Source organism: Streptosporangium sp. NPDC023825, from assembly GCF_040639575.1.
Lineage (GTDB): Bacteria > Actinomycetota > Actinomycetes > Streptosporangiales > Streptosporangiaceae > Streptosporangium.
The window spans coordinates 1-56,988 of record NZ_JBFAAE010000047.1 but is presented as its reverse complement, the minus strand read 5'-3'; the positions used below and the strand labels follow the sequence as shown (position 1 = coordinate 56,988).

Sequence of the window (56,988 nt, the reverse complement as noted above, 5' to 3'; positions counted from 1 at the left end):
GCGGTCGCTCGCTGGGCGGCCCGTCACTGGCGCGAACGGTTCGAGGCCGGCGACCGCGTCGACCGCGCCGTCGTCAACACCTCCTCGGGCTCGGGCCTGTTCAACCCGTTGCCCACGCAGGCCTCCTACGCCGCGGGGAACGCCGGAGTCGCGGCCATGACCATCGTCGGAGCTCTCGAACTCGGCCGGTACGGCGTGCGGGTCAACTGCGTCTCACCCTCCATGGCACGCACCCGGCTCACCCTCCAGGTCCCCGGTATGCGCGAGGAGCCGCCGGCAGGACGGTTCGACCCGCTGCACCCCTCCACCAGCGCGCCCGTCGCCGCCTACCTGGCCACTGCGGCGTGTCCGCTCACCGGTCAGGTGCTCTCCGTCCGGGGCGGATCGGTCACGGTCGACCACGGATGGTCACGTGGCGCGCACATCCACAAGGACGGCCTGTGGACGGTCGACGAACTCGCCGAGCGGATGAGGGAGCTGCCGGTGGACGACCCCTTCGAGAAACTCGCCGACGCCCTCGGCGGCGCCCTCGGTCCCACCGGGCGTACGCAGCTCCAGCAGATGGTCAACGCCCTCCTCGATCAGGGAGCCCGTTCCGGCGGCACACCCGGATGACCGGCATCGGAGGACCCGCCACCGGTCCCACCGCCCGCTGCCGCCCTCTCCTCGCCCCGGCATGACCGTCCACGCGCTCACCCCGGTCGAGAGGGTGCCACGGACCGCCGGCCCCTCGGCCTCTCGGTCCCTCGGTCCCTTGACCCCTCACCCCTCGGCCCCTCGGTCCCTCGGCCTGGAACCGCGCGAACTCGTCGGCCGGGTCGAAGGCACAGGTGCTCGGACGGCCGACGAGGAGCGGACCGGCCGGGCTGTCGCCGATCGCGATCGTGACATCTCTTCCGCGCGCGCCGGGAACCTCACGCGTGCCGTGAAGGAGCGGGCGAGTCCTCGCGGAACACCTGGCCGACGTCCCCGACGTCCGCGAGGCGCTCCGCGATGTCGGCGACGAGGTCCGCCTCCGCGTCCGTCGGGCAGAGGCGGCCTCCGGGAAAGGTCCGCAGCTCGAACCCGGAGCCCGCGACGCGGCTCCAGGCACGCATCTCCCCGTGGCTCACACGCGGATCGTCCGTCCCCAGGTAGGCGGTGACGGGAGCGGTGACCAGCGGGGTGAACGCGGGCCGGTAGGCGTGCAGGAGATCGTGGTCGGCCCGCAGCGCGATCATCGCCAGGTCCATCAGTTCCGGGAAGCGCAGGAGCGTCGGATTCGCGGCGGCGGCCTGCTCGGCGAGCTGGCGGTCGCCGACGGGGATCCTTCTCGCGTCGTCCGCGCACAGGTGCGGCGCCGCGTGCGCGGACACCAGCAGCGCCGCCGGGGAGATCCGGTACCGTCCGGCGAGCCTGACCGCGACCTCGTACGCGACCACGGCGCCCATGCCGTGCCCGAACAGGGCGAGCGGCCGGTCCGCCAGGGTCACCAGTGCCCGGCAGACGTGGTCGACGAGGGTTTCCATCCGGTCGATCGGCCGCTCGTTGACGCGGTTCTGCCTGCCGGGATAGCACACGGCGGAGAGCTCGACGTCGGCGGGCAACCGGTCCTGCCACCCGTGGTAGGACATCGGGGCACCCCCGGCGTGGGGGAAGCAGACGAGGCGCGCGCGAGGCTCGGCGAGCGGGCACTGCCTGCGCAGCCACACGCGGGAGTCGGCCGGGATCGTCTCGGTCACGGGAGGTCGTTCCTTCCCGGGGCCGCGTACGGGCCGGCCGCCTCCGGTTCTCCCTCGCCCCCGGCCCGGGGGGTCGCGTCTCCGTACTCGCTGGACCCCCCGCCCGCCGCCGGGGTCCCGGCGAGGTGACGCGGGCGGAGGGGCTGTGGCCGGGCGTCCGGCGCCGGGGGCCGCCGGGTGGGGTCCGCGTCCCCCGGCGGGCGGGAGGAGACGACGACCTGACCCAGCGAAAGGGCGGCCAGGCACATCTCGAAGAACACCGGCCCCTCCTCGGGGCTCAGCCCTCCGGGGAGGCTCTCTCCGGGAAGCTCGCGGTGGCTGCGTTCCGTGTCACGGGCCGTTCCCACGCCGTTCCACCGGTCCCAGTCGATCGACAGCACCGGTACGCCTCCGCCGTCGCGCCGCGCGCCGAGGGCGAACGTGTCGAGGAAGGCGCCGGCGGCCCCGTGGCAGGTGAGCCCCGGTCCCCCGGAGAACGACGCCAGCGAGGAGAACAGCACCACGAAATCGGGAAGCGCGCCCACCTCCCGCAGGACCGAGACCAGGGTGGCGGTCCCCTCGGTCTTGGCCCGCAGGGCGGCGGCGACGCCCTCCTCGGTCAGGGACTCCGCCATGCCCTCCCCCGGCCCGCCCGCGGCGTGGATCACCCCGTGGATCTCGCCGAACCGTGACCGCGCCTCTTCGAGGACCTCCCTGAGGCGCCGGGCGTCGGCGACATCGGCACCGCGCACCAGCACGTCGTCTCCCCGCTCCGCGAGAAGGGTCCTCAGCGCCGCACCCTCCCCGCCACCGGAGCCGGAGCCGTCGAACCCTCCCGGGCCGTTCTCCCCCCGGAAACCCGCGGCCCCCTCGGAGCTCTCGAAACTCTCGAAGGCGCCGGCCCCTCCGGGACCGTCCGAACCGTCGGGATGACCCCCCTGCCTGCCGGGACCGTACGGCGGGAACGTCCCGGGTGCCTCGCGCCCGATCAGGACGAGCCGCGCCGAGTGGGTGGCCGCGAGGTGCCCGGCCAGCCGCAGCCCGATCCCGCCCGTCCCCCCGGTGATCACGTAGGTCCCGCCCCGGCGCACCGAAGGACTCCCGTACGTGCCGGGCGCCACGTCCAGCGGCTCGAACCCGCGCAGCCAGCGGTGCCCCGCCCTCAAACCGACCGGGTCCCCGTACGGCGGGCGGCAGAGCTCGGCCAGGAGCTCCCCGGCCCGGATCCCGTGGTCTCCGTCGTCGCCGGGGTCCAGGTCCACGAGCCGGACGCGTGTGCCGGTCAGCTCGTGGCGGAGCGGCCCGGCGGCTCCGACCGTGAGGGCCGCCCGCGGGTCGAGCCGCTCGCCTCCGGTGATCTCCAGGGCTCCCCGGGTGACAAGGCAGAGATCGCTCTCCGGCCGGCCGCTCAGGGCACGGGCCAGGCCGGTGACGTGGCCCAGCGGCGGGCACACCTGTGCGGGCAGCGTCGCTCCCCAGAGGCAGACGATCCGCGACGGCCCGTCCGCGTCACCCTCCACCGTCTTCAGGAGCTGCTCGTAGTCCTCCCCGCACCGGGGGTCGATCGTGATCCGGTCCCGGGCCGCGTGGTGGAACGCGCGCCCCGGGGTGACGACGACGGCCGGGGCCCCGTACTCCTCCAGCCTCGCGGTGATCGCCTCGGCGAGGGGTGACGAGTCGGAGAGCAGGATCCAGCGGTGTCCCCGCGCGGTGGGGCCGGGATCGGCCGGGGGCACCTCCACGGCCCGTTTCCAGGTGATCCCGTACAGGCCGCCGGACGAGCGTTCCCGCCCGGTGACGGCGGGATCCGCGACGCGCGGCCGGTCCGGCGGGGAAACGGTGGTCTGCCGGATCAGCGGGTCGACGACGGTCGGCGCGAAGGGGTGGGGCGGCACGGGCGGCCTGAGCCGCGGCTCCGGCCCCGGGGAGGGCAGGTCGGCCTCGACGCCCGCCTCCCGCAGCCGGGCCAGCGCGCCGAGCAGCACCTCCCCGTCGGTTCGCTCCTCCGCCGGATGGCGGGTCACGTTGACGACGACGGAGTCCGTACCCGCTCGCGCCCGGGCCATCGTGGTCAGGGTCGTGCCCGGTCCCACCTCGACGAGGATCTTCGGACCACCGGCCAGGACGTGGCCGAGCCCGGCGTCGAAGCGGACCGTCGCCCGCAGGTGGGTGACCCAGTACTCGGGATCGGCGAAGTCGGCGTCGCCGGTCCCCGTCACGCCGGAAACGAGGCGCAGCGAGGGGCGGCGCAGCGGGACACCGCCGAGGAAGTCGCGGAACTCGTCGATCACGGGATCGACCAGGGCCGAGTGCGCGGCGGTGCCGAGCGGCAGGAGGCGGCAGGCGATCCCGCGCCGGTCCAGGAGTTCCCTGACCTCGGCGACGTGGGCGGCGGGACCGGCGAGCACGCAGGACGCCGGCCCGTTGACCGCCGACAGGCACACTCCCTCCCCGAGGAAGGGCTCGACCTCCCGCTCGGAGGCCGGAACCGCAAGCGTCGCCCCGTCGCGCAGGGCGGCCAGGAGCTCTCCGCGCCTGGCCACGACGGCGAGGGCGTCGCGCAGCGACATGACGCCCGCGACACAGGCCGCGGCGTACTCGCCGAGGCCGCTCCCCATCAGCAGGGAAGGGCTCACCCCCCGTGCCATGAGGAGCCGGGCGAGTGCCATCTCCATGACGAACACGGCCGGCAGCGTCTGCGAGGGATCGGCCTTCCCGGTCTCCTCCCCCGCCGCCCCGTCCGGGGGCACACCGATCCCGCCGGCCTCGTCCGGGAAGGCCGGTGCCGCGCCACGGAGGACCGGTGCCGCGCCCTGGAGGGCCGGTGCCACCCCCTGGAGGATCGGTGCCACGCCCTGGAGAGCCGGTGCCGCGGCCGCCCACAGGGCGTGCAGCCGCTCGGCGGAGCGGCCGGGCAGCAGGTCCAGGCACTCGTCCACGACCGCGCGGAAGACCGGTTCGTCGCGGTAGAGCTCGCGGCCCATCCCGGGATACCACGTCCCCCCGCCGGGGAACATGAACACCACGTCGCCACCCGTACGAACGGCGGGGACGGGTGCGCGGGGAAGGCGGCAGGCGATGCCGGCGGCCGCGGTGCCCGCACCCGGAATCCCGAGGTCGGGAGCGCCGGGATCGGGCATGCCGGGACCCCGGGGGCCGGGATCGGGACTCCCGGGGCCGGGGACGCCCGGACCGGGGATTCCAGGGCCGGGAACCCCGGGGCCGGGAATCCCGGGGCCGGGGACGCCCGGGTCGGGAAGACCGGGAGTGCCCGGCCTCGGGGAACCGGGCCTCGCGACGCCGCCGGTCCCACCGTTCTCACCGGAGCCGTCAAGGCCGCCGAAGCCATCGGGGCCGCCGGAGCCGTCAGGACCGTCAAGATCGTCGGAGCCGCCGAAGCCATCGGGGCCGTCAAGGCCGTCGTGGCCGTCAAGGCCGTCAAGGCCGTCAAGGCCGTCAAGGCCGTCAAGGCCGTCAAGGCCGTCAAGGCCGTCGGGGCCGTCGGGGCCGTCGGAGCCGTCGGAGCCGTCGGAGCCGTCAGGTGGCTCGCCGTTGGCCGGTTCAAACCCGTGCATGCTTCCCCTCAGCGGTCATGGATGGCCGCTCGGCGGCTGCGGAACTGTTCGGTGAGCACCGCCACGTGCTCGCGCCGGTAACCCTGCTCCATCGCCCTCAGCACGCGCTCGCGCATCACAACGAGGTAGGACTGGTCGATCCCCGCCCGCTCCGCGACGCCCGCCAGGTTGTTGAGGACGGCCAGGTGCGAGGTGAGCGGAGCCTGCTCGAAGGTGTAGTCACGGCGCGCGATGAGACCGAGACCGACACCGATCGTGTTCTGGAAACCGGGGTCGTAGAGCGGCACGGACTCCGCGAAGTCGTTGAGGGGGACTCTCATACTCTCCGCGATGGCCGAGCATTCGAGGAAACCGCTGACGAAGGCGTAATAGAAGGCGCTGGAGACGACGTGGTAGGCCTTGGCGTAACCGGGGTCGGGGCCCAGGCGCACCTGCTTGCCGGACAGCGCCTCTGTCACGCCCGCCAGCTCCTTGAAGTCCTCGGCCGCCCCGCCGTAGACGGTGAAGCAGTCTTCGGTGCCGATGGCGTCCGGGTAGTTGAGGATCGCGGCCTCCAGGTATCTGCCTCCCGCGGCCTCCACCCGCTTCCGCAGGGGGGCGACGTCGTCGGGGATGCCGCTGGCGTGCTGGACGACGAGCCTGCCGGAGAGGTCGGCCGCGGTCTCGTCGAGGACCGCGTGGGTGATCTCGTAGTCGAGAAGGCACAGCAGCACGATCGGGGAGGCCTCGATCGCCTCGGCGGCCGTCGCGTGGAGGTGGACGTCCCGTCCCGCGAGCCTCTGCGAACGTTCCGGCGTACGGTTCCAGACCGAGACCTCCAGGCCCGAGTCGACGCAGGCCCGGACGATCGCGGAACCGACCACCCCGGCCCCGATGACCGTCACATCCGTCATGTCAGTGCTCCGTCCTGGTGAAGGTCATGACCACCCCGCCGATCTCGGCGGCGTCCGCCCACGCGGCGAAGGCCGCGGGCGGCCGCGCGGTGCCGGGCGTCCCGCGGCCGGCCTCCAGCCGTGCCCTGCGCTCCCGCGGCCCGCGCGCGAGTCTGGAGAGGGAGTCACGCACGTCCTCGGTGATGTCGACGAGTTCCGTGGCGGCCATCCCGGCCCGCCGCGCCGCCGCCAGGTGGTCTTCCGGCGCGTCGAGCGACACGGCGTCCAGCCTGGCCAGGTGGGGGCCGACGCGCTCGCGGACCTTCTCGGTCATCGGAACCCGCAGGTAAGGCGTCTCGACCACCAGGCGGCCCCCCGGGCACAGGACCCTGGCGACGCTCCGGTAGAAGGCCTCGACGTCGAGGTTCGGGGTGACCTCGAAGGCCAGCACCGCGTCGAACGAGGCGTCGGCGAACGGCAGGTCCATCGCGTCGACGTGCCGGAACCGCACCATCTCCGCCACGCCCTGCGCCGCGGCGTGCTCGGCTCCGTCGCGCAGTGCCTCCCGGTCGACGTCGATCGCCACGACCCGCGCGCCCAGGGTCCGGGCCAGGCGCACGGCCGGGCGGCCGTCACCACAGCCCACGTCCAGCACCCGGGAGCCCTGCCCCACCCCCAGCCTGGCCACCACGAAGTCGGTCATCCGCTCGGTGGCCTCCAGGATCGGCGCGACGTCCCGGGGACCCGCCCAGAAGCCGTAGTGCCGGTCGGGCCCCGCGATCCCGCTCACCAGTGCCGTGAGCTCGTTGTAGGTCGACTCGATCTTCGAGGACGACGAGGGGCCGGTCCTGACGTTTCCCGCGCCTGTCCGGGATTCGGAGTCGTCACCATCCAGACCAGAAATGAGACACCCCCTTTAACCAGACTCAACCCGGCTCAAGCAGATAAATGCGATTTATCCCGATAGGCGCACATCGCCGGTTAGGCGAATCCGTCGGTTGGGCGAATCCGTCGGTTGGGCGAAACACTAGCAGCGGGCGCCGATCCCGTCGATGACCCTGAATATTGGTTTCTCGCCAGACAAGGTCAACGTTTCCACCGACATCAACATGGACGTCGCCCCCTTTCGCCATAAAGCCATTCCCGAGCAAACCAAGCCTAAAGAGGGTCTCCTCCAACCGGCCTTTCCTTTTCCGGTCCACGGGCATTCCTGACACGAGAACCGGCCGGTCGCGCCGGCCCCGCTCCGGCCTGACGGCAAAGGTAGCGGGCCCGCTGCGGAACCAACGGGTTTGGCCACAGAACAAAGAAATCCCCCACGGGAGAACCGCCGACCTGGATCGGATGAAAAGCGTCCGGCGTCGACGGCCGCTTCCTGGCTCCGCTCGTGTCGCAACAGGCCTCCGCGGCCGGAACACCCGTGGCGCGACAACGAGAAACCGGGGAAAGAGGGATCCCTGAAGCCTCGGAACACATACCGTCCGGACGTTCACGAAAAATCACAACAGTTCATATTTGATCGCCTGATAGGCCTACACATCTTCCGGTTCGCGAGCCCCTCCCGGACAGAGCCACACCACCGACCGGGCGGATCCACACCACCGACGACGGGCACGGGGATTCCCCGCCCACCGCGCCGGGCGACCCGGTACGCGACACGTTCCGCACCGGGTCGCCCGACCCGGCAGAACGGCGAGGACCGGGCCGGGGACGGCGGAACGGCCGGCGGCGCAGCAGGGCGGCGGGCCGTCTCCCGGACGGGCCCCGGCCGAAGGCGACGCCCTCCCGCACGCCCCGGCAGCGGCGCGCCGCGCGTCAACGCGGCGTCAACGCTTCCGGCGCCCCCCGTCTGAATCACGTAGAGATAACACCAAAATCCACCAGAACGGAGATAACGTCGTTTTCGTACGACTTCTCATCAGGAGGAAGCAATGTCGGAAGTCCCGTTATACGTGCCGGTCCGTGAAGGCGCCTTCAGCATGTCGCTGCGGCTGTTCAGGACCGATTCGGGCAGGAGGACGGCGGCCGCCTTCTCCTCGCCGATGCGCCTGGCCAAGGTGCTCGGCGCCGGCCAGCGCTGGATCCGGCTCACCGAGCCCGCGCTCCGGCGCATGATCGAAGATCTGGACGTCACCGGCATCGTGATCGACCCCTCCGGGACGACGGCTCCGCAGACGTCCCCGCGGGCCGCGTGATGTGCGCTCTCACGCAGGACCTGGAATACCGGACCGCCTCCACCACCTCCGCGACGGAAGGCGTACCGGAACACCGCCCGACGGCCGGAACCGCCGGCACACCCCCGCGCCGCCCGTCGCCGTCGCCGTCACCGTCGCCGGAGGAACGGTCCGCCCCGGCGGCGAGTCCGTCGACGTGGCGCGGGTTCCTTCTCACCCGTCCCTCCGGTCATCCGCAACGGCGGTCCCGGGCCTGATGTCGTGCCCCCTCGTCCCTGGGCGGCGGTTCGCCGCGCACGGCGTCAGGTGACCTGCTGCGAGGCGGCGGCCTCGGGGCGCAGGTCGGCGAGGCTCAGCCGGTGCGCGGGCTCGTCGGGCAGCACGATCCGGCGGGTGGGGTCGAGGCCCGGTCCGATGTGGAGCAGCTCGCCGGGCTCCATCGGGCACCAGTCGGGATGGTCGTCCATGTGCTCGCTGGCGACCACGAAGGCGGGGACATCCATCAGATCGCGGGAACGGACGCGGATGCGGCCGTCGGTGCCGCTCTGGTCGAGGTGCCGTCCGCCGCGGCACCCGCCCGCGGCACGCTGGAGCACGTACAACTGGTGGGTCTCGGGGTAACGCAGCGCCCACAGATCCCGCGGGGTGCTGAGGACCAGGTTGAGGGCGTAGACGGGCAGGTTCTCGGCCACCCAGCGGGCGGCGGCCTCGATACCGGCGGCGACGTCGCCGCCGTGCGCCCTGATCTCACGGGTGATCAGCGCGAAGAAACGCTCGGAGTCGGTCTCCCCCCCGACCAGATCCCGGTACTCGCCCAGCTCCGCGTCGAGTTCGTCCAGGCCCTCGATCACCCCGTTGTGGGCGAAGAGCCGCCCGTCCTGCAGGAAGGGATGCGTGTTGCGTTTCTCCAGGCCACCGGTGGAGGCGAAACGCACGTGGGCCACGAAGGTGGCGGACTCCGTCTCCTTGGCCTCCTCGGCGAAGCACTGGTCCCGGTAGGCGGCGACGGGCGTCTTGTGCACCTCCGGGGTGCCGTCGGCGTCGAAGTAGCCCAGACCGGTCCCGTCGGGGTAGCGGTGGCTCTGCTCGCTCATGCTGACCGGCGCGTCCAGGAGCCAGAAGGTGGCACACGTACGCTGAGGCGCGCTGCTCATGCCAAACAGACGGCACATCCCGATCTCTCCTTCTCCCTCGTCCTCCGCCCGCGCCGGTTCTCCCCCGTCCGGCGCGGACGTCTTCGATCGCCGCCGCGCGCCTTCAGCCGTGGCCGTGACGGCGGGGGCTCTTGCTCTCGGTGCCGTGCGCGAAGCCTCCGGCGTCGCCGGCGGTGCGGCGCGGCCCGCCCTGAGCCTCCAGCCGGGGCAGCACCCTGCGCAGGTCCTCCAGTAACAGATCGGCCAGGTCGTGGCTGAAGCCGTTGCGGGCGACGACGCGCAGTACCGCCAGGTCCGTACGGTTCGCGGGGAAGGTGTAGGCGGGTACCAGCCAGCCGCGCTCACGCAGCGCGGCGGAGACGTCGAAGACCGTGAAGCCGTCGACCCCCTTCCGTACTCGGAAGGCGAACACCGGGGTCTCACCGCCGTCGGTGATCAGCTCGAACGGACCCAGCCCGGCGATCTCCCCGGCCAGGCGGGTCGCCACGTCCCGGCACGTCCGCTGTACCCGGCGGTAACCGTCGAAGCCCAGCCTCAGGAAGTTGTAGTACTGCGCGACCACCTGGGCACCCGGCCGGGAGAAGTTCAGCGCGAAGGTCGGCATGTCCCCGCCGAGGTAGTTGACGTGGAAGACCAGGTCGTCGGGGAGCGCCGGGGAGTCGCGCCACAGCACCCAGCCCACTCCGGGCATCACCAGGCCGTACTTGTGCCCGGAGGTGTTGATCGACGCCACCCGCGGCACCCGGAAGTCCCAGTGCAGGCCCGGGTCGAGGAAAGGCGCGATCATGGCACCGGAGGCGCCGTCCACGTGGATCGGCACGTCGAGGCCGGTGCGGGCCTGCAACTCGTCCAGGGCCGCCGCGATGCCGGCGACGGGCTCGTAGCTGCCGTCGAACGTGGAGCCGAGGACGGCGACGACACCGATGGTGTTCTCGTCGCACGCCTCGACCGCCGTCTCGGGGCTCAGGTGGTATCGATCGCCCTCCATGGGCACGTACCTGGGTTCGACGTCGAAGTAGTCGGCGAACTTCTCCCAGCAGACCTGCACGTTGACGCCCATCACCAGGTTGGGCCGGTCGGCGGGGCGGCCCTTCGCGCGGCGCCGGTGCCGCCAGCGCCGCTTGAGCGCCAGACCGCCCAGCATCGCCGCCTCGCTCGACCCGGTCGTCGAGCAGCCTGTCGCGCGGTGGGGGTCCTCGGCGTGCCAGAGCCGGGCGAGGATGTCCACGCACCGCATCTCCAGCTCCGCGGTCTGCGGATACTCGTCCTTGTCGATCATGTTCTTCTCGACGCACTCGGCCATCAGCCTCAGCGCCTGCGGCTCCGCCCAGGTGGTGACGAACGTCGCGAGGTTCAGCCGCGCGTTGCCGTCCAGCATCAACTCGTCGTGCACCAGCTGGTAGGCCGTGTCCGGTTCCATCTCCCCGTCCGGCATGGCGTGGCGCGGGACCCGGCGGGGCTCCCGGCTGAAGATCGGGTTGATCTCCAGATCCCGGCTTCCGCGCCCGGTGCGACCGGGCCGCCTCAGAGGCATAGTCCGTGTCCTTCCCGAGCCGATCAAGCACCGTGAGCTGGAGTTTTCCCCCTGAACGGGGTACCCCGCCACCGCCGCGCGACACCACCTTGAGACGCGTGGGACCCGGGACCGCCCGGTCGCGGCGGCCGGCTCACCGATGTTCGCCCTTCCGGATCGCCCCGGGCGCCGCGGGCGGACGGCTCGGGCCCGTCAACGAACGTGGTCCTCGATTCGATCCGGTCGCGGCGTGTCCCGCCGGGAGCGCGCCGCCGACCACACGTGCCACGCGACCACGTAGCCGGCCAGGACGACGCCTCCCCCGATCATCGCGCCCAGGATCACGCACCGCACCAGGTCGTACAGGCTCACCGCGGCACGGTCACCGCTCCCCAGCACGGCCGCGCCGACGGCCGCGGCGCCCGCCCCCGCGGCCAGGACCCACCCGCGCGACCGCCCCGTCACGCCGGGCAGGCGTCCCGGCCGTACGGCGGCGCGCCGGTACCACAGAGCGAACCAGCAGGCCAGGACCAGGAGCCCGCCCAGCGAACTGACGTACATCACCACGTTGAACACCCGGTGCGCCCCGACGACCGAGACGCGCATCGCCGGCCAGTGCACCACGGCGAAGCCTCCCACCTGGGTGAACCCGTCCCACACCACGTGCGTGGCGACGCCCGCCAGCAGCGCGGCCACCACCGCGATCCCGCGCCCGGACGGCGCCGGGTCGGGCAGCCGCGCGCGCAACCCGTCCGGGGCGAGCGCCGTCAACGGCGCGCGCAGCAGCAGGTTGAAGACGACGAGCACCGCCACTCCCACGGGCAGATCCACCAGCAGCGCGCCCGGCCAGCCGTGGGTGGTCCTCGAGGAGAAGGGCAACGGCAGGTAGTACGGCAGGTCGGGCACCATCGCGCCGATCGCCAGCGCCGAAGGGGGTAACCACCGCCGCAGCGGCAGGATCGCGACGGCGTGGCTCAGGGTGAAGGGCATGTCCCATTATCGACATCGTCGGCGCGGGCGGTGATCACGCCGACCGGCCGGTCGTCCGCGGACAGTGACCATGATGGACGGCCGGCCATCCGCGGACGGTGACCATGCCGGAGGCCGGTCATCCGCGGCCGGCGCCGAGGTCTTCCCGGCCGAGCCGGTAACCCGGTGGCCGTCCGGCGGCCACCCGTGGCACGGTGTACCGGTGTCCGATCTCATCAGAGCGCCCCGCTCGGTCGCCGAGGCCGTCGCAGCCGAGCGAGACGGGGAGCGGTTGCGTTACCTGTTCTTCTGGGGCCACCGGCCGCCGCGTGACGGCGGGATCGGCGCCGGATGCCTCAGCCAGTGGTGGGAGGCCGTCTTCACCTCGGAGGGGCACGGCTTCCGGTCGGCCGAGCACTACATGATGGCGCACAAGGCATGGCTGTTCGGCGACGGCGAGACCGCCGCGCGGATCCTCGCCGCCGAGCACCCCGGCGAGGCCAAGAAACTCGGCCGCGAGGTCCGCGGCTTCGACGAGGCCGTGTGGGACGAGCACCGGTACGGGATCGTGGTGCGCGGCAACATCGCCAAGTTCGGCGAGCACCCCGAGCTGAGGGACTTCCTGCTCGGCACCCGCTCCCGGGTCCTGGTCGAGGCCAGCCCCGTCGACCGGGTCTGGGGCATCGGGCTCACCGCCGACGACGAACGCGCCGCCTCCCCCGCCACGTGGCGGGGCCTGAACCTGCTCGGCTTCGCCCTCATGGACGCCCGCGACGCCCTCGACGCCTCATCGTGAAAGGGCCGGGACCCTCCTTGATCGAGGCGGAGTCCGACCAGGCCACCGGTCGAGGGATCCGGGGCGCTTAAGCTGGTGCGCCATGCGCCATGCGCCATGCGGCATCGCCGTCGCATGTCGCCTGGCCGGACATGAACGCCGACTCCGCGAGGGAGGAGACAGGGTGACGCCGTGGGAGATGCTCGCCGTCTTCGCGGCGGGCGCCTGCGCCGGCGCCGTCAACACCGTCGTCGGCTCCGGGTCGCTGATCACCTTTCCCGTTCTGCTCGCCACCGGGATGCCGCCCGTCACCGCCGCGGTCTCCAACACACTCGGCTTGATCCCCGGCTCCATCAGCGGGGCGATCGGTTACCGCGCGGAGCTCGGCGGCCAGGGCCGACGCATCCTGAAGATGAGCGTCGGCGCCCTGCTCGGCGGCCTCACGGGGGCCACGCTTCTGCTGACCCTGCCCGCCACGGCGTTCGAGAGGATCGTGCCGGCCCTGGTGGGCCTCGCCCTCGTCCTGGTCATCTTCCAGCCCCGGATCGGCAGGAGCGTGCGGCGACGCCGCGAACGCGTCAGCGGCACCGCCCATCCCGACGGCGGCCCGCTGCTTCTCACCGGGCTGACACTCGCCAGCGTCTACGGCGGCTACTTCTCCGCCGCCCAGGGGATCATCTACATGTCCCTGATGGGCGTGCTCCTCGACGAGACCATGCAACGCCTCAACGCCGCCAGGAACGTCCTCGTCGCCGTCGTCAACACCGCCGCCGCGATCTTCTTCCTCTTCTCCGCGGATTTCGACTGGACGGCCGTCGCGCTCATCGCGATCGGTTCCGCCCTCGGCGGCTCGATCGGGGCCAGGGTGGGCCGCCGGCTCAGCCCCGCGGTGCTGCGCGGCCTCATCGTGGCGGTCGGCACCGTCGCCGTCGTCCAGTTGCTGCGTCCCTGACCTGGGAACTTCGTACCGCACGATCCCCGCCCCAAGCGCCGCTGCCGGAATCTCAGCACGTATTCGGCACGGTCAACCGCCGAAGACCGGCGGCGATCGGTGACAGCCGGACGCGACGAAAGCGCCCTCGACCGCGAACACGCAGGCCAAAGGCGCTTTTCGTGTGATCGGAGAGGGTAGGGCGGGCGGGACTCGAACCCGCGACCCAGGGATTATGAGTCCCCTGCTCTAACCGGCTGAGCTACCGCCCCTCGCGCACGCCGTACGCGGCATTCAACCAAACGTAGACGCTGTTCGCACACCTGCCGGGCGGGACGGGTTCAAGATGTGACCTTCGGGAGGATCAAGCGCGGGACCTGGGCTCCGGCGGACTCGCTACCCTACTGGTGAACCTTGTTGAGGAGTGTTGGATCATGCGCGTTGTTGAAGCTTTCAGGGACTCGTACGGCACGGAACCGGCCGGGGTGTGGCACGCTCCGGGGCGGGTCAACCTGATCGGGGAGCACACCGACTACAACGACGGGTTCGTTCTGCCGTTCGCGCTGCCGTGGGGGGTGACCGCGGCGGTGTCGCCGCGCGAGGACGGGGTGATCAGGCTGCGGTCGCTGCAGGCGGGCGAACCGGTGACGCTGGCGACGCTCGACGAGGCCGAGGGCTGGGCACGCTACGTGGTCGGGGTGTTCTGGGCCTTCCGCCAGGGAGGACAGCAGGTCGGCGGTGCGGATGTGGTGATCGACGGGGACGTGCCCCGGGGAGCGGGACTGTCGTCGAGCGCGGCGCTGGAGGTGGCCGTCGGTACGGCACTGAACGAGCTGTACGGGCTCGGCCTGACCAGGATGGAGATCGCCCTCGCCGCGCAGAAGGCCGAGAACGACTTCGTGGGCATGCCGTGCGGGATCATGGACCAGGCGGCCTCCGCCCTCGGCGAGGAGGGGAAGGCTCTGTTCATGGACTGCCGGAGCCTCGGGACCAGGAACATCCCGTTCGACCTGGCCAGTCACGGCCTGCAGCTGCTGATCATCAACACCGGGGTGCACCACGAGCTCGCCGACGGGCAGTACGCCCGCCGTCGCAAGGACTGCGAGAACGCCGCCAAGCACCTGGGCGTCGACGCGCTGCGCGACGTCACGGACCTGGCGGGCGCCCTCGCGCAGCTGAGCGGCGACGAGCGCAGGCGCACCCAGCACGTGGTGACGGAGAACCACCGGGTCGAGGCGGTGATCGGGATGCTGCGGGCCGGTGCGGTGCGGGAGATCGGGTCGCTGCTGAACGCCTCACACCTGTCGCTGCGCGACCAGTTCGAGGTGTCCTGCGCCGAGCTGGACGTGGCCGTGGAGTCGGCGGTCAGGGGCGGGGCGCGAGGGGCGCGGATGACCGGGGGCGGGTTCGGCGGGTCGGCGATCGCGCTGGTCGCCGACGACCGGGTGGAGTCCGTGCGGGAGTCGGTGACCGAGGCCTACGCCGAGCGCGGCTGGGCCGCGCCGGAGATCTACCCGGCGACCCCGGCCGCGGGAGCCCGCCGGCTGCTCTGACCGCCCCTCCCGCGCAGAGGATCGTCCGACGGCCGGCCCGGGGATCTCGGAACCGGTTCCGAGATCCCCGGGCCGGCCGTCTCCACTCCCGAGATCACCCGCCCGGCCGGCTCGACCCCGTATCCGTACCGGAACCCGGCCCCGCCACCGATTCCACCCCCACCCTCGACCCCGGACCCGGACCCGGCCCGGACGGCCAATCGGGCATCAGCGGCGGGCCGTCCCGCTCCGCGTTCCGGACCATCCTGCGCAGGAGACCGTCGAGGACCTCGCGCTCCCCGGGGTCGAGCGGGCCGAGCAGTTCCCGCTCCGAGAGGTCGCCCTGGTCCATGCGCTCCTGCCAGACGGCGCGCCCGGCGGGGGTCAGCGCGACGAGCAGGCGGCGGCGGTCGCCGGGATCGTGCACGCGGTCGACGTATCCGGCCTGCTCCAGCCGGTCGAGCCGGTTGGTCAGCGTGGCCGGGTGGGTGTCGAGCCACCCGGCAAGCAGCGAAGGGGTCGCCCGGTAGGGCGGACCGGCCGCGACCAGGTGGTGGAGGACGTCGAACTCCCAGGGCTTGAGCCCTCCGGCGGTCAGCCAGGCGTGCTTGTTACGGCTGAGCAGCCGCACGAGCGCCTGCATGCGCGTGACGATCCCCTCGACCTGCGGATCGAGGTCGGACAGCTCCCGGGACCAGTGCGCGATGTGCCGGTCGATGGAATCAGGCTCTGGCATGCCCAAAGGGTAACGCCGCCCTCCGCCGGGTCGCGTCGACGTCATGCCACCTTTAGTACGGATGCATATATTATGTTTTCGTAGTAATTTCCCATCCATGACCCCTTCGCGTGGCCCCTGGGCCCCCTTGCGAGATCCTCGCTTCCGCCTGCTGTGGACCGGCCAGACCCTCTCGCACATCGGCGACTCCATCACCGTCGTGGCCCTCGCGCTGGCGATCGTCACCGCGACGGGCTCGGCCACCGACCTCGGGGTGGTCCTGGCCGCCCAGTCGATCGCCACGGTGGCGCTGATGCTGCCCGGCGGCGTGTGGGCCGACCGGCTCCCGCGCCGTCGCGTGATGATGGGCGCGGACGTGGTGCGCGGGCTCGCCCACGCCGCCATGGGCTTCGAGCTGATCACCGGTACGGTCGACATCGTCCACCTGGCGGCGCTGGCCGCCGTCTCGGGGGCCGGTTCCGCGTTCTTCCTGCCCGCCACGACCGGCCTGGTGCCCGCCACCGTGGCGGCGGAGCACCTTCCCCGGGCCAACGCGCTCATGGCGATCGCCCAGCGCGGGTCCATGCTGCTCGGCCCGGGGATCGCCACCGCCCTCGCGCTGACCGCCGGGCCCGGCTGGGCGCTGCTCCTGGACGCCGTGACGTTCACGGTCAGCGCGGTGCTGCTGGGCCGGCTCCGGCTCGCGCCGATCCCGCCCGCGCCGCGCGAGCGGTTCGCCAGGCAGCTGGCCGAGGGCTGGGCGCAGCTGCGCCGCCACCGGTGGTACTGGACGAACCTCGTCGGCCACTCCCTGTGGAACCTCAGCCGCTGCGCCCTGATCACGATCGGGCCCGTGATCGCCGTCACGAGTCTCGGTGGCGAGCTCGCCTGGGGCACGATCGTGCAGGGTGGCACGGTCGGCGCCCTGTGCGGCGCGCTGCTGGCACTGCGGGCGAGGCCACGACGGCCCCTGGTCGTGGCCAACCTCGCGCTCGCGCTCGGCGCCCTGCCCCTGGTCCTGCTCGCCGCCGAGGCGCCCGCGCTGACCGTCGCGGCGGCCTACGGGCTGATGACCGGGGGCCTGGCCTTCATGTCCCCCATGTGGGAGACCGCCGTGCAGGAGCACATCCCGGCCGAGGCGATCTCACGGGTGTCCGCGTACGACTGGCTGCTCTCCCTCGGGCTCACCCCTCTCGGCATGGCCCTGGCCGGGCCGCTGGCCGGGGCGGTGGGCACGGCTCCCGCCCTGTACGGGGCGGCGGCGCTGCTGGCGGTCTCCTGCCTGGGGGTGCTGGCCCTGCCCGACATCCGCGGTCTCCGTCAGGGCTCGGCCGGCACCAGTTTGGGCACCGCGCCGAGCAGCTCGCGGGTGTAGTCGTGCCGGGGCAGGAAGAACACCTCATCCACGTGCCCCTCCTCCACGACCCGTCCCCCGCGCATGACCAGCACCCGGTCGGCGACGTGGTGGACCACCCCGAGGTCGTGGGAGATGAAGATCAGCGCGGTCCCGTCGGCGGCCTGGATCTCCGCGAGCAGGTCGAGCACCTGGGCCTGGATCGACACGTCCAGCGCGGAGACCGGCTCGTCGCAGACGAGCACGTCGGGGCGGGTGGCGAGGGCCCTGGCGATGGCCACCCGCTGGCGCTGGCCGCCGGACAGGCGCCGGGGGTGCCGGCCGGCGACGTCCGCCGGGAGTCCGACCCGCTCCAGCAGCCCGGCCACCCGGTCGAGGAGAACGCCGCGCGATGAACCGTGCTCCGCAGGGGTGCCGCGCGAGGATCCGCGCCTGAAAGGAGCGCCGCCCGAAGACGCTCTCCCGGAGGAGACGCCGCGCGAGGAACCGTCCCCGGAGGAGAAGCCGCGCGGGGAACCGCTTCCGAAGGAGACGCCGCGCGGGGAGTCGCGCTCGAAGGACACGCCGCGGAGGGGTTCCGCGACCAGGCGCCCCACCGTGTAGCGGGGGTCGAAGGAGCCGAGCGGATTCTGGGAGATCACCTGGATGCGGGACCTGCGGGAACGCCGCCCGCGCTCACGGATCCCCGACCAGGGCTCGCCGCCCAGCCGGACCTCACCCGAGGCCGGTTCGAGCAGTCCGAGGACGAGCCGGGCGACCGTGGTCTTCCCCGAACCCGACTCTCCCACGATGCCGAGTGTCTCTCCCGGGTAGACCTCGAAGGACACGTCGTCGACCACCGTGCGCGAGCCGTACGCGGCCGACAGCCCCGAGACCTCCAGGACCGGCGCGGTGTGGTCCACGGTCCGCTCCGGCAGCGGGGTGCGCAGCGCGATCCCCCCGGCGGCGATGGCGGAAAGACGGGTGCCGCGCGAGACGGCGGAGGGGACGGCGGCGAGCAGCAGCCTGGTGTAGTCGTGCCGGGGCACGGACAGCACGCGTCCCGTCGGCCCCTCCTCGACGATCACACCGTCCTTCATGACCAGTACGCGGTCGGCGACCGCGGAGACCACGGCGAGGTCGTGACTGATCATGAGCAGTGCGGTGCCCTCGGCCTTGCGGGCGGCGAGCAGCCGCAGGATCTGGGCCTGCACGGTGACGTCGAGCGCGGTCGTCGGCTCGTCGGCGATGATCAGTGGCGGGTCCGCGGCGATGGCGGAGGCGATCAGGGCGCGCTGGCGCAGTCCCCCGGACAGCTGGTGGGCGTACTGCCGGGCCCGCACCTGCGGTTCCGGCACCCCGACCGCCTCCAGCAGCTCGATCACCCTTTCCCCGCGGGCGGCGCGGGGTACGACGTCGTGGGTGGCGAGCACCTCGGCGATCTCGTCGCCGACGGTACGGAGCGGGTCGAGCGACGTCAGCGCGTCCTGGAACACCAGCCCCGCGAACCGGCCGCGCAGCCGTCGCCAGTCGCGGGCGCCGAACCGGAGCGCGTCCCGGCCGTTCACCTCGAACCGGGAGGCCGTGACCTCGGCGACCTCGGCGACCTCGGCACCGGAACCGGAACCGGCCAGCCCGACCAGCGTCCTGGCCGTGACGCTCTTGCCGGAGCCGGACTCCCCGACGATCGCCACGCACTCGCCCGCCTCGATCGACAGGCTCACTCCCCGTACGGCCCGCACCCCCGCCCGGGGGAAACCGACCCGCAGGTCCTCGACGTCGATGAGGCTCATCGGTTTCTCCCCTCGAAACGGCGCTGCAGGCGGCGCCCGACGAGCGTCAGGCTGATGACGGTCAGGGTGACGGAGAGGCCGGGGAAGAGCACGGTCCACCAGGCGACGCGCAGGTAGTTGCGGGCCTCCGACAGCATCGAGCCCCACTCCGGGCTGGGCGGCTGCGGGCCCATGCCGAGGAAGCTGAGCCCGGAGGTGGCGATGATGGCGGTGCCCATGCCGATCGTGGCGAGCACCGGCAGCGGGCCCAGCACGTTGGGCAGCACGTGGCGGGCGACCAGGATCGGCCTGGCCAGTCCGAAGGTGACCGCCTGTTCGACGTAGCCGGAGCGGCGCACCACGAACGTCTGGGCACGGATCACCCGGGCGTAGTTGGGGATCTGCGCGATGCCGATCGCGAGGATCACGTTGCCGGTGCCGGGACCGGTGACGGCGATGACCAGCAGGGCGAGCAGCAGTTCGGGGAAGGTCGCCACGACGTCGAACAGGCGGCTGAGCAACTCGTCGACGTAGCGGGGGGACAGCCCGGCCAGCACGCCCAGCAGGGCACCGGCCCCGGCGGCGAGCAGGACGGCGGCGGCGCCGATGCTCAGCGAGTGCCCGGCACCGTGGACGACGCGCGACAGCACGTCACGACCGAGGTGGTCGGTGCCGAACCAGTGCTCGGCACTCGGCCCGGCGAGCGCGCGCAGCGGGTCGGCGGCCAGCGGGTCGACACCGGTCAGCAGGCCGGGCGCCACGGCGGCGACGGCGGCGACCGCCAGGAACAGCAGCGGCGCGACCAGCGGCGCGCTGAAGCCGTACCCGCGCCCGGCCGGAGCGGGGGCGACGGCCGCGACACCGGGGACCTCCGTGATCGTCGTCATCGGCCTCTCCTCGGGTCGTACGGCGAGGGCGCCCCTCCCGGCAGGACCACCGCGGGATCCTTGCGCGACGGGACCGTCATCGGCTCCTCCTGAGGCGGGGGTCGATCGCGAGGTAGGCGAGGTCGACGATCGTGCTGACCGTCACGTAGGCGAGGGCGGAGATCAGCACGACCGCCATCACCAGGGGCATGTCCTTGCTGTTCACCGCGCCGACGGTGACCTGGCCGAGCCCCGGGCGGCCGAACACGGCCTCCACGACGATCGCGCCGCCGAGCAGGAAGCCGACGAACCAGCCGGTGAGGGTGACGGCGGGGAGCAGCGCGTGACGCAGCGCGTGCCGGGCGACGAGCCGCCACTCGGTGATGCCGCGCGAGCGGGCGGTCACCGCGAACGGCTCCTCCAGCGCCCGTTCCAGGCCCTCGCGGAGCACCTGGCCGAGCACCCCCGCGATCGGCAGCCCGAGCGCGAGCCCCGGCAGTACGAGGGAGACGGGTCCCCTGTCCCCGGCGACGGGGAACCAGCCGAGGGCGAAGGAGAAGACGGCGAGCAGCAGGATGCCGATGAGGAACGGCGGGACCGAGACGACGACCAGCTCCGACAGCCCGACCAGGCCGCCGAGCCAGGGGCTGCGGCCGGCGGTGGCCAGAGCGAGCACCAGGGCCAGGACGACCCCGAAGAGCGCGGCGGTGAGGGCGAGCTGGATCGTCGGCCGGATCTGCGAGGCCAGGATGTCCCCGACGCCGCGCTGCAGGATGTAGGAGCGGCCCAGGTCTCCCTGGAACAGGCGGAGCAGATAGTCGCCGTACTGCTGGAGCGGGGAGCGGTCCAGCCCCCACTCGGCGATGATCTGCGCCCGACGCTCGGGGGTGTCGAGGCCGTCGCCGACGAGCACGTCGACCGTGTCGCCGGGGGCGAACATCAGGGCGAGGTAGGCCGCGGTGGCGGCGGCCCAGAGCACGGCGACGCCAGCACCGAGCCGCCGGACCACCGGGCCGAACCACCCGGCGGCGGCCAGCCCCCGCCGCCGGGTGAGTGTGAGAGTGCTCACGTCCCTGTCCGGACGTCGTAAGCACTGTTGGGAGTGCCGGAGACCGGCTCGAAGGTGATCCCGGTGACCGCGGCGCGGTAGGCGATCTGGTCGGCGGGAACGTAGAGCGGAAGCAGGATCGCCTCGTCGGTGACGACGGTCTTCTGCACCTTCGCGTAGAGCTCCTTGCGCTCGGCGAGGCCGGCGGCGGCCGACGCGTCGGCGAGCAGCCTGTCCAGCTCGGCGTTCCCGAACTTCGTGCGGTTGATCGCGGCGTCCTTCGCCAGGATCAGGTTGAGCGCCGCCCCGGCGTCGGTGTCGCCGCGCGAGTTCTCGAAGATCTCGTACTCGTTCTCGTCGACGGCCTTCTGCGCGGTGCCCTGGTCCACGATCTTGACCTGGAAGTCGATCCCCGCGCTCTGCTTGACGGCCGCCTGGACCGCCTGGGCGAGGATGTCGCGGCGGTCGCGGACGAACGGCGCGGCGTTGACGGTACGCACGGTCAGCCTCCTGCCGTCCTTGACCCGGAAACCCTCGGCGTCGCGCTCCTTCCAGCCCGCCTCGTCGAGCAGCCGGTTGGCCCGCGCCGGGTCGTTGCCGAAGGTCTTCTCCAGCGAGGGGTCGTAGAACTGCGGGCTGCCCTGGCCGATGACGCTCCAGGCCCGCTTGGCGGTGCCCTGGTAGACGGAGTCGAGCACCGCGTCCACGTCGACGGCGTCGCGGAAGGCCTCGCGGACCCGCTTGTCGTCGAACGGGGGGCGGGAGACGTTGAAGTAGTAGGAGAACGCGCTTCCGGAGTTGAGGCTGGTCTCCAGCCTCAGCTCGGGGTCGCTCTTGATGAGGCCGATCTCGGTGGCGGGCACGCCCTCGATCACCTGCACCTGCCCGGAGGTGAGCGCGCCGACCCTGACCGCGGCCTCGGGCAGGAAGCGGTAGGTGATGTCGGCCAGGTGCGCCGGCCCCTGGTGGGCGGCGCCGGTGGGCGGCCAGTTGTAGTCCGGGTTGCGCCTGTAGTGGACCTCCTGGCCGGGGGTGAACCGGTCGAGGATGAACGGCCCGGTGCCGACCACGTCGACGCCGCCCGCCTTGAGGTCCTTGGCGCTCCTCAGCGACTTCGGGGAGACCTGGCCCGCGTACGGGGAGGAGAGGAAGTCGAGGAACAGCCCGTCGGGGGCCTTCAGCGTGACCTTCAGGGTGTGCGGCGCGGTCGCCTCGGCCCTGTCGAAGTTGCGCAGCTGGATGGCGCCGACCGCGGCGTTGTATCCGGGCGAGACGAGCTGGTCGAGGTTGGCCTTCACCGAGGCGGCGTCGAACTTCTCGCCGTCGTGGAAGGTGACGTCGTCGCGGAGCTCGAAGCTGTAGGTCAGCCCGTCCTCGGAGACCTTCCAGGACGTGGCCAGCCACGGCAGGAACTCGCCGTTCCCACCCCGGGCGATCAGCGCGTCGAACTGGTTGTGGACCAGCAGACGGGCCTTGTTCTGGCCCCACTGGTGCGGGTTGAAGGTGATCGGCTGCGTCTCCACCGCCCACACGAGCGACCCGCCATCACCACCGCCGCCCTCACCGCCGGCCGCCGCGCTCGGGGCCCCGCTCCCGGCTCCGCACGCCGTGAGCGCCAGCACCCCGGCGAACGCCAGGGCGCCCCATCGCAACTTCACGTTCTTCTCCTCGTGCTTCGGTACGACATGCCTGTGTACGACGTGCTTTTCCACAACGTGCCTTTGTGCGGCGGGCTCGGACGGCTCGGTGGGGCGCCGGCCGGGACGACCGGCATGATCGGTGCGATCGGGGCGGTTCATGCGACGTGCCGTCGTATCTGGGTTCCGGCGGCCTCGGACAGCACGATCCGGGCGAGGGCGTCGGCGTGGCGGAGGAGCGGGGCGTTGAGGCGGGGCCTGGCGAAGCCGCCGGTGGCCCGGCCGCCGACGACCCAGGGACCGAAGGCGAACCTGCGGGGGTGCGGGGTCCCCGACCTGTCGAGCAGGCGGCGGTCGGCGGGCCGTACGTTCACCAGGCCCGACTCCTCGTCGAGCTCGCCCCGGTCGCGGAGAGCGGCGATGAGCGGGTCGACGGCCCGGCTCACGCTGGGCGCGGGCAGCCTGGCCTCGACGAGGGTGGTGGCCGTCACGCCGCCGGGCACGGTGGGACTCTGTGCCCGCCAGCGCCCGCCGTGGTGGTCGACCTTGAGGTCCGCGCCGAGGAAGGTGACGATCCCCGCCCTGGCCAGGGCGCGCAGCTCCTCCAGCCGGGGTCCCGGCGGGCCGCTGGCGACGTAGCTGAAGAACCCGGCGAACCACGGGTCGGAGACGCCCAGCTCGGCGAGGACACCGTAGACGGAGAGCAGGCCGAGGATCATCGCGTGGTCGGCGCTGTGCGCCGGGTCCGAACGTCGTTGCAGGTCGACGGCGAGATAACCGTGCATCCACTTCTGCAGGCCGGCCTGGTCGCCGAACCGGATGCCGTCCAGCGGCCGGTCGAGCCGGTCGAGGTCGAGCCGGTCCAGGTGCCGGGGCACGGCCTCGCGGATCAGCTTGCGCATCCCGGGACTGCGCCACTCCTCGGCGGCGAAGCCCTCCTCGAACTCCGCCCATCCCAGCTTGACGCGCTCGGGGCGGGCGGTGATGAGCTCGTGGTAGTACGCGAAGGCCAGCTCCTTGGCGACCAGCGGCCACACGTCCCGGCGGAAGTTCCACGGTCCCTCGCCCAGCGCCTCGTGGGTGAGGAAGCGCGGCACCGGCGGGCGGGCGCCCGTGAAGGGGTAACCGGTCTTGGAGTGGTACGGCACGCCGCGCCGCGACCCCACGTGCAGGAGGGGCTCGCGCCCGCTGGGCAGGTAGACCAGTTCCCCGTCGTACTCGCGGACGAACCGGCCGCCCCGACCCGAGGTGAGCAGCACCATCAAATCGACGAAGGCCAGCCCCATCCCCCGCACGATCGCCGGCTCCCCCGCGGGAACGCCGTCGAGGTCGAGGTCCGCCGTGTAGCCAGTGGGCAGGTAGCGCAGCCCCGCGCGCGCGGCCAGATCGGCCAGCGCGCTCTCCTCCCTCGTCGGCGTCACGTCGCCGTGTCCCTGGGCCAGGATCACCGCGTCGGCCTCGATCGTCCGGCCGTCGTCCAGCGTCACCGCCTGCCCGCCGGGGACGTCGGCGAGGTCGACGGCGCGGGCGGCGTGCACGTGCACCCGGACGCCGCGAGGGGCGGTCGCCACCGCCTGCCGGAAGACGTGGGAGAGGTAGCCGTTCTGCGCCGGGCGGGAGGCGAACCTGCCGGGGTCGCCGCCGAGCCACTCGGCCAGCGTGGGCCCGGGGCGGATCGGTCCCTCGCAGCGCACCGACTCGTCGGTGAAGAGCGTCACGTCGGCGGCGGTGGAGTTCATCCAGAGCAGGTCCGGCTGGTCGTGGCGCCACACGCGCCCGCCGCCCGGCGGGTGGGGGTCGATCACGTGGACGTCCAGCGACGGCCAGCCGAGCAGGTCGGCGGCGTTGGCGCAGATGCGCTCCACCAGGCAGGTGCCCGTCGGCCCGGCGCCGACGACGGCGATCGAGGCGCTCATACGGCGGCTCTGCGGTGCGGCTGGTCCCAGTCGGCGTGCAGCGGCTCGACCGGGATCCGCCAGGCGTCGGTCTCGCCCGACGGGCGGGCGATGACGGTGAAGTCGGTGTTCTCGCGGAAGGCGGGGCGGGCGTACAGGTCCCTGGCGTAGGCCCACAGGTTGGGGAAGGCGGTCAGCGGGCGCTCGCTGATCCTGGCCGCCGGGTTGTCGCTCAGGTCGAAGCGCAGCAGGGTCGGCCAGAGCCGCACGTCCGCCTCGGTGATCCCCGAGCCGAACAGGAACCTGCGGTCGGCCAGGCGGGCGTCCAGCTCGTCCAGGAAGGCGACCACGGCCCCGCGCGCCTCGGTGTACGCGGCCTCGGTGGTGGCCGCCGCCACGCGGCCCGCCGCCGTGTTGAGGATCTCGTAGATCCTCGTGTTGAGCTCGTCGATCTCCGGCCTGAGCTCCTCGGGGTAGAGGTCGGCCTCGGGGTCGCCGCCGAACCGGGTGGCCAGGTCGATCGTGATGTCGGGGAAGTCGTTGCTGACGATGCGGCCGGTCGCCCTGTCCCACAGGACCGGCACCGAGACGTGCCCGTCGAAGCCCGGCTCGGTCACCTCGTACGCCTGCCGCAGGATGGTGAACCCGTTGACCGGGTCGGCCCCGCGCCGCTCGCGGAACGCCCACCCGCGCCCGTCGCGCTCGTCGTCGACGTAGGAGAGCGAGACCACGTCCTGGAGGCCCTTGAGGGATCGCACGATGGCCGCGCGCTGCGCGTACGGACAGACGGCCGCGACGTAGAGGTGGTAGCGCCCGGGCTCGGCGGGGAAGGCGGGTGTGCCGATCCGTCCCTGGAAGGGGTAGCGCGGGCCGGGCCTGCCACCGGGCCGGTAGTGGCCGTGGGTGTCGAGGTCGACGGGGCTCGCGTGGTTCAGTGTGCTGGTCTTCGACATGTGGCGCTCCCGGGCATGTCTCGGTGACCCTGGTGAGGGGGTCCGCGCTTGCGGCACGCCCACCGTGCCGCCAGGTCTCCCCCGGGGGCACCCCGCCGCGGTGCGAGGGTTGCCGGTCAGCCAGCCGGGGCTTCTCACTGACACTCTTAACCTATTTAGAAGGTAGGAAATACATAGATCTCTGTCAAGCCTTAGTGTCGGGGAATGTCCTATGAGAGCGTGAACGTGGTCTACCGCAAGTACGACGGGTCACTGCACTGGCATCACCGCGGCCTGCTGCTCGGCGAGGACGAGCACGGGGTGTGGACGGGCTGCGTGGCCGGCTCCAGCGGCCGCAAGGGCGACGGCCCCCCGGTCGCCTGGCCCCATCCGTTCGTGATGCTCTTCCCGCGCGACGCCTGGTGGACGGCCGCCTTCAACGCTGCCCCGAACAAGCACGAGATCTACTGCGACATCTCCACGGTGCCGGAGTGGAAAGACGGCGGGGTCACCATGGTCGACCTGGACCTCGACGTGATCCGGACCCGCCGGAACCTGCTGAAGGGCCGCCCGAGCCGGGTCTTCCTGGACGACGAGGACGAGTTCGAGGAGCACCGGGTCAAGTACGCCTACCCGCCCGGCGTGGTCGAGAACGCCCGTGCCTCGGCCGCCTGGCTGATGGAGGCCGTCACCTCCCGCGCCGCCCCCTTCGGGGACGCGCCGCGCTGGCTCGCCCTGGTCACCTGAGCCCCGGACGGTGGTGCCGGGGGCGGCCCCAGGCGCCCCCGGCACCCCGGCGCTTCCGGCATTCCCGGCACTCCCGCGACCTCAGCGGGCGGGGTGACCTCAGCGGGCGCGGTGGCGGAACATCCTGCCGGAGAAGATCGCCGAGATCAGCAGGAGGCCGCCGCACCAGGCCAGCGCCTTCCACGGGTCGCTCCCCACGGGCCGGTCGAGCAGCAGGCCGCGTACGGACTCGATGATCGGTGTGGCCGGCTGGTTCTCCGCGAACCCGTGCAGCCACGCGGGCATGGTGTGCACCGGGACGAAGGCGCTGCTCGGGTAGGGCAGGAACATCACCAGGAAGGTGAAACCGCCCGCGACCTCCGGTGTCTTGGCCAGCAGGCCGACCAGGGCCGAGACCGCGGACATGGCCAGCACGAACGCCACCAGGACGCCCACCGCCGCCGCCCAGCCGGACAGGCCCGCGTCCGCCCGGAAGCCGAGCAGGAACGCGACGGCGAACACGATGGCGAGCGAGGTGAGGTTGCGCACGGTGCCGGCGGCCACGTGCCCGCCCAGGAACGCACCGCCGCCGACGTCCATCGACCTGAACCTGTCGACGATCCCCCGGCTCATGTCGTGGCTGACGGCGACCGCCGTCAGGGAGGCGCCGTAGGAGGCGCACATGACGAGGATGCCGGGGACGGCGTAGGTGACGTAGTCGACGCCGGTCTGGATCGCGCCGCCGAACAGGTAGACGAACAGCAGCATGACCAGGACGGGCAGCAGGAACGAGGTGAGCAGCGCGTCGAGGTTGCGCAGCGACAGGCGGACGGCACGGCCGGTCATCACCGGCCAGGCGGTGAGGTCAGACACCGGCCCGCTCCCTGTCCGTCAGCGCGAGGAACGCGTCGTCGAGCGTGGCGCCGCGCACGGTGAACCTCTTGACCGCCGAACGCCCCGGGTCCACCTCGTCCAGCAGGGCGCGGATCCCCGTGGCGCTCCCGTCGACGGCCGCCCCGACGGTCAGCGTGGCGAGATCGGTGTGGACGGCACGCGCCCCGAGAAGGCGCGTCACCTCGGCGAACGACCGCGCGTCGGACAGGACGAGGTCCAGCCGCCAGGCGGCGACCCTCGCCTTGAGCTCGTCGGCGGTGCCCTCCGCCACCACCCTCCCGCCGTCGAGCAGCGCGATCCTGTCGGCCAGGCTGTCGGCCTCCTCCAGATACTGGGTGGTCAGGAAGACCGTGGTGCCCGAGCCGGCGAGCTGCGTGATCACCTCCCACATCGCCTGCCTGCTCCGCACGTCGAGACCGGTGGTCGGCTCGTCGAGAAAGATCACCGACGGCGCGCCGACCAGCCCCGCGGCCAGGTCCAGCCGGCGCCACATGCCGCCCGAGTACGTGCCGACCCGCCGCCTCCCCGCCTCGACCAGGTCGAACCGCTCCAGCAGCTCGGCCGCCCTGCGGCGGGCCGCCGCGCGCGACAGGCCGGACAGGCGCCCCATCATCCGCAGGTTCTCCTCGCCGGTGAGCAGCTCGTCGACCGCCGCGTGCTGGCCGGTCAGGCTGATGGCGCGGCGGACCCGGCGGCGGTCGCGCACGACGTCGAACCCGGCCACCGTGGCCCGTCCCGCGTCCGGCCTGACCAGCGTCGCCAGGGTGCGCACGGTCGTGGTCTTGCCCGCGCCGTTCGAACCGAGCAGCGCGTACACGCTGCCCCTGGCGACGCGCAGGTCGACACCGGCCAGGACGGCGACCCGGCCGTAGGACTTGGTGAGGCCGACGACCTCTATCGCTGGTTCCACTACCCCTCCTGCGTATGGCGTACGCTCTACTGTTTATGGCATACGCGGCATTGCGTAAGGTATACACTCGCAGGAAAGGACGGTCAAGCCCGGGAGCGCGATGGAAGTGCCGGAGAGCGTGGAGATCGCCTGGGGGCTGCGCGAGCGGCCCGGCAAGGGACCCAAACGCACCCTGAGCCTGGAGCACATCGTGGAGGCGGCCCTGCGGGTGGGCTCCGCGGAGGGACTCCCCGCGGTCTCGATGAGCAAGATCGCCGCCGAGCTCGGCGTCTCCACGATGGCGCTCTACCGCTACGTCACCTCCAAGGGCGACCTGCTCATGCTCATCACGGACGCGGTGCTCGGCCCGCCTCCCCCGCTCCCGGAGCCGGGCGACGACTGGCGCCGGGGCGTCCACCGGTGGGCCGCCGCCATGCGCGCCTCCCTGCAGAGGCACCCCTGGTCGTTGCGCATCCCCATCACGGGCCCGGGGATCATGCCCAACCACGTCGCCTGGCTGGAGGCCGGGCTGCGCTGCCTGCGCGGCACCGGGCTCGACCCGGACACGAAGCTGGCGGCGCTGCTGCTGGTCAACGGCTTCGTCAGGACCGAGGTGGCGCTCCTGGCCGACCTCCAGGACGCCTTCGACGCCTCCCGGGTCACCGACGAGGAGGCGCTGTCCGGCTACGCCCGGTCACTCGCCAGGCTCACCGACGCCGAGCGCTTCCCCGAGATCCACGAGCTTCTCGAAGCCCGGGTCTTCGACATGTCGGGCGGTCCCGACGACGAGTTCGCCTTCGGCATGGACCGCATCCTCGACGGCGTCGCGGTGCTCGTGACCGGAGAGCCGCCCGCCTGATCCGGGACGGCCTCAGGCCCTTCACGCTTCTTACACCGGAGACCGCCCCGGCCCGGCGGCCCGGTGTCCCGCGCTCGACGAACTCGACGAACTCGACGAAACGGAAGGCCGCGGGGATCCGCCCGCGAAGGAACCCGCGGGGACCTCGGGGACTACAGGGGCGGGAAGCCCGGGGCGCGGCGCTCGACGAAGCTGGCGACGCCCTCGACGAAGTCCGACCGGCCGAAGGACTCGGCCATCAGACGCGTCGCGGCCGATTCCGACGCCTCCAGGCTCTGCTGCCAGTCACCCCAGACCTGACGCTTGATCACGGCCATCGAGGCCGGGGAACTGTACGCCGCCAGCTCGCGGGCGTAGGCCAGCGTCTCCTCCATCAGGCTCTCCCCCGGCACCGACCGGCCGGCCAGGCCCAGCTCGTACGCCTCGGCACCGGTGAAGGTGCGGCCCGACAGCAGCAGGTCCATGGCCCTGGCCTGACCGGCCAGGCGGGGCAGGACCCACGACATGCCGTACTCGGCGATCAGGCCGCGCCGGGCGAAGGCGGTGGTCCACTTGGCCTCGGAGGCGGTGAAGACCAGGTCGCAGAGCAGGGCGTGGACCATGCCGAGCCCGGCGCAGGCGCCGTTGACGGCGGCGACGATCGGTTTGCGGATCGTGGTCGGGAAGGTGGTGGGGCGCGGGTCGGGCCGCCCCGCGTAGGAGCCGTCCTGCAGGGAGGTGAGCGTCTGGAAGTCCGCGCCGGCGCAGAAACCCCGCCCCGCGCCGGTGACCACGATCACCCGGACCTCGGGGTTCTTCTCGGCCTCGGCCAGCTGGTCGAAGTAGCGGCGGCCCATCTCGTCGGTCCAGGCGTTGAGCCGGTCCGGGCGGTTGAACGTCAGCGTCAGCACGCCCCGCTCGATCGACGACAGCACCAGATCGACCATCCCGCATCCCCCTCCGGAAGCCCGCCGGGGCTCCCCGCCCGGAGAGCCACAGAATATCGTTCTACACCTTTTCCCTCCCCGGCGTCAGCATGTGCGAGCGGACCAGGTCCTCGACCGTGGCACGCAGGGCGAGGAAGGAGGAGGTGCGCTTGACCGTGAGAGCCCGGTAGGCGGGCAGGCCGATCGGGACCTCGGCGGCGACCCTGCCGGGACCGCAGGCGAAGACGAGCACCCGCTGGGCGAGCAGGACGGCCTCCTCCACGTCGTGGGTGACCATCAGCACCGTCGTGCCCGTGTCGCGCCACACCTCGCGCAGGAAGAGCTGCATGTCCTCCTTGGTCTGCACGTCCAGCGCCCCGAAGGGTTCGTCCAGCAGCAGCACGGCCGGCTCGCACGCCAGCGCCCTGGCGATCGCCACCCGCTGGCGCTGCCCGCCGGACAGCTGCCGGGGCAGCGCGCCCGCCAGGGACGACAGCCCGACCTCGCCGAGATACCAGCGGACCCGCCGCTCCCGGTCCGCCCGGGAGATCGGCAGCAGCCGCAGCCCGAAGGCCACGTTCTCGGCGACGGTGAGGAAGGGGAACAGCGCGCCCGACTGGAAGACCAGCCCACGCTCGGGCCCCGGGCCCGTGACGGGCGCCCCGTCGAGCGAGATGGATCCCGCGCTCGCCGGGGTGAGCCCGGCGATCAACGACAGCAGCGTCGACTTGCCGGAGCCGCTCGCCCCGACCACGCACACGAACTCGCCAGGCTCCATCGACAGGTCGATGCCGTCCAGGACGCGCGTGGCGCCGTAGTCCTTGGCCACACCGCCCAGCACGAGGGTCATGCCGCCCACCTCCCGGAACGGTCACCCGGCACTCGTGACGTGGACCTCACACCACCCACCTCCCGAGACGGTCGCGCAGGACGCGCAGCGCGACGTCGATCAGCAGGCCGACGACCCCGATCACGATGAGCACCGCGAAGATCTTGTCGGTCTGCAGGAACCGCTGGGCCCGGACGATCCGGTAGCCGAGCCCCGACTCGGCCGCGATGAGCTCGGCCACCACCACGAAGTTCCACGCGGCGGCGGCGTTGATCCGCGCCGCGTCCACGACCGCCGGGAGCGCGTACGGCCAGGTCACCTTCCTGAGGATCTCACCGCGCCGGGCGCCGAGGGTGGCAGCGGCCTGGCCCAGCTCGCCGGGCACCCGCCGTACGGCGTCGGCGACCATCAGCGTGTTGAAGAACACCACGCCCAGCACGAGGATCGCGACCTTGGAGGGCTCGCCGAGGCCCAGCCAGATGATCAGCAGGGGGATGAAGGCGGCGGCAGGCATGTAGCGGAGCAGGCCGACGACCGGTTCCAGCAGCGCCAGCGCCACGGCCGAGGTGCCCATGGCGACGCCCAGCGGCACCGAGATCAGCACCGCCAGCCCGAACCCGGCACCGACCCTGCCGAGGCTGGCGAGGGTGTCGTCGACCAGCTGTCCGGTGCCCAGCATCTCCGCGAACGCCTCCAGGACGGCCAGCGGGGAGGGCAGGAAGGTGGGATCCACCAGTTCCGCCGTGCTGACGGCGGCCCAGAGGGCGAGCGGGAACAGCACCGAGGCCGCCCGCAGGCCCCAGCGGGCCCGGACGGACGGGCCCTGCCCGCCGGGTCGGCCTTTCCCGGGGAATCGGCCTTCCGCGGCGGACCGGTCTTTCCCGACCGACGGCTCCTTCCCGCCGGACGGGTTCGCGCCGGACGGGCCGGAACCAGAGCCGGGGCGCCGTCCCCGGAGGCGTCCCGGCCGGTCCGGGCGCCGGGGCAGCGGCTCCCAGTCCTGCCGCCCCGGGCCGGGAGACGCGACGGGCTCCGCGGTCCGCGCGCTCATGAGGGCCTCGACCTTCCGGGTGGCGAGCAGGGCGAGCCGGACCCGCCCCGGCAACAACCGGTCGTCGCCCGGCGTCGTCCCCATGTCGGCACTCCCGCTCTCGCAGCTCTCACGGCTTGCGGCTCCTGACGGATCACGGCTTGAGACTCCTGACGAACTTCGGCTCGAACAGGCCGTCCAGCGAGGGCTCGGTGTCGGCCAGGCCCGAGTCGACGAGGAACTTCGCGATCAGGGCGGCCTGGTGGTCGAGGTGATCGCCGGTGTCACCGGGTTCGAAGGCGGCGAGGTTGTCCTCCAGGGAGAAGATCGTGGTCCCCGCGTCGTAGCTCGCGTAGTCGGCCTCGCTCACCCCCGCCCGCCTGGCCATGATCGCGGTGGCGTCGGCCTTGTTGGCGGCGATCCACTCCAGGGTCTCGAACCAGGTCTTCACCAGCGCCTGCACCTCCTGCGGCCGCTCGGCGACCAGCGAGGTGGCCACCACCAGATGGTCGGGGATGGCCCCGGGAAAGTCCTTGGAGGTGGCGATCGCCGTCGAACCGGGCAGCTCCAGTGCGGTGGTGGTGAAGGGCGCGAACACGCCGACCGCGTCCACCTGGCCCGCCTTGAAGGCCGCGGCGGCGGCGTCGGTCGGCAGCGGCTTGAAGGTGACGTCCTTCTCGGTCAGCCCCGCCTTCCGCAACGCGAGCAGCAGCAGGTAGTGGTCGACCGTCCCCTGTTCGGCCGCGACGGTCCTCCCCTTCAGGCCGGCCACCGTGGAGACGCCGGACCTGGCGATGATCTGGTCGTTACCGGTGGAGTTGTCGTTGACCAGCACGATCGTCTGCTTCGCCCCGCCGGACACCGAGGCGACGGTGTCGTTGAGCGTCTGGCTGTTGGCGTCGACGTTGCCGGTGGCCAGCGCGGTCAGGCTGTCGGTGTAGCTGTCGAAGTACTTCAGCTCGACCTCGAGGCCGTTCTTGGCGAACAACCCCTTCTCCTGGGCGACCTGCCAGGGAAACCAGCCGGGCCAGGCGGAGAAGCCCAGCGTGAGGGTCTTCTTCCCGCCGGAGGCGGCGGGCTCGGCGGCTCCTCCCGGGGTGGACGCGCACGCGGCGCAGGCCGCGAGCAGGCAGAGCGGGACGAGCAGGCGAAGCGAGACCGATGAGCGGAACGACCGGAAGGCCCGGAACGACCGGAGCGGGCCGAACAGGTCGAACGGCTTGAACGGGCGGAACGAGACAGGTGGGCGGAGGGTGACGAGCGGGCGGCGGAGCATCAGGAGGCTCCCTTCCTCGCGGGCAGGTGCCCGGAACGGACCAGGCAGCCGAGGGTGTCGCAGATGACGCGGGTGGCGATCAACGAGGTGATCTCCGCGTTGTCGTAGGGCGGCGAGCACTCCACGACCTCGATCCCGGCCAGCGGCGCCGCGTCGGCGATGATCTGGATGAACTTCAGGACCTCGCGCGGCAGGAAGCCGCCGGGTTCCGGCCAGCCGGTGCCGGGGACGAACGCGGCGTCCAGGCAGTCGACGTCGAAGGAGAGCCACACGGCCTCGGCGTCCTTCCAGGCGACCTCCAGCGCGCGCTCGGCCGCCGCCTCGATGCCCATCTCCACGCAGTCGGTGACCGTCATGATCGTGGTGCCGCGTTCGCGGCCGACCTTCACCCCCGGCCGGGGCGCCTGCCAGCCGCCGATGCCGATCTGCACCAGGTTCTGCGGCGGGACGTTGGGGATGTCGGTCGCGTGGAACCACGGCGTGGTGTGCATGCGCTCGTCGAGGTCGGTCTCCTGGGTGTCCACGTGCCGGTCGAAGTGGATGATCCCGAGGTTGCCCGACAGGTGCTCGGCCACGCCGCGCACGGTCGGGTACCCGATGGAGTGGTCGCCGCCCAGCACGACCGGGAACGCCCCGCTGGAGTAGACGTGCGAGACGGCCTTGGAGATCTGGTCGAAGGTCTTCTCGATGTTGCCGGGGATGGTGAACACGTCCCCGAGATCGGCCATCGTGATCGACTCGCGCAGGTCCACCCCCAGCTCGAAGCTGTAGGGCCCGTACAGGGCGGAGATCTTCCTGATTCCCTGCGGGCCGAAGCGGGTGCCCGAGCGGTAGGTCGTGCCGCCGTCGAACGGCGCGCCCAGGATCGCCACGTCGTACTCCCCGCAGCGCCGCACGTCCTCGACGTACGGGGCCTTGAGGAAGGTGTTGATCCCCGCGAAGTGCGGCAGCTCGCCCCGGGAGAAGGTCGGGATGCGCCGGTCGACGATGGAGTCGGCGCCCTGCAGGCCCACCTCCAGGGCCCAGGCGACCTCGCGTTCCCAGTTGGTGGTGGGCAGTTCGGCCTCGCGCTCGACGGCGAAGCGGGCCTCGGGGCCGTACCGGCCGGGCCCCGAGGGGGCCGCGCCGGAAGGGCCCTGGCGGGCGGGGTCGGAAGCGGACGGGTGCCAGTGCATGGAGCTCCGATCAGCTCGGAACCCGGCCGGAGGGCAGCCGGGATCGGCCGGCCTCCCGGGCTTTTGTCCCGCCGTGGAACGGCCGCGTGGCCGCCTGCACCTCTCGGACCAGTCCCGCGCCGACGCCGTACGACCTCACGATCGTGGCGCGCGGCGTCGGCGGCGGCGGAACCCTAGGTGCGCCCCACCATGAGGTGGGTCACTGCAAGTGCATCGCCGGTACGTTTCCTCCGGATTAACCCCCCGTTGCAGTCCGGTGACCGAGTGCACGCTCCAGGGAGTCCGGATGGTGGACGAAGTTCGGCGACAGCAGCCGGTCCTCGTAGTAGCGGTGGAAGACCGGCGTGGCCGAGGAGGACATGGGGGGCACGATCCAGCTCCAGTCGGCCGGGCAGACCCGCCCCTCCTTCTCCTCGCGTTCGAGATGCATCAGGAAGTGCCTCGACTCGGTGTGGTGGTCCGTCATCGTCACCCCCGCCCGCTCGAAGGAGTGCAGGACGGCCACGTTCAGTTCCACCAGCGCGTAGTCCCGCCAGAGCGAGCGGTCACTTCCGGTGTCCAGTCCCATGCGCCGGGCGATCAGCGGCATCAGGTCGTAGCGGTCGGTGTCGGCCAGGTTGCGGGCGCCGATCTCGGTACCCATGTACCAGCCGTTGAACGGGGCCGCCCGGTAGCAGATCCCGCCGATCTCCAGGCACATGTTCGAGATGACCGGCACCGCGTGCCAGCGCAGTCCCAGCTCCTCGAACCACGGGTGGGCGGGGTGCGAGAGCGCGACCTCCAGCACGGCGTCGCCGGGGATCGTGGACAGCAGCGGCGGCCCGTCCCCCATCGAGACCGCCAGCGGGAGAACGTCGAAGGGACTGCCGGGGCCGCCGGGCCAGCCGAACTCGCGCAGCATCGCGGTGAAACCGGTGTAGCGGGGGTCACCGACGACCGAGCCGTCCTCCATCGCGTATCCGGCGTAGCGGATGAGCTGCTCGTTCCAGATCCGCGGCCCGGGGGCCCCCGGCCGGTCCTGCGGGAAAACCGTGATCGTCGGGCGGATCCTGCGGTTCGGCGCCGCGTCCCGCAGGTGGTTCACGCACTCGACGGCGACTCCCTCGGCCGTGGTGACGTGCCGCCGGTCGCGCACCCGCAGCGAGCGCCAGTACAGGCGTCCGATGCACCTGCCGCTGTTGCGCCAGGCCACCCTGGCACCGAAGATCAGCTCGCCGGGAGTGTGCGTGTACGTCCCGGTCCTGGCGATCTCCTGCCGGACTTCGCGCAGGCGCTCCCGCAGGACTCCCGCCCCGGGATTCTCCGTGTAGAACAGCCTGAGGTAGTCCTCGGCCGCCGCCACGTCGACCGGGGACACCTCGGGGACACCACCGAGGACCCCGGGGACACCGAGCACATCAGAAACATCAGGGACACCGGGGACGTCGTAGATCGGATCCGGCGCACGCCGCCGGGACCTTCGCCAGGTCAGCACAGAAAAACCACCAATTGTGGCTCACGGGCACGACGACCGTTCCGGGCGGCGCGGTGCCCTGAACGCGGCGGCCCTTCCCCGCTGCGATCGCTGTTGTCCGCGGCAACCGCGCATCGGCTCACTCGCCGCGATCAGGGCGGCACCGGGCGCGGCGTTCCTCATTTTCTGTGATTCACCGTGGTTTGTCCGGCGAATCGCGAGGCGAGAGGCCGCCCGAATCGGAACGGGAGACGACGAAGGCCCCGGAAGCGGGGCTTCCGGGGCCTTCCAACTGGCTCCCGCGATAGGACTCGAACCTATAACCTGCCGGTTAACAGCCGGCTGCTCTGCCGATTGAGCTACACGGGATTGCGCTTTGCGCTGGTCGGACCGGGTGTTCCCCGTTCCTTGCGGCGCAGGAATAGATTAGCGCACTCCATGGGTGTGTGTCGCATCGATACTCCGGGGTAGGTGCGAGACGAGGCGATCCGCGAGTGATCACAGGACAGGGTCCGCGGAACATGCTTGTGGAGGTGGACATGCGTTATCGACTGATGCTCGGAGTGGGATTCGCGGTCGGCTACATCCTGGGGAGCCGCGCCGGCCGGGAACGTTACGAACAGATCAAAGGGCTGGCCCAGCGGATCTCCGACAACCCCACCGTGCAGGAGACGGCCGGCCTGATGGGCGCCAAGGTCTCCAAGGCGACGGGTGTGGCCAGGACCAAGGTGAGCGACGTGGCCAGGAACCGGCTGCCGTTCCTGCGCTCCGCCAACGGCTGGCACGGCGACGAGCACGACGACACGGGCACCGGCTGGCCGGAGAACCAGAGGACCAACGCGCCCTACTGATCTTTCCAGCCGCCCCGTCGGCATCCACGGGCCGGGAACGGCCCGCCGGTGCGAAAGGCCCCTCCAGGGGCCTTTCGCGTGTCTGAGGCCGATCTTCACCCGCCCTCGGGCCCACGCGGAGACTGCACCCGCCCTCGGGCCCACGCGGAGACTGCACCCGCCCTCGGGCCCACGCGGAGACCCGGCTCGTACCGGAACGGAAAGGTTCGGCCGGCCGGGGCGGCCCCGCTCCGGGATCTCAGACGCCGAAGCTCCGGCGTGTCTCCTCGAGCGCCTGTTCCGCGAGGGCGCGCAGGCCGGGATCTTCCGGATCGAGGCCGGAGTCGAAGACGAACTCCCAGATCAGCCGGTCGGCGTCGGCCTTCCTCGCCACCAGCCGCACTCCCCCTCGCGCGTCCAGCGGGACGTACTGGTTGACCACGATCGAGGCGGTCACCCGCTCCCGTACGGCCTCGGGGATCCGGCCGGGCTCGGGCAGCAGCGCCCGGTGCGACCGCCCGTCGGTGGTGCCGACCGTCAGCCCCTCCTCGTCCCACACCCCGCGATCCACCTGGAACCAGGGCAGGCGTTCACCCCCCAGGTAGAGGGCCTTGTCCGCGGCGATCACGTAGCCGTCGGGCCCCTCGGCGTAGACGAGCACCCGGTCGCCCGGAGCGAGGGCCGCGCGGACCTCGGAGGGCATGCGATTGAAGAGCTTCACCGTTCCACGGTATCCGCCAGCAGGTCGAGGGTGAGCGCGGCCGACCAGGAGAAGTCCCGGCTGCCCCGCCCGCTGCCGTCGAAGGGGTCGAAACACTCGCGGAAACCCGCCTGCCGTACGAGGCGCAGGGTGCCCGAGCCGAGCAGCCGCACCAGTCCCGCCAGGTCGTGCGCGCCCGCCGCCCGCCGCAACAGCCAGTTGGTGTTCACCCAGGACGGCCCGCGCCAGTAACAGGACCGGTCGAACTGCTGGGCGCGGATCTCGCAGCTCGGCACCGGATATCCGGCGGCTCCCATGAAGCGGGCCGACTCCAGCACCCTCACCAGCTCCGCGACCCGGTCGGCGGGCATCTCCTGGTCGAGCATCGGCCCGAAGCAGCCGACCGTGCAGACGGGGCTGAGCCGCCCGCCGCGCAGGTCGCGGGCGCGGAAGACGCCGTCGTCCCAGAGGCGTTCCAGCAGCGCCGCACGGATCCGCTCCGCCGCCTCCCGGTACGGGCCCGCGTCCGTGCCCGCCACCGGGGCCAGCTCGGCGAGGGCCTGGCAGGAGGCGAGCCAGATCCCGTTGAACATCGGGTCCTCGACCGCGAACGGGTGCTCGTCCCGCAGGTAGGCCGGGTCGTAGCCGGAGTCCCGGTAGCCCAGGACGAGGGCCATGTAGCGGTCGTGGCGGCTGTCGGGATGCCGCTCGGGGGGCTCCCCCCGCCGGTGGTAGGCGTGGCGTACCGAGGGCAGCGCCTCCAGCGGCGCGTCCCAGGCGGGGCTGTCGTCCATCCCGGACTCCCACGGGTGCACGATCGCGGCCAGTCCTCCCCCGCCGAGGTCCCTGGACGTGGCGAGGTAGTCGTGCTGGGCGGCCAGCATCGGGTAGATCCGCCGTACGAGGGCGACGGCCGTGTCCCGGTCGGCCGCGTGCCGCCATATCCACCACAGGGCGAGCGCGTGCAGCGGCGGCTGCGTCAGCCCGGAGGTGCACACGGCGTTGGGAGAGGCCGGATGGTCCGGGGAGCGCCAGACGGAGGGGCCGGGGAAGTAGCCCTCCGCGCGGACGGGGCGGAAGACGATGTGCGGCACCATCCCGGTGCCCCACTGCCCCGCCAGCAGGCTGATCAGCTCGGTTCCGGCCCTGCGGGTGTCCCAGCGGGCCAGGCCCATCGCGACGAAGGTGGAGTCCCAGTTCCACTGGTGGGGGTAGAGGCCGGGCGCGGGGACGGTCGCGGACCCCGTCCAGTTCGCGTCGAGCACGGACCACGCCTCGCGCCCGAGCGCGGCGTCGTCGACCGCCGCTCGCGACTCCATCCGCCCAGTCTGCGCCTGTATCGGCCGGGAGAACAGCCCGGCCCGCCTCCAATGCGCCGAAGAGGGGGCGGCGCGGCCCCGCGCAACGGCGCGGACCCCGGGAACGGAGGTTCCACGACGATCACAACAGGCCCCGCGCAACGGCGCGGGCCCCGGGAACGGAGGTTCCCGGGGTCCGCGCCGTGTGGCTCCTCAGTCGAGGTAGTCGCGAAGCATCTGCGCCCTCGTCGGGTGCCTGAGCTTGGCGAGGGTCTTCGACTCGATCTGCCGGATGCGCTCGCGCGTCACGCCGAACTCCCTGCCGACCTCCTCCAGGGTCCGGGGATGCCCGTCCGCGAGCCCGAAGCGCAGCTGGATGATGCGCTGCTCGCGATCGGAGAGGGTCGCGAGGATGTCGTCGAGCTGGTCCTGCAGCATGATGAAGGCCGCCGCCTCCATCGGCACCACCGCGTCCGCGTCCTCGATGAAGTCTCCGAGGTCGGAGTCCTCCTCGCCGATCGGCGACTGGAGGGAGACCGGCTCCTGGGCGATCCGCTGGATCTCGATCACCCGGTCGATCGGCAGGTCCATCTCCATCGCGATCTCCTCGGGCGCGGGCTCGCGGCCGAGATCCTGGTGGAGCTGGCGCTGGACCCGTACCAGCTTGTTGATCGTCTCGACCATGTGCACCGGAATCCGAATGGTGCGCGCCTGGTCCGCGATGGCCCTGGTGATCGCCTGGCGAATCCACCAGGTGGCATATGTGGAGAACTTGTAGCCCTTGGTGTAGTCGAATTTCTCGACCGCCCGGATGAGGCCGAGGTTGCCCTCCTGGATGAGGTCCAGGAACAGCATCCCGCGTCCCACATATCTTTTGGCGATTGACACGACCAGCCGCAGATTGGCCTCGATCAGCCGCTGCTTGGCCCGCGTGCCCTGCCAGGCGAGCTCCTTGAACTCCGGGAAGACCAGACGCGAGACGACGCTGGTCAGCTTGTCCTCGGCGAACAGGCCCGCCTCGATGGACTTGGCGAGCTCCACCTCCTCCTCGGCCGTGAGCAGGGGCACGCGACCGATCTCCCGCAGGTAGATGCGGACCAGATCGCTGGTCGGGGCCCTTTTCCCGACATCCTCCTCATCGGGCCGGACGGGTTCCTCGTCGCCCTGGGGCTCGAGGACCTCCACTCCGTGCTCGGCGAGCATGCGGACGACGCGTTCGAGCGCGTCGGACGGCAGCTCGGACTTGTCGAGAGCGGCGGCCACGTCATCGACCGTGACGCTTCCGCGCTCCCTTCCCTTCGTAACGAGGTCGGCCACCTGGTCTACCGATGGCGGCCCACTTGGCAGCACCGATGCACCCACGGGAGACAGTCTGCTGTATTGGGTCCCCTAAATGGCAGACCTATTTTTGTCACCGGAGGTAAGGCCGCGATCATTATCGGATCGAGACCTTATTCGGGTTTGGTGGAATCATCCCGCGGATATTAGAGCAAATTACGCCGTCAGCTCCCGGCGGCCCGATCCTTGAGCACCCGCCGCTGCTGTTCCAGCGCGACCAGCTCTCCGAACAGCCGGTTGTACTCCTGCTGCTCGTCGACCGGGTTCGTCCGCTCCATCCTCGACTTGAGCCGCTCGATGGCCCGCGCCACCGAGACGAGCTCCAGGGCCGCCAGCATGGCCGAGGCGTAGCGTTCCTCGCTCGCCAGGTCGGCGCGCAGCTCCTCCACGGCGAACCGGGTGACGACCCCGCGCAGGGAGTCCTCGGCCCCGCCGAGCAGCAGGTCGACCCACTCGCGCCCGCCCTGCCCCGCCGTGGCGGTGCCGCCGGAGCCGACGATCAGCCGGTAGAGGGCCGCGTGCTCGGGAAGTGTGAACGCCTCCGCTCCCAGCGCCTCGAAGGCCGGGCCGAGCAGCGCGGGACGCTGCACGGCCAGCCGCAGCACCTCCGCCTCGGTCCGTACGCCGGGGTCGGTGAGGTCGGCGACCTTGCGCGGGCCGGCGGGGCGCTGCTGGGCGCGCGGCTGGGCCGCCGCGGAGACCTCGGCGATCCGGTCGAGGACGAACTGCTCGTTGTTGAAGCCCAGCCACCGGTCGAGGTCGACGGCGTACAGCCGGCGCAGGGAGGTGTCCTTGATGCCGGCCACGATCGGGGCGGCGGCGTCGAGGGCGGAGAGCCGCCCCTCGTTGGTGCTCGCGTCGTAGCGGGAGATCACGCTGCGGATGGCGAACGCGAACAGCGGCTCCCGCCCGGCGATCAGGTCGCGCACGGCCGCCTCGCCGTGCCTGATGCGCAGGTCGCACGGGTCGAGGCCGTCGGCCTGCACCGCGACGAAGGTCTGGGTGACGAACTTCTGCTCGTCGGCGAAGGCGCGCAGGGCCGCCTTCTGGCCCGCCGCGTCGCCGTCGAAGGTGAAGATCACCTCGCCGCGCGACCCCGACTGGTCGAGCAGCAGCCGCCGGAGCACCTTGATGTGCTCCTCGCCGAACGCGGTGCCGCAGGTGGCCACCGCCGTCGGCACGCCCGACAGGTGGCAGGCCATCACGTCGGTGTAGCCCTCGACGATCACGGCCTGGGAGCGCTTGGAGATCTCGCGCTTGGCCAGGTCGACGCCGTAGAGGACCTCGCTCTTCTTGTAGAGCGGGCTCTCCGGGGTGTTCAGGTATTTCGGCCCGTCTTCGGCATCGTTCAATTTCCGTGCGCCGAAACCGATGACGTCACCGGTTATGTCGCGGATGGGCCAGACCAGCCGTCCCCTGAAGCGGTCGATGGGGCCGCGCCGCCCCTCCTTGGCCAGCCCGCCCTTGATCAGCTCCGCGGTGGTGAAGCCCCGCGCCATCAGGTGCCGCGAGAGGGCCTCCCACTCGGCCGGGGCGTATCCGACGCCGAAGCGCTCGGCGTCGACCCGCTCGAACCCGCGCTCCGACAGGAACCTGCGCCCGATCGCGGCGTCGGGGGCGGACAGCTTCGAGACGTAGAACTCCGCCGCCGCCCGATGGGCCTCGATCAGGCGGATGCGCTCGCCCTGCTCGCGCCCGGGGACGTAGCCGCCCTGCTCGTAGCGGAGCTGGACGCCCGCCCGGTTGGCCAGCCGCTCGACCGCCTCGCCGAACGACAGATGCTCCAGGCGCCGGACGAAGGTGATGACGTCACCGCCCTCGGCGCAGCCGAAGCAGTACCAGTAACCCCGGGTGGGGGTCACGTTGAAGGACGGGCTCTTCTCCTCATGGAAGGGGCAGAGCCCTTTCAGGTTGCCGCCGCCCGCGTTGCGGAGCTGGATGTGCTCGCCCACGATGTCGGCGATCGGTGAGCGCTCCCGTACGAGCGCGATGTCCTCATCACTGATCCGGCCTGCCACGCCGCGAGTCTAGTCCGGCCCTCCGACAGGTCGGGGCGACGAGTGCGCCCGCCCTCGCCGCGATCTTCCGGCAGGCCGGGACGCTACTGCCGGGACGGGAGGGACAGGAGGAACGATGACTTTCCCGAAGTGGTCGTGACCAACCAGGACGTCGGTTACAAAGGTAAAGGCGGATTCTCGATAATGTACGCGGGTGGAGATCATGCGATCGGGGCATATAGCACGATTGGCCGCTGTGACCGGTGCGGTGCTCGTCACCGGAGCCTGCGCGTCGCCCGGCGGGGTGGCGGGCATCGGCACGGCGGTTCCGACCCCCGGGACGGAGTCCGCGGCCGGTTCACCGGCCTCGTCGGTCACCGCGACCATGCCCGAGGCGACCCCGACCCCCGCCCCCCGGACCGCGGTCGACCGCCCCAAGGCCGACCCCCCGGTGCGGGTCCCGCCGCCCAAGGTCTCCAAGCACACCTACGTCTTCCCGGTGAAGGGCTGCTCGGTCACCTACGAGAGCAGGCTCCTGGTGCTGCCCAAGACCACGATCTGGGCCGGCAAGGGCTGCTCGTTCGTCTCACCGGTGAACGGCGTGGTCGACGAGGTCAACACCAAGAACCGGTGGAAGCCCTCCACCGACCGCGGCGCCGACCGGGAGGGCCGGTTCGTCACGGTCATCGGCGACGACGGCGTGCGCTACCTCGGCGGCCACCTGGACAAGGTCGCCTTGGGGATCAGGCCGGGACTGCGTGTCAGCGCCGGTCAGGTCCTGGGCCAGGTCGGCAACTCGGGCAACGCCCGCTCGACCGCCAGCAACCTCTACTTCGCGATCTCCTGGAAGACCTCCCCCTCGATGTGGTGGGTGCGCCGGGGCATGGTCAAGCCCTGGAACTACCTGGACGCCTGGCTGAAGGGCAACCCCACGCTCTCCCCCAGGGAGGAGATGCAGGCCGTGATGAACCAGACCGGCGCGGCTCCCCGGTGCTTCACCCTGTGCGCGTCGAAACCGGAGCCGACGAAGAAGCCGACCAGGAAGCCGGAGCCGGAGCCGGAGCCGAAGCAGAGCCTGTTGGGCGGCACCGGCGCGCCGGCCTAGGGAACGTGACACGGCGGCCCGCGACGGGCTCGTCCACGACGCCACCCGGGGACTTCAGGGACCTCAGGGACCTCAGGGACAGAGCACCGGGCCCCGGGGACAGGAGGCGCCGGGCCGGCCCCGGGAACGTGACACGGCCCGGTCAGCGGGCCGTCAGGGCGCGGTGCCAGGCGACGGCGGAGGTGTCGGTGAGCGAGGCGATCTGGTCGACGACCACGCGGAGCCGGCCCGCGTCGCCGCCGGCTCTGACGAAGGCGGGCCTGAACGCGGGCTCCAGGGTGCCGGGTGCGCCCAGCATGATGTGGTGGGCCAGGTCGTGGATCAGCTCGCGCTGCCTGGCCTGGTTGGCGTTGTGCGCGTCGCTGGCCATCACGTAGTGGGCCGTGACCCCCTTGAGCAGCGCGCACTCCAGCCGGGTGGCCCTGGGCACGATCAGGTCGGCGCTGTAGCGCCCGGCCGCCGGTCCGTACACCTCTCGGGTGGCGACCTCCGCGGACTTGCAGAAGTGGCCGATGAGCGAGCTGGTCAGCCCCTTGATCGCGGCGAGGTCGGCGAGTGAGCGGTCGAAGTGGCGGGGCCAGAGCGGCTGGGTGATCAGGCGTCCGAAGAGGTCCTCCAGCTCGCCGGGCTCGGCGTCGGGGGCGTACCACTCGCGGGTGGTCGCGCAGACCTCGCGGCGCTCGGCGGGGTCGCGCATCGCCTCCAGGACCACGCCGCCGGAGTGCAGCGCGTCCTCCAGGTCGTGTACGGAGTAGGCGACGTCGTCGGCCCAGTCCATGATCTGGGCCTCGAAGCTGACCTGCCCCTCCGGCGCGCCCTCCCGAATCCACTCGAAGACCGTCATGTCGTCGTCGTAGACGCAGTACTTGGCGCCTCTCTCGCGGGTCCACGGGTATTTGACGGCGGCGTCCAGGGAGGCGCGGGTGAGGTTGAGCCCGGCGCTGCGGCCGTCCTCGGTGACGACCTTGGCCTCCAGCCGGGTCAGCAGGCGCAGGCTCTGCGCGTTGCCCTCGAAGCCGCCGCACCCGGCGGCGAGCTCGTTGAGCGCCGTCTCCCCGTTGTGGCCGAACGGCGGGTGGCCGAGGTCGTGGGCCAGGCAGGCGGTCTCCACCAGATCGGGGTTGCGTCCGAGGGTCTCCCCCATCTCCCGGCCGATCTGCGCGCACTCCAGGGAGTGGGTCAGGCGGGTGCGGGGGATGTGCTGGCCGTTGCCGAAGGTCTCCCCCGGGCCGACGACCTGGGTCTTGGCGGCGAGCCGGCGGAGCCCTGCGCTGTGCAGCACCCGTGCCCGATCGCGCTCGAACGGGCTGCGGCCGGGGTTGCCGGGCGGTTCCGGCACCCACCTGGCCTGATCGTGTTCGTCATAGCCATGCATAAGTGCACTGATTTTATCCGCGAAAGGGCCCTGCCATGCCGAACGACGAGAAAACACCTGGTCACCGGGAATGTGCCGCCGTTCCCCACCTGTACCAGCGGCCCGTCAGGGAAGGCCCGCCACGAGCGCGACCGCGCGGGCGTGGCGCGTACCGGGCCCGCGGCCGCCCCGGTGAGGGTGGGGCGGGCCGCGGGGACCGGCTCCGCGGGGCGTCGTCTCCGGTGGTGCCGGAGCGCCCCCGCGAAGTGGGCGGGGTCAGCGGGTGTCGGAACCGCCGCACACCAGGGTGGCGCGGGCGGCCTCCAGCCGGGCGACCGGGACACGGAACGGCGAGCAGGACACGTAGTCGAGACCGGCCTGGTGACAGAAGTGGATCGAGTCCGGGTCGCCGCCGTGCTCGCCGCAGATGCCCAGCTTCAGGTCGGGACGGGTCGCGCGGCCCTGCTCGACGGCGATCTCGACGAGCCTGCCGACGCCGTCGCGGTCCAGGGTCTCGAACGGGGAGACGCCGAAGACGCCGAGCTCCAGATACTTGGCGAAGAAGGCGGCCTCGACGTCGTCGCGGGAGAAGCCCCAGGTCATCTGGGTCAGGTCGTTGGTGCCGAAGGAGAAGAACTGGGCGGCCTCGGCGATCTGCCCGGCGGTCAGCGCCGCGCGGGGCACCTCGATCATCGTGCCGATCAGCGCGTCGACGCCGGTCTCCTCCAGGATCCGCCGCGCCTCGTCCTTGACGTGCTCCAGCTCCTGGACGGCGGCCACCAGCGGAATCATGATCTCCGGACGGCTGCCGGGTACCGCCTTGGCCGCCGCCGCGATCGCCCGGACCTGCATGGCGAACACGCCGGGGATGACCAGGCCGAGCCGGACGCCGCGCAGGCCCAGCATCGGGTTCTCCTCGTGGAGCCGCTTGAGCGCGACCAGGAGCCTGCGGTCCTTCTCCTCCACCGCGTCACCGGCGAGGGCGACCTTCACCGACAGTTCGGTGTAGTCGGGCAGGAACTCGTGCAGCGGCGGGTCGATCAGGCGGATCGTGACGGGCATGCCGTCCATCGCCTGGAAGATCTTCGTGAAGTCCGCCCGCTGCAGCGGCTCCAGCGCGGCCAGCGCCCGCTCGCGCTCCTCGGCGGAGGTGGCCAGCACCAGGTCCTCCACCAGGCTGCGGCGGTCGCCGAGGAACATGTGCTCGGTGCGGCACAGCCCGATGCCCTGGGCGCCGAACCTGCGCGCCCTGGCGGAGTCCTCGCCGGTGTCGGCGTTGGCGCGCACGGCCATCCGGCGCACCCCGTCGGCGTGGGACATGATCCGGTGCACGGCGCGGACGAGCTCGTCGTCCCGGTCGCCCGAGCCCTCGAAGTACTCCACGACCGGGGAGGGGACCACGGGCACCTCGCCGAGGTAGACGGCTCCGCTGGTGCCGTCGATGGAGATGACGTCGCCCTCGGAGACCACGAGGCCCGAGGCCGTGGTGAACGCGCGGTCCGCGGCGGAGACCTCCAGCTCCTCGGCGCCGCAGACACAGGTCTTGCCCATGCCCCTGGCGACCACGGCGGCGTGCGAGGTCTTGCCTCCGCGGCTCGTCAGCACGCCCTGGGCGGCGATCATCCCGGCCAGGTCGTCGGGGTTGGTCTCGCGGCGGACCAGGATGACGGCCTCTCCGCTTTCGGCGAGTTCGACGGCCCTGGGCGTGGAGAAGACGGCCTTGCCGACGGCCGCGCCCGGCGAGGCGTTCATCCCCTTGGCGATCACCTTGCCGCCGGCGTCCTCGGCGAACCGGGGGAACATGAGCTGGGCGAGCTGGTCGCCGGTCACCCGGGTCACCGCCTCGTCGAGGTCGATCACGCCCTGGTCGACAAGCTGCACGGCGATGCGGAACGCGGCGCCCGGGGTCCGCTTGCCCACCCGGGTCTGGAGCATCCAGAGCTTGCCGCGCTCGACCGTGAACTCGATGTCGCACAGGTCGCGGTAGTGGTCCTCCAGCGTCTTCATGGTCCGCATGAGCTCGTCGTAGACGGGCTTGTCGATGCCCTCCAGCTCCTGCAGCCGCATGGTGTTGCGGATGCCCGCGACCACGTCCTCGCCCTGGGCGTTCTGCAGGTAGTCGCCGTACACGCCCTGCTGGCCGGTGCCGGGGTCGCGGGTGAAGGCCACCCCGGTGCCGGAGTCCATGCCGCAGTTGCCGAAGACCATCGAGCAGACGCTGACCGCGGTGCCCAGGTCGGCCGGGATGCGCTCCTGGCGGCGGTACAGGACCGCGCGCGGGGCGTTCCACGACGCGAACACGGCCTCCACCGCCATGCGCATCTGCAGGTACGGGTCGGCGGGGAAGTCCTCGCCCGTCCTGGCGCGCACGATCTCCTTGTACGTCGCGACCAGGCGCCTGAAGTCGGCCGCCTCCAGCTCCAGGTCGTCGCGGCCGTCCTTGAGCTCCTCCAGGGCGTTGTCGAAGAGCTCGCCGTCGATGTCCTGGACGGTCTTGCCGAACATCTGGATGAGGCGCCGGTAGGAGTCCCAGGCGAAGCGCTCGTTGCCGCCCGCCTGCTTGGCCAGCCCGTGGACCGAGTCGTCGTTGAGCCCGATGTTGAGGACGGTCTCCATCATGCCGGGCATGGAGAACGCGGCTCCGGAGCGCACGCTCACCAGGAGCGGGTCGTCGGCCTGACCCAGCCGGCGGCCCATCGCGGTCTCCAGGGCGGCCAGGTGCTCGGAGACCTCCTCCTGCATCCCCTCGGGAAGGACCCCGTCCGCGAGGAAGCTCCGGCACGCCTCGGTGGTGATGGTGAAGCCGGGGGGCACCGGCAGCCCGAGGTTGGTCATCTCGGCGAGGTTCGCTCCCTTACCACCGAGCAGGTCCCTGAGATCTTTGTTGCCCTCGGTGAAGTCGTAAACGTACTTCGGCACGGTTGCTCCTTCTGCGACTTCAAACGGCGTCTGGTTCCGCCTCTCTCCGGACTCTACCGACGAACAAGACGATGAAACGGCACTCACTACACGGAACAGCATCATCGCAGCTCAAAGCGGTAGAACCGGTCTAATCCAATTCAAATCCAGATCAAATACGCGAGGATATCGATCACCTCGGAAATTGGTTTACACCAATTGGTATAAACCAATTTCCCGCCTATTCAAACCCGTTCACGGGCGGTTCAGCGAGCGCACCGGACGCAGCACCCGGTCCGAGAGGACCCAGTCGATGCCGAAGCTCGCCAGGAACAGCCCGCCCAGGGTCAGGAACGAGTAGTCGCGCAGGGTCCGCAGGGTGAGCGGGTCGACCGCGTTCTCGACCTCGGCGAGCTCGACGACGGGTGCCTTGCCGACGTGGCGCTCGGTGTCGACGCCGTGGAGCCTGGCCTGCTGGACGGTGCAGGGCCGCTCCTCGGCGCTCCCGGCCACCGCGACGTACAGCAGACGACCAGCGCGGAGAGCAGGAACAGCAGGCTGGAGTGGAGCACGGTCAGCCGGAAGCGGATCGTCTGCGCGAAGGAGAACCTCACACGTCCTCCCGCAGCCGGTAACCCTTGCTGACCACGGTCTCGATCACGGCGTCGGCGCCGAGCTTGCGCCGCAGGTTTCCCACCGTCACCCGCACGGTGTTGGTGAACGGGTCGGTGTGCTCGTCCCAGACGTGCTCCAGGAGTTCCTCGGCGGAGACGACGTGCCCGGGGCGGGTCATCAGGTAGTGCAGGACACCGAACTCCTTGGGGGTCAGCCCCAGCTCGCGCCCGGTCGAGTGGGCCTCCACCCGGGAGGTGTCCAGCCGCAGCGCCCCCACCTGCAGGATCGCGGTGCCGCCGCCCGGCTCCCTGCGGAGCAGCGCGCGGACCCGGGCCAGGAGTTCGGGGAAGGCGAACGGTTTGACCAGGTAGTCGTCGGCGCCCTCGTCCAGCCCTCCGACCCGGTCGTCCAACCGGTCCCGCGCGGTCACCATGATGATCCGCGCGGCCTGGCCCTGGCCGGTCCCGCGCAGCGCCCGGCAGACCTCGAAGCCGTCCCCTCCGGGCAGGTTGAGGTCGAGAAGGACCAGGTCGTAGGAGTTGACCTGGAGCTTCTCCCGCGCCTGGGCCACGTCGCAGGCGACGTCGACCGCGTATCCGGCCCGGACGAGCCCCACGCGCAGGGCGTCGACCAGGTCTTCCTCATCTTCGACAACGAGCAGTCGCATGGTACGAACCTAGGTCGTGCGCGGCCGGAAACGCGGATGCCACCGCCATACCGCGCTTTCGTTCCCTCGCATTCCCTTCCCTCCACTTCCATTCACTCCCCTCCAGTGCCGGACGGCCCGGCCGTCTCTGTTCACGGATCCTCGAGAACCAGAACAGGGAGGTTCCGGCCGCCACGACCGCGCCGAGCAGGGCCACCCCGACGAACCACGGCCAGACCTCCTGCCGCTCGGTCCGTGCCGATGTCGTCGTAGACCGCCCGCAGCTCGCCGATGGCCGTACCGGAAGTCCGTGGTGAGCCGGGCAGTCGTCGACGAGCAGCCGCGGCGGGTCGCGTCGTGGGCGGGTCGCGGGTCGCGTCGTGGGCGGGTCGCGGATCGCGTCGTGGGCGGGTCGCGGATCGCGTCGTGGGCGGGTCGCGGATCGGCGTGGGCCGTACTTCCCGTGAGCGGGAAGACGACCCCGCCGAGGGCCACGCCCCCCCGGAACGGCCTTCCAAGGTGATACGCGCGCCATCGTTCTTCCCTTCGTTGAGCGCACGATCGCCCTGATGTCATCAAAAGCCTCTGAAAACCGCTGTAAGCCTGCTTTTTTTATCTCGTCTTTCGCCCCGGGTCGCCCGGTGGGGGATCGCCGGTGTCCACCGGACCGGAGCTGGGCGGGGAGCCGGAACGGCCGGAGGAGAACCCTGGCGGGGAGCTGTGGGAAGCCGTGGCGGAGAGAGGCCGGGGCCGGGAGAGGCCGGGGCCGGCGGAACCAGAACCAGGAGAAGCCGGGACCGGAACCGGGAGAGGCCGGGACCGGGGCCGGGAAACAGCGACGGCCGGCGACCCCCGGGTATGGGGAGCGCCGGCCGTGACCGGTCGGGCGGGGCGGGCCTCAGTCGTTGAGGTGCTGGCGGAGGTAGGAGTCGACCTGGTCGAGAGCCACCCGCTTCTGGGCCATCGAGTCGCGCTCGCGGATGGTCACCGCCTGGTCGTCGAGCGTGTCGAAGTCGACGGTGATGCAGAACGGCGTGCCGATCTCGTCCTGGCGGCGGTAGCGGCGGCCGATCGCCCCCGCGTCGTCGAACTCCACGTTCCAGCGACGGCGGAGCTGGGCCGCCAGGTCCTTGGCCTTGGGCGACAGGTCGGCGTTGCGCGACAGCGGGAGCACCGCGACCTTGACCGGCGCGAGCCGGTGGTCGAGGCGCATGACCGTGCGCTTCTCCATGACGCCCTTGGCGTTGGGCGCCTCGTCCTCGGTGTAGGCGTCGATCAGGAAGGTGAGTGTGGCCCGGTCGACACCGGCGGCCGGCTCGATCACGTACGGAACGTAGCGCTCACCGGTGTCCTGCTCGAAGAAGCTCAGGTCGGTGCCGGAGGCCTTGCCGTGCGCGGTCAGGTCGAAGTCGGTGCGGTTGGCGATGCCCTCGAGCTCGCCCCACTCGGTGCCGGTGAAGTTGAAGCGGTACTCGATGTCGACGGTCCGCTTGGAGTAGTGGGAGAGCTTGTCCTTCGGGTGCTCGTAGATGCGCAGGTTGTCCTGGTTGATGCCCAGGTCGGTGTACCAGCGGAACCGCTCGTCGATCCAGTACTGGTGCCACTCCTCGTCGCTGCCCGGCTTGACGAAGAACTCCATCTCCATCTGCTCGAACTCGCGGGTGCGGAAGATGAAGTTGCCCGGGGTGATCTCGTTGCGGAACGACTTGCCGATCTGGCCGATGCCGAACGGGATCTTCCTGCGCGCCGACTGCTGCACGTTGAGGTAGTTGATGAAGATGCCCTGGGCGGTCTCGGGACGCAGGTAGGCGAGGCCCGACTCGTCCTCGACCGCGCCGAGGTAGGTCTTCAGCAGGCCGCTGAACTGCTTCGGCGAGGTGAAGGCGCCCTTGGTGCCGCAGTTGGGACAGGTGATGTCGGCCAGGCCGTTAACGGGCTGCTTCCCGTGTTTTTCGGTGTAGGCCTCTTCGAGGTGGTCGGCCCGGTAGCGCTTGTGGCACGACTGGCACTCGGTCAACGGGTCCGTGAAGGTCTCCACGTGGCCGCTGGCCTGCCACACCTCGCGGGCCAGGATCACTGAGGAGTCGAGGCCGACCACGTCGTCACGCCCCTGCACCACGGTCTTCCACCACTGCCGCTTCACGTTGTTCTTGAGCTCCACGCCCAGCGGACCGTAGTCCCACGACGCGCGCAGGCCGCCGTAGATCTCGCTGGAGGGATACACAAGACCGCGCCGCTTGGCGAGGCTGACGATGGTGTCCATGATGTCCGTACGGCGTGCCATAAGGGAGAATCTCCATCCGGCTGGAGGTCGGCGAGGAATTGATTGAGCCTCCAGCTTAGGGGAGACGAACCCCCGGGACGTGCGGATAAACCATGCCGCCCGCCTCGCCCGGGCAAAGCTTCCCAGGGACGACGGCGAGACAAAGGTGGGACGACGGTAAGGCGACGGGCGGGAAGACAGCGGGAAGACGGCGGGGCGACGGGCGGGACGTCAGGGGCGCTCGACGTCCTCGAACGCGCTCGGTTCGTTGATCATGAGGGTCATCAGCGGATACATCGCCATCCGCGCCGCGCCCAGTGCCCTGCGGTAGAACCCCGCGCCCTCCCACTCGCTGACCAGCGCCCACAACTCCGGCTCGTCCACCGACCTCGACACCCGGCCGCGCACGTAACCCGGCTGCCCGGCCAGGGTGTCGACGATCTCGTGGGCCCGGAGCGTGAACTCCTCGGTCTGGCCCGGCGGCACCGAGTAGCGGATGAGAGCAAGCATCCGCCCAGCATGACAGAGCCCGCTCCCGGTCCCCGCCCTGCCGTGCCCCGAGAGGCCATGCCCTGAAGGGGCGTACCCCGAGAGGCCGTGCCCTGAGAGGCCGTGCCCTGAGAGGCCGTGTCCCGAAAGGCCGTGCCCCGAAGGGCTTGGCGCTGTCGCGCCGCGCCGCCCCGCCCGTTCCCGGACGGCAGGCGGCGGGCGGCGGGCGGCGGACGGCGGACGGTCCCGGGCTCCGGGCATGTCGCGGCGGGCGCGGTGGCGTTAGGCTCGGCCTGTGGCCGACAAGCGTCAGGAACGCCCCGCACACCCTCTGGCACAGCCCCGCCCCAGGCAGGGCAAGCGCCCGCTGCCCCCGGGTGAGCAGTTCTTCACGCCGGGGGCGACCGGGCTGCGGCGGAAGGTCGAGAGGCGCAGCGCGGCCCCGCTCGTCTTCCTGTTCCAGCTCCCCCGGTGGATCGCCCCGGTGGCGCTGGTGGTCCTCCTCCTGGCCGGATTCGCGGTGCCGTCCTTCTGGGGCGGCGTCGCCGTGCTTCCGGTGATCGGGTTCGTGGGCTGGCTCGCCTACATGTCGTGGCCGTCCCTGGGAAACGGGGGGCGTCTCCTGCGCGTCGCGCTGCTCACTTTCCTGATCCTGCTCGCCGCCGACCGCTTCGGCGCCTTCTGACGCCACGTCGACACCCTCCCGGTGTCGTGTGGATGGGCGGGACGCCTTCTCAGCGGGACGTGGGCAGAAGGGTGTAGCCGGGGAAGTTTCCCGGCAGGCGCTCGGTATCGGGCCCCTGGGTGACGGCCCGGACGAGCAGCTCGCCGCCGACGAAGGCGCCCCGCCAGGAGGCGCCGAGCCCGCCGAACAGCTCCTCCCTGTCGCCGCGCGAGCGGGGCGCGTTGATCCCCACCTTGAACGCCCGCACCTCCGGGGCCAGCCGCCTGACGGTCTCCTCGTCGTCGCAGGAGACCGTGGCGACCAGCGCGCCGTTGCTGGCGTTCATCGCGGCCAGCAGCTCGGCCTCGGTGTCGACCAGCACGACGGTGTCGACCGGCCCGAAGGGTTCGGCGTGGAAGAGCGGGGACGATCGCGGCGGGCCGAGGATGGCGACGGGCGCCAGATAGGCCGAGGTGTCCTGGCCGGGCAGGAACAGCCCGTCGTCGAGGGAGCCCCGGTATAAGGGGACCCCGCCCTTGGCCACCGCCTCGTCCACCTGGTCGGCGAGCTCCTTGACCTTGGCGTTGGTGATCAGCGGGCCGAAGTCGAGGTCGGGCGGCGGGTCGTCGGGCCCCTGCACGGCCAGCGGGTGGCCGAAGCGCACCGACCGGACCGCCGGCAGGTAGGCGGCCAGGAAATCGTGGAACAGCGAGCGCTGCACCACGAAGCGCGGGTAGGCCGTGCAGCGCTGCTTGGCGTAGTCGAAGCTCTTGCGGATCTGCCCGGTCAGCAGCTCCCAGTTGCCGTACTCCCACACCCCCCAGCAGTTGAGCCCTTCCTGCTCCAGGACGTGCCGGTGGCCGAGGTCGGCGAGCGAGGTGGCCACCTGCCCGCCCGCGTCGCGCCCGCCGACGAAGGAGACGCAGCCCAGTTCCTTGCCGCGCACCAGCGCCGGGGAGAGCTCGGCGCCTCCTCCGCTGACGAGGGTGAACGGCAGCCCCTCCTGGGCGGCGAGCGCGGTCGCGAGGGTGAGGCAGGCGAGCCCGCCGTCGGTGGGCGCCTTGGCGATGACCGCGTTGCCCGCGAGGGCCTGCACGAGCATGGCGTGCATCAGCACGCTCATCGGGTAGTTCCAGCTGGCGATGTTGCTGACCGGGCCGGCCAGGGGGACGCGGCCGGCGACCATCCGGTCGATCTCGCCGACGTACCAGTGCACCCCCTCGATGCACCGGTCGACGTCGGCCGCGGCGAGCTTCCAGGGCTTGCCGATCTCCCAGACCAGCAGCAGGGTCAGCAGGTCACGGTGGGCGGTCATCGCCTCCAGCGCCGCCGTGACGCGGGCCTTGCGCTCGGCGAGCGGCACGTGGCGCCAGAGGCGGTGCTCGTCGAGACCGGCCCGCACCGCGCGCAGGGCGGTGGCCCTGTCGAGGCGGGGCGGCCCGGCGATGGCGGTGCCGTCCACCGGCGAGGCGGCCGGCTCCGGACGTCCGTCGCGCTGCCAGAAGCCGCCCCAGTGGTTGAGCACCCGGTCGTCGTGGAAGGCCTGGGGCGCCGCCGCCACGCACCGGTCGTAGGCGTCGGACCAGGCCGACCCCGGCTTGAGTATGAGTGACATGGGTGGTCTCCTCGGTTGGACCGGCCGATTCAGTCGGACCAGTCGATGGCCAGGGCGAGCTCCTGCTCGGGCAGCGGCTCGAACTCCTTGATCGCGTCGAGTGCGGGGCCCATGGCCGCGTTGGCCTCTCTCTCGACCATGACCTCGACCAGCACCGGGAGCTGCAGGCGGTCCGACTCCGCGCTCGCCCAGGCCAGCGCGTCGCCGATCTCGCCGGGCAGCTCGACGCGCCGGGCCGGGCAGCCGAACGCCTCCATGAGCTTCACGTGGTCGACACCGCCCTCGCCGTAGTGGAGGTCGACGGCGTAGTTCATGTCGTAGGGGATCTCGGCCTGGCGGATCAACCCGAGATACTCGTTGTTGATCATCACGATGACGAACGGGATGCGGTACTGGGCGGCGACCGCGATCTCCTCCATCAGGAACTGGAAGGAGTAGTCGCCCGCCACGGCCACCACCTGCCGCTCCGGGTAGGCGCACTTGACGCCCATCGCGGCGGGCACCTCCCAGCCCAGCGGCCCGGCCTGCCCGCAGACGAGGTAGCGGCGCGGGAGGTAGGTCTTCTGGAACTGCCCCGACCAGATCTGGTAGAGGCCGATCGCGGTGACGAACGTCGTGTCGGGCCCGTAGAAGTCGTTCAGCTCCCGGAAGACCCGCGGCGGCTTGATCGGCACGTCGTCGAAGTCGTCGCGCCGCAGCAGCGTGCCGCGCAGCTCGGTGACCCGCGCGGGCCACCGTCCGGGACTGCGGGCCTCGGTACGGTGACCCGCCTCCTTCGCCAGGGCAGCCAGCGTGGGCCGGGCGTGGCCGACCACGCCCAGGTCGGGCTCGAAGACCTTGCCGATCTGGGTGGGCTCGATGTCGACGTGGATGAACTTGCGCCCCCGGCGGTAGGTGTCGAGGTCGCCGGTGTGCCGGTCGCCGAACCTGGCGCCCACCGCCAGCACCAGGTCGCTCTCCAGCAGCGCCGCGTTGCCCCAGCGCGTCTGGGTCTGGATGCCCGCCATGCCGGCGAACAGGGGGTGGTCCTCGGGGAAGGCCCCCTTGCCCATCAGCGTCACCTGGACGGGAACCTGCAGGTGCTCGGCGAGCGCGCGCAGCTCGGCGGCGGCGTCGGCGATGACCACCCCGCCGCCGGCCAGGATGAGGGGCCGCCGGGCGCCCATGAGCATGTCGATCGCCGCCCGGACCGCCGGGGCCGTGGGCTTCGGGACATCGACGGGGAGCGGGGTGTCGATCTCCGCGTCGTACAGGCAGGTGCCGCGCTGCACGTCGATCGGCAGGTCGATCAGGACGGGGCCCGGCCGGCCGGACCTGGCGATCCTGAAGGCCTCCCTGAACACCCACGGGGCCTGGGCCGGCTCTTTCAGCTGGACCGCCCACTTGGTGACGGGCTTGGCGATCTCCACGATGTCGACCGCCTGGAACGCCTCCTGGTGAAGCTTGTCGCGCGCCGCCTGCCCGGTGATGCAGATCATGGGGATGGAGTCGGCGAGGGCGGTGTAGAGGCCGGTGATCATGTTGGTGCCGGCCGGGCCCGAGGTGCCGATGCAGACGCCGACGTTGCCGGTGACCCGGGCCCAGCCGTCGGCGGCGTGCGTGCCGCCCTCCTCGTGGCGGACGGTGACGTTGCGTATGTCGCTGTGCTGGAGCGCCGCGTAGAGCGGGAGGATCGCCGCGCCCGGGATGCCGAAGACGGTGTCGACGCCTTCGGACTCCAGGACGGCCACCACGGCCTCCATGCAGGGAATCCGCTTCACTGGTTGATCCTTTCGATCACCTTGAGCAGGGCGGAGTGGTCGAGGGAGCCGTGCCCCTGGGCACGGGCCGCGGCGACGAGCTGGGCGACCAGCCCGGTGAGCGGGAGCGAGACGCCCGCCTCCCGCGCCGCGGCGATGGCGATGCCCATGTCCTTGTGGTGCAGGTCGATCCGGAACCCCGGTGCGAACTCGCGCCTGATCATGGAGTGCCGCTTGAGGTCGAGGATGCGGGAGCCCGCCAGCCCGCCGGCCAGGACGTCGAGCCCGCCGGCGGGGTCGACCCCCGAGGCTTCGAGCAGCACGATCGCCTCGGCGACCAGGCCGTAGATGCCACCGACGACGAGCTGGTTGGCGGCCTTCACGGTCTGTCCCGCCCCGGCGGGACCCACGTGCACGATCGTCGTGCCGACGACCGCCAGGAGCGGGCGTACGGCCGCGAAGTCGGCGGCGGCGCCACCGACCATGATCGAGAGGGTGCCGTCGACCGCGCCGCGCTCGCCGCCGCTCACCGGGGCGTCCAGTGCCCTGATGCCCTTGACGGCCGCGGCCTGCGCGACCCTGCGGGAGGTCTCGGGCCGCACGGTGCTCATGTCGATGTGGATCAGACCCCGCCTGCCCTGCTGGAGCAGCCCGTCGTCGCCGAAGGCCACCTCCTCCACCTGGGGCGAGTCGGGCAACATGGTGATCACGACCTCGGCCTGCGCGACGGCCTCCGCCACGCTGCCCGCGGACTTGCCGCCGGCCACGGCGAGGGCGTCCATCCGCTCAGAGCTCATGTCGTAGCCGACGACGGTGTGCCCGGCCCTGACCAGGTTCGCCGCCATCGGACTGCCCATGATCCCCAGGCCGATGAATCCGATGTTCATGAGCGGCTCACCGCTCCTCCCTCGCTCAGCGTTCATCGAATACCTCCAAGGTGGAGATCCCGGGCCTCGGCCCGGGGGTGGGGGCGCGGCCGGTCACCGCGCGCGATCCGGTGGTGTGCCGTGTGCGGCCCGTGCGGGAGGTCACGCGTCCCTCCAGCCGAAGCTCTCGGCGCTGGGGCCGGTGGGGCGGTACTCGAGCCCGACGTGGCCCCGGTATCCCGAGGTCTCCAGGCGCTCGAGGATCCGGTCGTACGGCATGGCGCCGGAGCCCGGCTGCCCCCGGCCGGGGGCGTCGGCGATCTGGACGTGGCCGAACCGGTGGACGCTCGTGTCGATGAGGGTGAGCACGTCCTCGCCCATCCGGTGCAGGTGGTAGAGGTCGGCGAGGAAGGCCACGTTGCCCGCGTCCACCTGGTCGATCACCTCGAAGGCCGCGTCCGAGGAGGTGATCGGGTAGTCGGGGCTCTCGTAGGAGTTGAGCGCCTCGACCACGACCGTGGCGCCGACCCCGGCCGCCGCCCTCGCCGCCAGGGACAGGTTGGACAGCGCCAGCTCGCGCTGGGCCTGCGGGGGCAGCCCCGCCACGCTGTTGCCGTAGAGGGCGTTGAGCACCCGGCAGCCGAGCGTTCCGGCCAGGCCCGCCGCGACCTCGACGTTGGCCTGGAACCTGGCCGAGCCGTCGGGCCGCGACAGCAGGCCCCGCTCCCCCGCCGCCATGTCCCCGGCGTCGAAGTTGAGGCCGACCAGGCGCACCCCCGCCTCCTCGATCGCCCGCCGCAGGGCGTCGATCTCGCGGTCGGCCGGGCAGGGGACGGCGAAGGGCCACCAGAGCTCGACCGCGTCGAAGCCCGCCTTGGCCGCGGCGGCGGGGCGCTCCAGCAGCGGCAGCTCGGTGAAGAGGATGGAGAGGTTGACGTCGAACTTCACGACGCCTCTCCCACTCCCAGGGAGACCTTCGCGGGCGGCGCCGACGGCACCGCCGGCCCGGACGGCGCGGCCGGCGTGCCCAGCGCGGCCAGTGCCGACCGCATCAGGCGGGCGGTCTCGCTCGGGGTCCTGCCGACGCGGACGCCGACCTTCTCCAGGGCGTCCTTCTTGGCCTGGGCGGTGCCGGCCGAGCC

At 71.8% G+C, this 56,988-nt stretch carries 48 protein-coding genes, 2 tRNA genes, 1 pseudogene and 1 riboswitch (1 of these 52 only partly in view); of the genes and pseudogenes, 12 read left to right on the top strand and 39 right to left on the bottom strand.

Annotated elements, in window-relative coordinates:
- Nucleotides 1-615: the 3' portion of an SDR family NAD(P)-dependent oxidoreductase gene (locus AB0G15_RS31150; protein ID WP_362846623.1), read on the top strand. It extends 384 nt beyond the left edge of the window; only the last 615 of its 999 coding nucleotides appear in the window; the start codon falls outside the window, past its left edge; the stop codon is at nt 613-615.
- Between the two features lie 299 nt (nt 616-914).
- On the opposite strand, the gene AB0G15_RS31145 is transcribed toward AB0G15_RS31150, so the two are convergent.
- The 4 genes from AB0G15_RS31145 to AB0G15_RS31130 are packed head-to-tail and all read right to left on the bottom strand — an operon-like array spanning nt 915 to nt 6,937.
- Complete coding sequence (locus tag AB0G15_RS31145; protein ID WP_362846621.1) at nt 915-1,721, bottom strand: alpha/beta fold hydrolase; 807 nt, start codon at nt 1,719-1,721, stop codon at nt 915-917.
- The gene (locus AB0G15_RS31140) at nt 1,718-5,275 is read right to left on the bottom strand and encodes an SDR family NAD(P)-dependent oxidoreductase (protein ID WP_362846619.1); all 3,558 of its coding nucleotides are present in this window, start codon (nt 5,273-5,275) and stop codon (nt 1,718-1,720) included. The genes AB0G15_RS31145 and AB0G15_RS31140 overlap by 4 nt, the downstream gene beginning before the upstream one ends.
- Before the next feature lie 8 nt (nt 5,276-5,283).
- Nucleotides 5,284-6,168 carry an NAD(P)-binding domain-containing protein gene (locus AB0G15_RS31135; RefSeq protein WP_362846617.1) on the bottom strand — a complete coding sequence of 295 codons (885 nt, stop codon included), beginning with the start codon at nt 6,166-6,168 and terminating at the stop codon, nt 5,284-5,286.
- A 1-nt stretch (nt 6,169) separates the two neighbouring features.
- Complete coding sequence (locus tag AB0G15_RS31130; RefSeq protein ID WP_362846615.1) at nt 6,170-6,937, bottom strand: class I SAM-dependent methyltransferase; 768 nt, start codon at nt 6,935-6,937, stop codon at nt 6,170-6,172.
- Nucleotides 6,938-7,199: 262 nt separating this feature from the next.
- Here AB0G15_RS31130 and AB0G15_RS31125 point away from each other — a divergent pair, with 262 nt between their 5' ends.
- Both AB0G15_RS31125 and AB0G15_RS31120 read left to right on the top strand, forming a co-directional pair.
- Complete coding sequence (locus tag AB0G15_RS31125) at nt 7,200-7,361, top strand: hypothetical protein (RefSeq protein ID WP_362846613.1); 162 nt, start codon at nt 7,200-7,202, stop codon at nt 7,359-7,361.
- A gap of 717 nt (nt 7,362-8,078) precedes the next feature.
- Nucleotides 8,079-8,342, top strand: coding sequence for an SAV_915 family protein (locus AB0G15_RS31120; RefSeq protein WP_362846611.1), 264 nt, complete (start codon nt 8,079-8,081; stop codon nt 8,340-8,342).
- A 281-nt stretch (nt 8,343-8,623) separates the two neighbouring features.
- On the opposite strand, the gene AB0G15_RS31115 is transcribed toward AB0G15_RS31120, so the two are convergent.
- The 3 genes from AB0G15_RS31115 to AB0G15_RS31105 form a co-directional block, all read right to left on the bottom strand.
- A complete protein-coding gene (locus AB0G15_RS31115; RefSeq protein WP_362846609.1) occupies nt 8,624-9,493 on the bottom strand; it encodes a class II glutamine amidotransferase in 870 nt (289 codons plus the stop codon).
- An 85-nt stretch (nt 9,494-9,578) separates the two neighbouring features.
- Nucleotides 9,579-11,009, bottom strand: coding sequence for a glutamate decarboxylase (locus AB0G15_RS31110; protein WP_362846607.1), 1,431 nt, complete (start codon nt 11,007-11,009; stop codon nt 9,579-9,581).
- Between the two features lie 192 nt (nt 11,010-11,201).
- Nucleotides 11,202-11,978: a DUF4184 family protein gene (locus AB0G15_RS31105; RefSeq protein WP_362846605.1), complete on the bottom strand. Its 777-nt coding sequence runs from the start codon at nt 11,976-11,978 to the stop codon at nt 11,202-11,204.
- 202 nt (nt 11,979-12,180) lie between these two features.
- Here AB0G15_RS31105 and AB0G15_RS31100 point away from each other — a divergent pair, with 202 nt between their 5' ends.
- On the top strand, nt 12,181-12,753 hold the full coding sequence (locus AB0G15_RS31100) for an NADAR family protein (protein WP_362846603.1): 573 nt from the start codon (nt 12,181-12,183) through the stop codon (nt 12,751-12,753).
- 163 nt (nt 12,754-12,916) lie between these two features.
- A complete protein-coding gene (locus AB0G15_RS31095; RefSeq protein WP_362846601.1) occupies nt 12,917-13,684 on the top strand; it encodes a sulfite exporter TauE/SafE family protein in 768 nt (255 codons plus the stop codon).
- Between the two features lie 177 nt (nt 13,685-13,861).
- Here AB0G15_RS31095 and AB0G15_RS31090 read toward each other — a convergent pair.
- Nucleotides 13,862-13,935, bottom strand: a tRNA-Ile gene (locus tag AB0G15_RS31090).
- Nucleotides 13,936-14,097: 162 nt separating this feature from the next.
- Here AB0G15_RS31090 and galK point away from each other — a divergent pair.
- Nucleotides 14,098-15,216, top strand: a complete 1,119-nt coding sequence (gene galK / locus AB0G15_RS31085) for a galactokinase (protein ID WP_362846599.1) — start codon at nt 14,098-14,100, stop codon at nt 15,214-15,216.
- Between the two features lie 94 nt (nt 15,217-15,310).
- Here the strand turns inward: galK and AB0G15_RS31080 are convergent, their stop codons facing one another.
- Nucleotides 15,311-15,931 (bottom strand): MarR family winged helix-turn-helix transcriptional regulator, encoded by a 621-nt coding sequence (locus tag AB0G15_RS31080; RefSeq protein WP_362846595.1) that lies wholly within the window; start codon nt 15,929-15,931, stop codon nt 15,311-15,313.
- A gap of 97 nt (nt 15,932-16,028) precedes the next feature.
- Here AB0G15_RS31080 and AB0G15_RS31075 point away from each other — a divergent pair, with 97 nt between their 5' ends.
- Complete coding sequence (locus AB0G15_RS31075) at nt 16,029-17,285, top strand: MFS transporter (RefSeq protein WP_362846593.1); 1,257 nt, start codon at nt 16,029-16,031, stop codon at nt 17,283-17,285.
- On the opposite strand, the gene AB0G15_RS31070 is transcribed toward AB0G15_RS31075, so the two are convergent.
- The 6 genes from AB0G15_RS31070 to AB0G15_RS31045 form a co-directional block, all read right to left on the bottom strand.
- Nucleotides 17,231-19,036 carry an ABC transporter ATP-binding protein gene (locus AB0G15_RS31070; protein ID WP_362846591.1) on the bottom strand — a complete coding sequence of 602 codons (1,806 nt, stop codon included), beginning with the start codon at nt 19,034-19,036 and terminating at the stop codon, nt 17,231-17,233. The two genes, AB0G15_RS31075 and AB0G15_RS31070, sit on opposite strands and share 55 nt — an antisense overlap.
- Nucleotides 19,033-19,902, bottom strand: coding sequence for an ABC transporter permease (locus AB0G15_RS31065; protein ID WP_362846589.1), 870 nt, complete (start codon nt 19,900-19,902; stop codon nt 19,033-19,035). Before AB0G15_RS31065 ends, AB0G15_RS31070 begins: the two co-directional genes overlap by 4 nt.
- A 76-nt stretch (nt 19,903-19,978) precedes the next feature.
- A complete protein-coding gene (locus AB0G15_RS31060; protein WP_362846587.1) occupies nt 19,979-20,950 on the bottom strand; it encodes an ABC transporter permease in 972 nt (323 codons plus the stop codon).
- The gene (locus AB0G15_RS31055) at nt 20,947-22,587 is read right to left on the bottom strand and encodes an ABC transporter substrate-binding protein (protein ID WP_362846585.1); all 1,641 of its coding nucleotides are present in this window, start codon (nt 22,585-22,587) and stop codon (nt 20,947-20,949) included. Before AB0G15_RS31055 ends, AB0G15_RS31060 begins: the two co-directional genes overlap by 4 nt.
- 137 nt (nt 22,588-22,724) lie before the next feature.
- Nucleotides 22,725-24,482 (bottom strand): FAD/NAD(P)-binding protein, encoded by a 1,758-nt coding sequence (locus AB0G15_RS31050; RefSeq protein ID WP_362846583.1) that lies wholly within the window; start codon nt 24,480-24,482, stop codon nt 22,725-22,727.
- The gene (locus tag AB0G15_RS31045; RefSeq protein ID WP_362846581.1) at nt 24,479-25,414 is read right to left on the bottom strand and encodes a glutathione S-transferase C-terminal domain-containing protein; all 936 of its coding nucleotides are present in this window, start codon (nt 25,412-25,414) and stop codon (nt 24,479-24,481) included. Before AB0G15_RS31045 ends, AB0G15_RS31050 begins: the two co-directional genes overlap by 4 nt.
- Before the next feature lie 39 nt (nt 25,415-25,453).
- Nucleotides 25,454-25,566: riboswitch (SAM riboswitch) on the bottom strand.
- Between the two features lie 52 nt (nt 25,567-25,618).
- On the opposite strand from AB0G15_RS31045, the gene AB0G15_RS31040 reads away from it, so the two are divergent.
- Complete coding sequence (locus AB0G15_RS31040; protein ID WP_362846579.1) at nt 25,619-26,140, top strand: DUF402 domain-containing protein; 522 nt, start codon at nt 25,619-25,621, stop codon at nt 26,138-26,140.
- A 99-nt stretch (nt 26,141-26,239) separates the two neighbouring features.
- On the opposite strand, the gene AB0G15_RS31035 is transcribed toward AB0G15_RS31040, so the two are convergent.
- Nucleotides 26,240-26,992 (bottom strand): ABC transporter permease, encoded by a 753-nt coding sequence (locus AB0G15_RS31035; RefSeq protein WP_362846577.1) that lies wholly within the window; start codon nt 26,990-26,992, stop codon nt 26,240-26,242.
- A complete protein-coding gene (locus AB0G15_RS31030; RefSeq protein ID WP_362846575.1) occupies nt 26,985-27,923 on the bottom strand; it encodes an ATP-binding cassette domain-containing protein in 939 nt (312 codons plus the stop codon). The genes AB0G15_RS31035 and AB0G15_RS31030 overlap by 8 nt, the downstream gene beginning before the upstream one ends.
- 100 nt (nt 27,924-28,023) lie before the next feature.
- Between AB0G15_RS31030 and AB0G15_RS31025 the strand changes: the two genes are divergently transcribed.
- Nucleotides 28,024-28,761 carry a TetR/AcrR family transcriptional regulator gene (locus tag AB0G15_RS31025; RefSeq protein ID WP_362846573.1) on the top strand — a complete coding sequence of 246 codons (738 nt, stop codon included), beginning with the start codon at nt 28,024-28,026 and terminating at the stop codon, nt 28,759-28,761.
- A 152-nt stretch (nt 28,762-28,913) separates the two neighbouring features.
- Here the strand turns inward: AB0G15_RS31025 and AB0G15_RS31020 are convergent, their stop codons facing one another.
- From AB0G15_RS31020 to AB0G15_RS30990, 7 genes are all read right to left on the bottom strand, one after another.
- Nucleotides 28,914-29,687, bottom strand: a complete 774-nt coding sequence (locus tag AB0G15_RS31020) for an enoyl-CoA hydratase-related protein (protein ID WP_362846571.1) — start codon at nt 29,685-29,687, stop codon at nt 28,914-28,916.
- 61 nt (nt 29,688-29,748) lie between these two features.
- Nucleotides 29,749-30,516 carry an ABC transporter ATP-binding protein gene (locus AB0G15_RS31015; protein ID WP_362846568.1) on the bottom strand — a complete coding sequence of 256 codons (768 nt, stop codon included), beginning with the start codon at nt 30,514-30,516 and terminating at the stop codon, nt 29,749-29,751.
- A gap of 46 nt (nt 30,517-30,562) precedes the next feature.
- Nucleotides 30,563-31,630 (bottom strand): ABC transporter permease, encoded by a 1,068-nt coding sequence (locus tag AB0G15_RS31010; RefSeq protein WP_362846566.1) that lies wholly within the window; start codon nt 31,628-31,630, stop codon nt 30,563-30,565.
- A 49-nt stretch (nt 31,631-31,679) separates the two neighbouring features.
- Nucleotides 31,680-32,801, bottom strand: coding sequence for an ABC transporter substrate-binding protein (locus tag AB0G15_RS31005; protein WP_362846564.1), 1,122 nt, complete (start codon nt 32,799-32,801; stop codon nt 31,680-31,682).
- Nucleotides 32,801-33,976: an agmatinase family protein gene (locus AB0G15_RS31000; protein ID WP_362846562.1), complete on the bottom strand. Its 1,176-nt coding sequence runs from the start codon at nt 33,974-33,976 to the stop codon at nt 32,801-32,803. Before AB0G15_RS31000 ends, AB0G15_RS31005 begins: the two co-directional genes overlap by 1 nt.
- Nucleotides 33,977-34,211: 235 nt before the next feature.
- Entirely contained in the window at nt 34,212-35,372 is a 1,161-nt protein-coding gene (locus AB0G15_RS30995; protein WP_362846560.1) for a nitric oxide synthase oxygenase, read from the bottom strand.
- 350 nt (nt 35,373-35,722) lie between these two features.
- Nucleotides 35,723-35,798: transfer RNA gene (locus AB0G15_RS30990), tRNA-Asn, on the bottom strand.
- Between the two features lie 170 nt (nt 35,799-35,968).
- On the opposite strand from AB0G15_RS30990, the gene AB0G15_RS30985 reads away from it, so the two are divergent.
- Nucleotides 35,969-36,280 carry a YtxH domain-containing protein gene (locus tag AB0G15_RS30985; protein WP_362846558.1) on the top strand — a complete coding sequence of 104 codons (312 nt, stop codon included), beginning with the start codon at nt 35,969-35,971 and terminating at the stop codon, nt 36,278-36,280.
- Between the two features lie 238 nt (nt 36,281-36,518).
- Here the strand turns inward: AB0G15_RS30985 and AB0G15_RS30980 are convergent, their stop codons facing one another.
- The 4 genes from AB0G15_RS30980 to dnaG form a co-directional block, all read right to left on the bottom strand.
- Complete coding sequence (locus AB0G15_RS30980) at nt 36,519-36,980, bottom strand: hypothetical protein (RefSeq protein ID WP_362846556.1); 462 nt, start codon at nt 36,978-36,980, stop codon at nt 36,519-36,521.
- Entirely contained in the window at nt 36,977-38,278 is a 1,302-nt protein-coding gene (locus tag AB0G15_RS30975; protein ID WP_362846554.1) for a hypothetical protein, read from the bottom strand. Before AB0G15_RS30975 ends, AB0G15_RS30980 begins: the two co-directional genes overlap by 4 nt.
- Before the next feature lie 192 nt (nt 38,279-38,470).
- Nucleotides 38,471-39,607, bottom strand: coding sequence for an RNA polymerase sigma factor RpoD (rpoD, locus tag AB0G15_RS30970; protein ID WP_362677942.1), 1,137 nt, complete (start codon nt 39,605-39,607; stop codon nt 38,471-38,473).
- 152 nt (nt 39,608-39,759) lie between these two features.
- Entirely contained in the window at nt 39,760-41,613 is a 1,854-nt protein-coding gene (gene dnaG, locus AB0G15_RS30965) for a DNA primase (RefSeq protein WP_362846552.1), read from the bottom strand.
- Nucleotides 41,614-41,848: 235 nt separating this feature from the next.
- On the opposite strand from dnaG, the gene AB0G15_RS30960 reads away from it, so the two are divergent.
- Entirely contained in the window at nt 41,849-42,697 is an 849-nt protein-coding gene (locus tag AB0G15_RS30960) for a M23 family metallopeptidase (RefSeq protein ID WP_362846550.1), read from the top strand.
- A 142-nt stretch (nt 42,698-42,839) separates the two neighbouring features.
- Here the strand turns inward: AB0G15_RS30960 and AB0G15_RS30955 are convergent, their stop codons facing one another.
- The 6 genes from AB0G15_RS30955 to AB0G15_RS30930 form a co-directional block, all read right to left on the bottom strand.
- On the bottom strand, nt 42,840-44,072 hold the full coding sequence (locus tag AB0G15_RS30955; RefSeq protein WP_362846548.1) for a deoxyguanosinetriphosphate triphosphohydrolase: 1,233 nt from the start codon (nt 44,070-44,072) through the stop codon (nt 42,840-42,842).
- Nucleotides 44,073-44,327: 255 nt separating this feature from the next.
- On the bottom strand, nt 44,328-46,970 hold the full coding sequence (gene ppdK, locus AB0G15_RS30950; protein WP_362846546.1) for a pyruvate, phosphate dikinase: 2,643 nt from the start codon (nt 46,968-46,970) through the stop codon (nt 44,328-44,330).
- 234 nt (nt 46,971-47,204) lie between these two features.
- Nucleotides 47,205-47,462 carry a hypothetical protein gene (locus AB0G15_RS30945; RefSeq protein ID WP_362846544.1) on the bottom strand — a complete coding sequence of 86 codons (258 nt, stop codon included), beginning with the start codon at nt 47,460-47,462 and terminating at the stop codon, nt 47,205-47,207.
- 97 nt (nt 47,463-47,559) lie between these two features.
- Nucleotides 47,560-48,231, bottom strand: a complete 672-nt coding sequence (locus tag AB0G15_RS30940; protein WP_362846542.1) for a response regulator transcription factor — start codon at nt 48,229-48,231, stop codon at nt 47,560-47,562.
- Nucleotides 48,232-49,108: 877 nt separating this feature from the next.
- Nucleotides 49,109-50,494, bottom strand: a complete 1,386-nt coding sequence (locus AB0G15_RS30935) for a glycine--tRNA ligase (protein ID WP_362846540.1) — start codon at nt 50,492-50,494, stop codon at nt 49,109-49,111.
- Between the two features lie 210 nt (nt 50,495-50,704).
- Nucleotides 50,705-50,983 (bottom strand): antibiotic biosynthesis monooxygenase family protein, encoded by a 279-nt coding sequence (locus AB0G15_RS30930; RefSeq protein WP_344748919.1) that lies wholly within the window; start codon nt 50,981-50,983, stop codon nt 50,705-50,707.
- Between the two features lie 274 nt (nt 50,984-51,257).
- Between AB0G15_RS30930 and AB0G15_RS30925 the strand changes: the two genes are divergently transcribed.
- Complete coding sequence (locus tag AB0G15_RS30925) at nt 51,258-51,647, top strand: DUF6703 family protein (protein ID WP_362846538.1); 390 nt, start codon at nt 51,258-51,260, stop codon at nt 51,645-51,647.
- A 49-nt stretch (nt 51,648-51,696) separates the two neighbouring features.
- Here AB0G15_RS30925 and AB0G15_RS30920 read toward each other — a convergent pair whose 3' ends face one another.
- From AB0G15_RS30920 to AB0G15_RS30900, 5 genes and pseudogenes are all read right to left on the bottom strand, one after another.
- The gene (locus AB0G15_RS30920) at nt 51,697-53,241 is read right to left on the bottom strand and encodes an aldehyde dehydrogenase family protein (protein WP_362846536.1); all 1,545 of its coding nucleotides are present in this window, start codon (nt 53,239-53,241) and stop codon (nt 51,697-51,699) included.
- A 29-nt stretch (nt 53,242-53,270) separates the two neighbouring features.
- Entirely contained in the window at nt 53,271-55,001 is a 1,731-nt protein-coding gene (gene gcl, locus AB0G15_RS30915; RefSeq protein WP_362846534.1) for a glyoxylate carboligase, read from the bottom strand.
- The gene (locus AB0G15_RS30910; protein ID WP_362846532.1) at nt 54,998-55,867 is read right to left on the bottom strand and encodes a 2-hydroxy-3-oxopropionate reductase; all 870 of its coding nucleotides are present in this window, start codon (nt 55,865-55,867) and stop codon (nt 54,998-55,000) included. The genes gcl and AB0G15_RS30910 overlap by 4 nt, the downstream gene beginning before the upstream one ends.
- A gap of 141 nt (nt 55,868-56,008) precedes the next feature.
- A complete protein-coding gene (locus AB0G15_RS30905; protein WP_362677203.1) occupies nt 56,009-56,794 on the bottom strand; it encodes a TIM barrel protein in 786 nt (261 codons plus the stop codon).
- Nucleotides 56,791-56,988 (bottom strand): annotated as a pseudogene (locus AB0G15_RS30900) (hypothetical protein); the annotation flags it as partial. The gene AB0G15_RS30905 and the pseudogene AB0G15_RS30900, both read right to left, overlap by 4 nt.

What these genes read in the sequence shown, in the direction of transcription:
- AB0G15_RS31070 (WP_362846591.1), bottom strand. Translation starts at nt 19,036, where the DNA reads ATGAGCCTCATCGACGTCGAGGACCTGCGGGTCGGTTTCCCCCGGGCG.
- AB0G15_RS31125 (WP_362846613.1), top strand. Translation starts at nt 7,200, where the DNA reads ATGACCCTGAATATTGGTTTCTCGCCAGACAAGGTCAACGTTTCCACC.
- AB0G15_RS31020 (WP_362846571.1), bottom strand. Translation starts at nt 29,687, where the DNA reads ATGGTCGATCTGGTGCTGTCGTCGATCGAGCGGGGCGTGCTGACGCTG.
- AB0G15_RS30940 (WP_362846542.1), bottom strand. Translation starts at nt 48,231, where the DNA reads ATGCGACTGCTCGTTGTCGAAGATGAGGAAGACCTGGTCGACGCCCTG.
- AB0G15_RS30935 (WP_362846540.1), bottom strand. Translation starts at nt 50,494, where the DNA reads ATGGCACGCCGTACGGACATCATGGACACCATCGTCAGCCTCGCCAAG.
- AB0G15_RS31015 (WP_362846568.1), bottom strand. Translation starts at nt 30,516, where the DNA reads ATGACCCTCGTGCTGGGCGGTGTGGCCAAGGACTACGGCGCCACGCGC.
- AB0G15_RS31120 (WP_362846611.1), top strand. Translation starts at nt 8,079, where the DNA reads ATGTCGGAAGTCCCGTTATACGTGCCGGTCCGTGAAGGCGCCTTCAGC.
- AB0G15_RS31000 (WP_362846562.1), bottom strand. Translation starts at nt 33,976, where the DNA reads ATGCACTGGCACCCGTCCGCTTCCGACCCCGCCCGCCAGGGCCCTTCC.
- AB0G15_RS31040 (WP_362846579.1), top strand. Translation starts at nt 25,619, where the DNA reads ATGTCCTATGAGAGCGTGAACGTGGTCTACCGCAAGTACGACGGGTCA.
- AB0G15_RS31050 (WP_362846583.1), bottom strand. Translation starts at nt 24,482, where the DNA reads ATGAGCGCCTCGATCGCCGTCGTCGGCGCCGGGCCGACGGGCACCTGC.
- AB0G15_RS31105 (WP_362846605.1), bottom strand. Translation starts at nt 11,978, where the DNA reads ATGCCCTTCACCCTGAGCCACGCCGTCGCGATCCTGCCGCTGCGGCGG.
- AB0G15_RS30985 (WP_362846558.1), top strand. Translation starts at nt 35,969, where the DNA reads ATGCGTTATCGACTGATGCTCGGAGTGGGATTCGCGGTCGGCTACATC.
- AB0G15_RS30955 (WP_362846548.1), bottom strand. Translation starts at nt 44,072, where the DNA reads ATGCATGGCTATGACGAACACGATCAGGCCAGGTGGGTGCCGGAACCG.
- AB0G15_RS31005 (WP_362846564.1), bottom strand. Translation starts at nt 32,801, where the DNA reads ATGCTCCGCCGCCCGCTCGTCACCCTCCGCCCACCTGTCTCGTTCCGC.
- AB0G15_RS30975 (WP_362846554.1), bottom strand. Translation starts at nt 38,278, where the DNA reads ATGGAGTCGCGAGCGGCGGTCGACGACGCCGCGCTCGGGCGCGAGGCG.
- AB0G15_RS31065 (WP_362846589.1), bottom strand. Translation starts at nt 19,902, where the DNA reads ATGACGACGATCACGGAGGTCCCCGGTGTCGCGGCCGTCGCCCCCGCT.
- galK (WP_362846599.1), top strand. Translation starts at nt 14,098, where the DNA reads ATGCGCGTTGTTGAAGCTTTCAGGGACTCGTACGGCACGGAACCGGCC.
- AB0G15_RS30920 (WP_362846536.1), bottom strand. Translation starts at nt 53,241, where the DNA reads ATGTCACTCATACTCAAGCCGGGGTCGGCCTGGTCCGACGCCTACGAC.
- AB0G15_RS31080 (WP_362846595.1), bottom strand. Translation starts at nt 15,931, where the DNA reads ATGCCAGAGCCTGATTCCATCGACCGGCACATCGCGCACTGGTCCCGG.
- AB0G15_RS31045 (WP_362846581.1), bottom strand. Translation starts at nt 25,414, where the DNA reads ATGTCGAAGACCAGCACACTGAACCACGCGAGCCCCGTCGACCTCGAC.
- AB0G15_RS30930 (WP_344748919.1), bottom strand. Translation starts at nt 50,983, where the DNA reads ATGCTTGCTCTCATCCGCTACTCGGTGCCGCCGGGCCAGACCGAGGAG.
- AB0G15_RS30910 (WP_362846532.1), bottom strand. Translation starts at nt 55,867, where the DNA reads ATGAACATCGGATTCATCGGCCTGGGGATCATGGGCAGTCCGATGGCG.
- AB0G15_RS31010 (WP_362846566.1), bottom strand. Translation starts at nt 31,630, where the DNA reads ATGGGGACGACGCCGGGCGACGACCGGTTGTTGCCGGGGCGGGTCCGG.
- AB0G15_RS31135 (WP_362846617.1), bottom strand. Translation starts at nt 6,168, where the DNA reads ATGACGGATGTGACGGTCATCGGGGCCGGGGTGGTCGGTTCCGCGATC.
- AB0G15_RS31140 (WP_362846619.1), bottom strand. Translation starts at nt 5,275, where the DNA reads ATGCACGGGTTTGAACCGGCCAACGGCGAGCCACCTGACGGCTCCGAC.
- AB0G15_RS31025 (WP_362846573.1), top strand. Translation starts at nt 28,024, where the DNA reads ATGGAAGTGCCGGAGAGCGTGGAGATCGCCTGGGGGCTGCGCGAGCGG.
- AB0G15_RS31115 (WP_362846609.1), bottom strand. Translation starts at nt 9,493, where the DNA reads ATGTGCCGTCTGTTTGGCATGAGCAGCGCGCCTCAGCGTACGTGTGCC.
- AB0G15_RS31075 (WP_362846593.1), top strand. Translation starts at nt 16,029, where the DNA reads ATGACCCCTTCGCGTGGCCCCTGGGCCCCCTTGCGAGATCCTCGCTTC.
- AB0G15_RS31110 (WP_362846607.1), bottom strand. Translation starts at nt 11,009, where the DNA reads ATGCCTCTGAGGCGGCCCGGTCGCACCGGGCGCGGAAGCCGGGATCTG.